At 68.4% G+C, this 54,176-nt stretch carries 49 protein-coding genes and 4 pseudogenes; 27 read left to right on the top strand and 26 right to left on the bottom strand.

The window, feature by feature from the left end:
* Positions 1-85: 85 nt before the first annotated feature.
* A pseudogene (locus ACWEO7_RS26855) lies at positions 86-1,273 on the top strand (AMP-binding enzyme); the annotation flags it as partial.
* Between the two features lie 185 nt (positions 1,274-1,458).
* On the opposite strand, the gene ACWEO7_RS26850 reads toward ACWEO7_RS26855, so the two are convergent.
* The 3 genes from ACWEO7_RS26850 to ACWEO7_RS26840 form a co-directional block, all read right to left on the bottom strand.
* A complete protein-coding gene (locus ACWEO7_RS26850) occupies positions 1,459-2,751 on the bottom strand; it encodes a DUF5933 domain-containing protein (protein WP_452427193.1) in 1,293 nt (430 codons plus the stop codon).
* Between the two features lie 290 nt (positions 2,752-3,041).
* Positions 3,042-4,412 carry an amidase gene (locus ACWEO7_RS26845; RefSeq protein WP_452427190.1) on the bottom strand — a complete coding sequence of 457 codons (1,371 nt, stop codon included), beginning with the start codon at positions 4,410-4,412 and terminating at the stop codon, positions 3,042-3,044.
* Positions 4,413-4,634: 222 nt separating this feature from the next.
* Positions 4,635-5,855, bottom strand: coding sequence for a PucR family transcriptional regulator (locus ACWEO7_RS26840; protein WP_452427189.1), 1,221 nt, complete (start codon positions 5,853-5,855; stop codon positions 4,635-4,637).
* Between the two features lie 395 nt (positions 5,856-6,250).
* Here ACWEO7_RS26840 and ACWEO7_RS26835 point away from each other — a divergent pair, with 395 nt between their 5' ends.
* Together ACWEO7_RS26835 and ACWEO7_RS26830 are read left to right on the top strand one after the other, a co-directional pair.
* Complete coding sequence (locus tag ACWEO7_RS26835) at positions 6,251-6,727, top strand: HAD-IIIC family phosphatase (RefSeq protein ID WP_452427187.1); 477 nt, start codon at positions 6,251-6,253, stop codon at positions 6,725-6,727.
* Between the two features lie 149 nt (positions 6,728-6,876).
* On the top strand, positions 6,877-7,878 hold the full coding sequence (locus tag ACWEO7_RS26830; RefSeq protein ID WP_452427185.1) for a helix-turn-helix domain-containing protein: 1,002 nt from the start codon (positions 6,877-6,879) through the stop codon (positions 7,876-7,878).
* On the opposite strand, the gene ACWEO7_RS26825 is transcribed toward ACWEO7_RS26830, so the two are convergent.
* Entirely contained in the window at positions 7,843-8,721 is an 879-nt protein-coding gene (locus ACWEO7_RS26825) for a sigma-70 family RNA polymerase sigma factor (RefSeq protein ID WP_452427184.1), read from the bottom strand. The two genes, ACWEO7_RS26830 and ACWEO7_RS26825, sit on opposite strands and share 36 nt — an antisense overlap.
* Positions 8,722-8,826: 105 nt before the next feature.
* On the opposite strand from ACWEO7_RS26825, the gene ACWEO7_RS26820 reads away from it, so the two are divergent.
* Positions 8,827-9,174 carry a DoxX family protein gene (locus tag ACWEO7_RS26820; RefSeq protein WP_452427182.1) on the top strand — a complete coding sequence of 116 codons (348 nt, stop codon included), beginning with the start codon at positions 8,827-8,829 and terminating at the stop codon, positions 9,172-9,174.
* A 13-nt stretch (positions 9,175-9,187) separates the two neighbouring features.
* Here the strand turns inward: ACWEO7_RS26820 and ACWEO7_RS26815 are convergent, their stop codons facing one another.
* From ACWEO7_RS26815 to ACWEO7_RS26785, 7 genes are all read right to left on the bottom strand, one after another.
* Complete coding sequence (locus tag ACWEO7_RS26815; RefSeq protein ID WP_452427180.1) at positions 9,188-10,774, bottom strand: GMC family oxidoreductase; 1,587 nt, start codon at positions 10,772-10,774, stop codon at positions 9,188-9,190.
* Between the two features lie 105 nt (positions 10,775-10,879).
* A complete protein-coding gene (locus tag ACWEO7_RS26810) occupies positions 10,880-11,458 on the bottom strand; it encodes a TetR/AcrR family transcriptional regulator (protein WP_452427178.1) in 579 nt (192 codons plus the stop codon).
* Positions 11,459-11,491: 33 nt separating this feature from the next.
* A complete protein-coding gene (locus ACWEO7_RS26805; RefSeq protein ID WP_452427176.1) occupies positions 11,492-12,961 on the bottom strand; it encodes an FAD-dependent oxidoreductase in 1,470 nt (489 codons plus the stop codon).
* A gap of 14 nt (positions 12,962-12,975) precedes the next feature.
* Complete coding sequence (locus ACWEO7_RS26800; protein ID WP_452427174.1) at positions 12,976-13,380, bottom strand: carboxymuconolactone decarboxylase family protein; 405 nt, start codon at positions 13,378-13,380, stop codon at positions 12,976-12,978.
* Entirely contained in the window at positions 13,377-14,255 is an 879-nt protein-coding gene (locus ACWEO7_RS26795) for an NAD(P)-dependent oxidoreductase (protein WP_452427172.1), read from the bottom strand. The genes ACWEO7_RS26800 and ACWEO7_RS26795 overlap by 4 nt, the downstream gene beginning before the upstream one ends.
* Positions 14,252-15,004 carry an SDR family oxidoreductase gene (locus ACWEO7_RS26790; RefSeq protein ID WP_452427170.1) on the bottom strand — a complete coding sequence of 251 codons (753 nt, stop codon included), beginning with the start codon at positions 15,002-15,004 and terminating at the stop codon, positions 14,252-14,254. Before ACWEO7_RS26790 ends, ACWEO7_RS26795 begins: the two co-directional genes overlap by 4 nt.
* A gap of 33 nt (positions 15,005-15,037) precedes the next feature.
* The gene (locus ACWEO7_RS26785) at positions 15,038-16,504 is read right to left on the bottom strand and encodes an aldehyde dehydrogenase (protein WP_452427168.1); all 1,467 of its coding nucleotides are present in this window, start codon (positions 16,502-16,504) and stop codon (positions 15,038-15,040) included.
* Positions 16,505-16,843: 339 nt separating this feature from the next.
* Here ACWEO7_RS26785 and ACWEO7_RS26780 point away from each other — a divergent pair.
* From ACWEO7_RS26780 to ACWEO7_RS26760, 5 genes and pseudogenes are all read left to right on the top strand, one after another.
* Positions 16,844-17,026: pseudogene (locus ACWEO7_RS26780) on the top strand (cytochrome P450); the annotation flags it as partial.
* Positions 17,026-17,832: an SDR family oxidoreductase gene (locus ACWEO7_RS26775; RefSeq protein WP_452427166.1), complete on the top strand. Its 807-nt coding sequence runs from the start codon at positions 17,026-17,028 to the stop codon at positions 17,830-17,832. The pseudogene ACWEO7_RS26780 and the gene ACWEO7_RS26775, both read left to right, overlap by 1 nt.
* 9 nt (positions 17,833-17,841) lie before the next feature.
* A complete protein-coding gene (locus tag ACWEO7_RS26770) occupies positions 17,842-18,039 on the top strand; it encodes a ferredoxin (protein ID WP_450018576.1) in 198 nt (65 codons plus the stop codon).
* Positions 18,040-18,178: 139 nt separating this feature from the next.
* Positions 18,179-19,771, top strand: coding sequence for a succinic semialdehyde dehydrogenase (locus tag ACWEO7_RS26765; RefSeq protein WP_452427164.1), 1,593 nt, complete (start codon positions 18,179-18,181; stop codon positions 19,769-19,771).
* A gap of 95 nt (positions 19,772-19,866) precedes the next feature.
* Positions 19,867-20,352 (top strand): glutathione peroxidase, encoded by a 486-nt coding sequence (locus ACWEO7_RS26760; RefSeq protein WP_452427162.1) that lies wholly within the window; start codon positions 19,867-19,869, stop codon positions 20,350-20,352.
* Between the two features lie 144 nt (positions 20,353-20,496).
* Here ACWEO7_RS26760 and ACWEO7_RS26755 read toward each other — a convergent pair whose 3' ends face one another.
* From ACWEO7_RS26755 to ACWEO7_RS26745, 3 genes are all read right to left on the bottom strand, one after another.
* Positions 20,497-21,861 (bottom strand): NtaA/DmoA family FMN-dependent monooxygenase, encoded by a 1,365-nt coding sequence (locus ACWEO7_RS26755; protein WP_452427160.1) that lies wholly within the window; start codon positions 21,859-21,861, stop codon positions 20,497-20,499.
* Between the two features lie 19 nt (positions 21,862-21,880).
* Positions 21,881-22,915: an LLM class flavin-dependent oxidoreductase gene (locus ACWEO7_RS26750; RefSeq protein ID WP_452427158.1), complete on the bottom strand. Its 1,035-nt coding sequence runs from the start codon at positions 22,913-22,915 to the stop codon at positions 21,881-21,883.
* Between the two features lie 171 nt (positions 22,916-23,086).
* Positions 23,087-24,535, bottom strand: coding sequence for an MFS transporter (locus ACWEO7_RS26745; RefSeq protein WP_452427156.1), 1,449 nt, complete (start codon positions 24,533-24,535; stop codon positions 23,087-23,089).
* Between the two features lie 255 nt (positions 24,536-24,790).
* On the opposite strand from ACWEO7_RS26745, the gene car reads away from it, so the two are divergent.
* Positions 24,791-28,264 (top strand): carboxylic acid reductase, encoded by a 3,474-nt coding sequence (gene car, locus ACWEO7_RS26740; RefSeq protein ID WP_452427195.1) that lies wholly within the window; start codon positions 24,791-24,793, stop codon positions 28,262-28,264.
* A 3-nt stretch (positions 28,265-28,267) separates the two neighbouring features.
* On the opposite strand, the gene ACWEO7_RS26735 is transcribed toward car, so the two are convergent.
* A complete protein-coding gene (locus ACWEO7_RS26735) occupies positions 28,268-29,932 on the bottom strand; it encodes a sulfatase-like hydrolase/transferase (protein ID WP_452427155.1) in 1,665 nt (554 codons plus the stop codon).
* A 196-nt stretch (positions 29,933-30,128) separates the two neighbouring features.
* Positions 30,129-30,818 carry a TetR/AcrR family transcriptional regulator gene (locus ACWEO7_RS26730; protein WP_452427153.1) on the bottom strand — a complete coding sequence of 230 codons (690 nt, stop codon included), beginning with the start codon at positions 30,816-30,818 and terminating at the stop codon, positions 30,129-30,131.
* Between the two features lie 149 nt (positions 30,819-30,967).
* Here ACWEO7_RS26730 and ACWEO7_RS26725 point away from each other — a divergent pair, with 149 nt between their 5' ends.
* Complete coding sequence (locus ACWEO7_RS26725) at positions 30,968-31,909, top strand: NAD-dependent epimerase/dehydratase family protein (RefSeq protein WP_452427151.1); 942 nt, start codon at positions 30,968-30,970, stop codon at positions 31,907-31,909.
* A gap of 297 nt (positions 31,910-32,206) precedes the next feature.
* The gene (locus ACWEO7_RS26720; RefSeq protein ID WP_452427149.1) at positions 32,207-32,650 is read left to right on the top strand and encodes a nuclear transport factor 2 family protein; all 444 of its coding nucleotides are present in this window, start codon (positions 32,207-32,209) and stop codon (positions 32,648-32,650) included.
* Positions 32,651-32,792: 142 nt separating this feature from the next.
* On the opposite strand, the gene ACWEO7_RS26715 is transcribed toward ACWEO7_RS26720, so the two are convergent.
* Positions 32,793-33,464 (bottom strand): serine protease, encoded by a 672-nt coding sequence (locus ACWEO7_RS26715; RefSeq protein ID WP_452427147.1) that lies wholly within the window; start codon positions 33,462-33,464, stop codon positions 32,793-32,795.
* 301 nt (positions 33,465-33,765) lie between these two features.
* Between ACWEO7_RS26715 and ACWEO7_RS26710 the strand changes: the two genes are divergently transcribed.
* Both ACWEO7_RS26710 and ACWEO7_RS26705 read left to right on the top strand, forming a co-directional pair.
* Positions 33,766-34,344, top strand: a complete 579-nt coding sequence (locus ACWEO7_RS26710; RefSeq protein WP_452427145.1) for a hemerythrin domain-containing protein — start codon at positions 33,766-33,768, stop codon at positions 34,342-34,344.
* 240 nt (positions 34,345-34,584) lie between these two features.
* Positions 34,585-35,634: an FAD-dependent oxidoreductase gene (locus tag ACWEO7_RS26705; RefSeq protein WP_452427143.1), complete on the top strand. Its 1,050-nt coding sequence runs from the start codon at positions 34,585-34,587 to the stop codon at positions 35,632-35,634.
* Positions 35,635-35,695: 61 nt separating this feature from the next.
* Here ACWEO7_RS26705 and ACWEO7_RS26700 read toward each other — a convergent pair whose 3' ends face one another.
* The 4 genes and pseudogenes from ACWEO7_RS26700 to qcrB form a co-directional block, all read right to left on the bottom strand.
* Positions 35,696-36,340: a TetR/AcrR family transcriptional regulator gene (locus ACWEO7_RS26700; RefSeq protein WP_452427141.1), complete on the bottom strand. Its 645-nt coding sequence runs from the start codon at positions 36,338-36,340 to the stop codon at positions 35,696-35,698.
* Entirely contained in the window at positions 36,337-37,314 is a 978-nt protein-coding gene (locus ACWEO7_RS26695) for an NADP-dependent oxidoreductase (RefSeq protein WP_452427139.1), read from the bottom strand. Before ACWEO7_RS26695 ends, ACWEO7_RS26700 begins: the two co-directional genes overlap by 4 nt.
* 240 nt (positions 37,315-37,554) lie before the next feature.
* Positions 37,555-37,797, bottom strand: coding sequence for a hypothetical protein (locus ACWEO7_RS26690; protein ID WP_452427137.1), 243 nt, complete (start codon positions 37,795-37,797; stop codon positions 37,555-37,557).
* A pseudogene (gene qcrB / locus ACWEO7_RS26685) lies at positions 37,794-39,401 on the bottom strand (cytochrome bc1 complex cytochrome b subunit). Before qcrB ends, ACWEO7_RS26690 begins: the two are co-directional and overlap by 4 nt.
* A 308-nt stretch (positions 39,402-39,709) precedes the next feature.
* Here qcrB and ACWEO7_RS26680 point away from each other — a divergent pair.
* Positions 39,710-40,180 carry a hypothetical protein gene (locus tag ACWEO7_RS26680; RefSeq protein ID WP_452427134.1) on the top strand — a complete coding sequence of 157 codons (471 nt, stop codon included), beginning with the start codon at positions 39,710-39,712 and terminating at the stop codon, positions 40,178-40,180.
* On the opposite strand, the gene ACWEO7_RS26675 is transcribed toward ACWEO7_RS26680, so the two are convergent.
* The gene (locus ACWEO7_RS26675) at positions 40,177-40,860 is read right to left on the bottom strand and encodes a PAS and ANTAR domain-containing protein (protein ID WP_452427133.1); all 684 of its coding nucleotides are present in this window, start codon (positions 40,858-40,860) and stop codon (positions 40,177-40,179) included. The two genes, ACWEO7_RS26680 and ACWEO7_RS26675, sit on opposite strands and share 4 nt — an antisense overlap.
* A gap of 343 nt (positions 40,861-41,203) precedes the next feature.
* Here ACWEO7_RS26675 and ACWEO7_RS26670 point away from each other — a divergent pair, with 343 nt between their 5' ends.
* Positions 41,204-41,899 carry a type 1 glutamine amidotransferase domain-containing protein gene (locus tag ACWEO7_RS26670; protein WP_452427131.1) on the top strand — a complete coding sequence of 232 codons (696 nt, stop codon included), beginning with the start codon at positions 41,204-41,206 and terminating at the stop codon, positions 41,897-41,899.
* Between the two features lie 99 nt (positions 41,900-41,998).
* On the opposite strand, the gene ACWEO7_RS26665 is transcribed toward ACWEO7_RS26670, so the two are convergent.
* Positions 41,999-43,063: a glycerophosphodiester phosphodiesterase family protein gene (locus ACWEO7_RS26665; protein WP_452427130.1), complete on the bottom strand. Its 1,065-nt coding sequence runs from the start codon at positions 43,061-43,063 to the stop codon at positions 41,999-42,001.
* 163 nt (positions 43,064-43,226) lie between these two features.
* On the opposite strand from ACWEO7_RS26665, the gene ACWEO7_RS26660 reads away from it, so the two are divergent.
* The 6 genes and pseudogenes from ACWEO7_RS26660 to ACWEO7_RS26635 all read left to right on the top strand — a co-directional run.
* The gene (locus ACWEO7_RS26660; RefSeq protein WP_452427128.1) at positions 43,227-43,865 is read left to right on the top strand and encodes an SgcJ/EcaC family oxidoreductase; all 639 of its coding nucleotides are present in this window, start codon (positions 43,227-43,229) and stop codon (positions 43,863-43,865) included.
* 8 nt (positions 43,866-43,873) lie between these two features.
* The gene (locus ACWEO7_RS26655; protein ID WP_452427127.1) at positions 43,874-44,581 is read left to right on the top strand and encodes an SDR family NAD(P)-dependent oxidoreductase; all 708 of its coding nucleotides are present in this window, start codon (positions 43,874-43,876) and stop codon (positions 44,579-44,581) included.
* Between the two features lie 11 nt (positions 44,582-44,592).
* Complete coding sequence (locus ACWEO7_RS26650; protein WP_452427125.1) at positions 44,593-45,036, top strand: SgcJ/EcaC family oxidoreductase; 444 nt, start codon at positions 44,593-44,595, stop codon at positions 45,034-45,036.
* Entirely contained in the window at positions 45,036-45,659 is a 624-nt protein-coding gene (locus ACWEO7_RS26645) for an NAD(P)-dependent oxidoreductase (protein ID WP_452427124.1), read from the top strand. Before ACWEO7_RS26650 ends, ACWEO7_RS26645 begins: the two co-directional genes overlap by 1 nt.
* A gap of 449 nt (positions 45,660-46,108) precedes the next feature.
* Positions 46,109-47,080: a DNA polymerase domain-containing protein gene (locus ACWEO7_RS26640; RefSeq protein WP_452427122.1), complete on the top strand. Its 972-nt coding sequence runs from the start codon at positions 46,109-46,111 to the stop codon at positions 47,078-47,080.
* Positions 47,080-47,346 (top strand): annotated as a pseudogene (locus tag ACWEO7_RS26635) (helix-turn-helix domain-containing protein); the annotation flags it as partial. The gene ACWEO7_RS26640 and the pseudogene ACWEO7_RS26635, both read left to right, overlap by 1 nt.
* 24 nt (positions 47,347-47,370) lie before the next feature.
* Here ACWEO7_RS26635 and ACWEO7_RS26630 read toward each other — a convergent pair.
* The gene (locus ACWEO7_RS26630) at positions 47,371-48,351 is read right to left on the bottom strand and encodes a zinc-dependent alcohol dehydrogenase family protein (RefSeq protein ID WP_452427120.1); all 981 of its coding nucleotides are present in this window, start codon (positions 48,349-48,351) and stop codon (positions 47,371-47,373) included.
* A gap of 98 nt (positions 48,352-48,449) precedes the next feature.
* On the opposite strand from ACWEO7_RS26630, the gene ACWEO7_RS26625 reads away from it, so the two are divergent.
* Positions 48,450-49,031: a TetR/AcrR family transcriptional regulator gene (locus ACWEO7_RS26625; protein WP_452427118.1), complete on the top strand. Its 582-nt coding sequence runs from the start codon at positions 48,450-48,452 to the stop codon at positions 49,029-49,031.
* Between the two features lie 141 nt (positions 49,032-49,172).
* Here the strand turns inward: ACWEO7_RS26625 and ACWEO7_RS26620 are convergent, their stop codons facing one another.
* A complete protein-coding gene (locus tag ACWEO7_RS26620; RefSeq protein ID WP_452427116.1) occupies positions 49,173-49,757 on the bottom strand; it encodes an EamA family transporter in 585 nt (194 codons plus the stop codon).
* A 279-nt stretch (positions 49,758-50,036) separates the two neighbouring features.
* On the opposite strand from ACWEO7_RS26620, the gene ACWEO7_RS26615 reads away from it, so the two are divergent.
* Positions 50,037-50,600, top strand: a complete 564-nt coding sequence (locus ACWEO7_RS26615; protein ID WP_452427114.1) for an RNA polymerase sigma factor — start codon at positions 50,037-50,039, stop codon at positions 50,598-50,600.
* A complete protein-coding gene (locus ACWEO7_RS26610) occupies positions 50,597-50,968 on the top strand; it encodes a hypothetical protein (protein WP_452427112.1) in 372 nt (123 codons plus the stop codon). The genes ACWEO7_RS26615 and ACWEO7_RS26610 overlap by 4 nt, the downstream gene beginning before the upstream one ends.
* Before the next feature lie 305 nt (positions 50,969-51,273).
* Here ACWEO7_RS26610 and ACWEO7_RS26605 read toward each other — a convergent pair whose 3' ends face one another.
* Positions 51,274-51,831: a TetR/AcrR family transcriptional regulator gene (locus tag ACWEO7_RS26605; RefSeq protein WP_452427110.1), complete on the bottom strand. Its 558-nt coding sequence runs from the start codon at positions 51,829-51,831 to the stop codon at positions 51,274-51,276.
* Between the two features lie 74 nt (positions 51,832-51,905).
* On the opposite strand from ACWEO7_RS26605, the gene ACWEO7_RS26600 reads away from it, so the two are divergent.
* Both ACWEO7_RS26600 and ACWEO7_RS26595 read left to right on the top strand, forming a co-directional pair.
* Entirely contained in the window at positions 51,906-53,132 is a 1,227-nt protein-coding gene (locus ACWEO7_RS26600; RefSeq protein ID WP_452427109.1) for an FAD-dependent monooxygenase, read from the top strand.
* 69 nt (positions 53,133-53,201) lie between these two features.
* Entirely contained in the window at positions 53,202-53,672 is a 471-nt protein-coding gene (locus ACWEO7_RS26595) for a DIP1984 family protein (protein ID WP_450019527.1), read from the top strand.
* The last annotated feature ends 504 nt before the right edge of the window (positions 53,673-54,176 follow it).

The raw sequence follows: 54,176 nt of genomic DNA, 5'->3' as shown, positions 1-54,176 counted from the left end.
ACACGCAACTGAAGCGACACAACCGACTCCGCCTCACCCACCGACCGGTTCGCAAATTTGACGACCAGGTCAAACCCTTATGTGAGCGGCATTGCTGCTGCACCGCCATCTGCTGCCCGATCAGTTCGGCCGTGTCCTCGCGCTGGCCGAGCCGGGAGCCGTCGTCGCGGCGCCGCACCAGCACCGGCGGCTGCGGCGGCTGGGATTCGACGGCGTCGTACGGACCGCCGCCGCCTTGGCATCCGGTGCTCCGGCGGCCGGAGCGCGACCGGAGGCGGAACTGTTGGTGGGTATCACCTCCGGCACCACCGGTGAGCCGAAGCTCTTCGTGCGCGATCAGCTGTCGTGGGCCGCCACGCTGGATCGCTCCGATGCCACCTTCGACATCGGCGCCGGAGACCGGGTCTCGGTGCCCGGCGTGCTGGACCACACGCATTTCCTCTACGGCGCGTTGCACGCCTTGACTCGCGGCGCGACGGTGGACCTGCGGCCGGTGGTCGACGCACTGAACGACGGTGCGACCCAGCTGTATTCGGTGCCGACGATCGCGTGGGACGTGGTGCGGGCGGGAATCGGCCAGGTCGGCGGCGTCCGGGAGGTGCTGTCCTCGGCGGCCCGGTGGCCGTGCGCGGGACGGCGAGCGTTGCGGGAGGTCCTGCCGAACGCCTCGCTCGTGCACTTCTACGGTGCGTCCGAGCTGAGTTTCGTGTCCTTCGACCGTGGGCTCGGCAGTGCCGACGAGAAGTCGGCGGGCGAACTGTTCTCCGGTGTCGAGGCGTGCGTCCGCGACGGCCTGGTGTACGTGCGCAGCGACATGCTCTTCGACGGCTACCTCACCGCGGACGGCGTGGCAGGCGGTCCCGTCGACGGCTGGATGACGGTGGGCGACCGGGGCGAGGTGATCGGCAACCGCCTGCGGCTGTTCGGCCGGGACAGCGAGATGTTGATCCGGGCGGGCCTCAACGTGGAACCCGCCGCCGTCGAAGCGGCGCTCACGGCGATACCGGGTGTCGCCGAGGCCGCCTGCATCGGCGTACCCGACGCGCGCATGGGGGAAGCGCCCGCGGCGGCGATCGTGCTCGGCGCGGGCGCACCGGAAGCCGACGAGATCTGGCGGCGGCTGCGCGCGACCTTGCCGAGTCCGAGTATGCCGGTGCGGATTCTGGTCGTGGACCGGCTGCCGCGTACGCCGCGGGGCAAACTGGATCGGGCGGCGCTGGCCTCGACGCTGGCCGCGCACCGCCGTGTCGGCCGCCCTGAGGTCGATCGCTGATCATCGGAGCGCGGAGGGGCGGTGGTACGCGCTCGTCACCGACCGCGCGGCCGCTCAGCTCCGCCGGGATGTCGCCCCTTTCGCCGGGCCACCGAAGCGCAATCCTCTGCGCTTCATGTGGCCTTCCCTTGACCGGGACGAAGATCGTCGCGGTGCCGTCGGCGTGGAAGCCGAGGGCACACAGATCACCGCGACGCGTCTGCCCGACGATCGGCGGGCTGATCCACCGCTGGGACCGGGCTGCTCGATTCCGCCGACGATGTACCGAACCACGTCATGTAGAACAGGATCGCCAGCGCACCGAGCGCGCCGAGGAGCACGATGCCGGACGGTAGCGGGTGCGTTGCCATCGACACGGCGAAGAAGCGGATGCACAGCAGCACGCCGGTGCAGACGCCGACACCCATGGCCACGATCCGGACGCGCTGGTGATCCCAGCCCCGATCCGGGTCGCGCAGCGCGGATTCCACCGTCAGGCACAACGCCGCGCCCACGACCAGGTCGATGCCGTAGTGCGCGCCCAGGCCGAGCGTCGCGACAAGCGTGCACACCAGCCAGAACGCCCCGCCCCAGCGCAACCACAGCGGGCCGCGCCGGGAGTGGATGAACAGCGACAGCGCCCAGGCGGTGTGCAGCGACGGCATGCAGTTGCGCGGCGTGATGCCGTCGAAGCGCAGCGCGTCGATCGAGGACGGCACGGCCGGAATGACATTCGGCCAGACGTCGGCGATCTCGAAGCCGAGCCCCTGCGGTCCGTAGGCGAGCACCGGCCCCACCACCGGGAAGACGACGTACCAGATCGGCCCGACGAGGCCGAGGGTCAGGAACGTGCGCACCAGGTAGTGCCGTGGCCACGCGCTGGTCGTCACGCCGCGTAACTGCCAGGCCGCGACCAGGACTGCCGCCAGCGGAAGCTCGAAGTACACCCAGCGCACCACACCCGTCGCCACCGGTCCCGCCACCTCGAGGGCGTGCCCGACCAGCCAGGACGGGCTGCCGAGGGCGCGATCGGCGACTTGCACGTACGGATCGAGGACTGTCGGGCAGGCCCACGCGGTGATGTCCAGCCAGATCTCACTGATCTTCGTCGCCGCGATCAGCAGCGCGCCGAAGGCGATGGTGCGCAACGCCGTGCGGCGTCGTTGTCCGTCCCACCGCACGAACGCGAGCACCGCCAGTGCGGTGAGCACGATGGTCGGGCCGTTGCCGACCGTGAACGGACGCCCCTCGGCCGTCCTGATCAGGACGAACACCAGGTCGACGCCGATCGCCGCGGCGACGGCGCCCAAGCGTGCGCGCGCCGTGATCCCGACCACGGCCAGCAGGAATCCCGCCCACGGCGTGGTCGCCGACTTCGGCGTTCCGGCGTAATCCCGCAGCAGGCTGGTCAGCGGGCCCAGCGCCCCGATGTGCGCGGCCATGAGTTCGCCGCCGATCAACGCGACCACGATGGCCGCGACAGCGCACCACACGACCATAGGCCGGAACCGACGCTCTCGGAGCTCTTCGATACCCACACGCTCGCCCGGTGGGGTCAAGCTCCCTCGCACGTCGTTCACAAGCACCGGAACATCGTAAACACGACATTAACGGCGCATGTACGCGGCGATGCCCGCACGCTGGCGAGAGCGCGCCGCTCGCCGCCAGATCGATCGAATCCCCCTGGTGTCGAAACGTTTTCGCGTGATCGTCGAGCGGCTCGTCGAGGAGGAGGAGTCCTTCGTGGACGTGGCGGCGCCGACTCGCGCCGCTCGGCGGTGATGGTCGGCTAGGAAATCGCCGCGTCACCGAGTGGAGCGTGCCGCTGCCACGGGCGGATCCGCTCCAGCTGCGCGGCGACCGCGAGCAACGTGGATTCGCCGCCGGGCGACGCGGCGAGCTGCACGCCGATGGGCAGTCCGGTGTCGGACTGCCCGGCGGGAACAGAGATCGCGGGGTAGCGGACGGTATTGAACGGCGGGGTGAAGGGAACGAAGCGGGACACGTCGAGCATTGTTCGCAGAAATCCTTCGCCGGCGAAGGTCCCGACCGGCACCGGCGGGGTCGCCAGCGTGGGCGTGAGCAGGAGATCGTGCTCGGCGAACCACGCGGCGAATCGTTCGGACTGCCGCTGCGCGGGCGCGTCGGGCACGCGCTGCACCCGGCTGATCATCCGTCCGGCCCGGGCCACCTTGCGGGTCAGCGGTTCCAAGAGGTCCGCGCCGAGGTGCGTGGCGTCCTCGGCGACGCCGGCGAAATAGCGCGCCAGGAAGGCGAACGCGTCCTGCGGCCGCCACGGCGGCGCCACCTCGATAACGGTGTGGCCCGCTTCGCGCAGCCCTTCGGCCGCCGCCAGCATCGTCGTTCGCACCTGCGGGTCGACGGACGCCGCGACCACCGGTGGACGCATGGTCATCCCGATTCGCAGCGGCCGCGCGGGCACCGCCGGTGCGAGATAGCGGTCGTCGGCCGCGAGCACTGCGAAAAGCAGGGCCGCGTCGGACACCGTGGTCGCCAGCGGTCCGAACGTCGACATGCCGAGCCAATTGGAGCCGAGTTCGGGCGGGCGGGGTATCACGCCGTCACCAGGCTTCAAGCCCACGAGCCCGCAGCACGACGACGGAATGCGGATCGAACCGCCACCGTCGGAACCGACCGCGAGCGCGGCCATTCCGGCGGCGACCGCCGCGGCGCCGCCACCGGTGGACCCGCCGGGAGTATGCGTGAGAAGCCACGGGTTGCGGGTGAGGCCGTGCGCGGCGCTCTCGGTGACCGGCCACTGACACAGCTCGGGCACATTGGTCTTGCCGATCAGCAGCGCACCCGCCGCGCGCAGCCTGCGTACCAGCTCGCTGTCGGACTCGGCCGCGGTCTGCCGCGCCGCGCGCGATCCGTGTCCGGTCACGCATCCGGCGAGGTCGAGATTGTCCTTCACCGCCACTGGAACTCCGGCCAGCGGGAGGTCGGCGAGATCGCCGCGGGTGGCCAACGCACGGGCCTCGTGGCGGACCTGCTCGTGGCGCACGATCCGGAAGGCGTTGATCCGCGTGTCCATTGCCGCGATGCGGGCCAAGTGCTCGTCGGCCACCTCGAGCGGTGACACCGTCCGGCTCCGGACCCCCGCCGCGATGTCGCCCGCTGACGCGCCCACCCATGTCATCGCAACCTCCTGGTAACTCTGGTCGCGACGACCTGGGCTGTGTGCCGCCGCCGGCCTTCGTAACTCGGGGCCCACGGTAATCGTCGATCCGTGACACCACAATGACCAGCGCCTTGTCGTTCCCGCGCATGGGAACGGGCGGCCGGGCGAGTGATTCACGCGGGGGCGTCGCGGTCCGCCGCCGACCGCGGACGGCGACGAACCCGTGAACGTGTCGAGCGATCAGGTCGTGCGATACGTGCGGGCGACGAGTGCCGAGCGCAGATACCACAGACCCGACGGCTGGGACGGATCGAATCCGGTGAGTTGTCCGATCCGTTTGAGCCGGTAGTCGACGGTGTTGGTATGCACGTGCAGCACGCGTGCCGTGCGCTGCCGGTTGAGGTTGTTGGCGATGTGCCGTTGCAGCGTCTCCAGCAGTTCCGGGTGCGCGTCCAGCGGATCCAGCAGCGAGCCGAGGTACTCGCGGCCTGGCCCCGGTCTGGTCAGCTGATATTCCAGCGCCAGCTCGTCGAAGCGGTAGAGCCCGGCCACCGCCTGCAACCGCTGCACCATGTCGAGCAGTTCGTGCGCCTGGTCGGCGGCGGTGGGAATCTTCTCGGGGGTGGCCTCGACCATGGTCGCGGTGACGCCCACCTGCGCGGCGTGCGACAGCTGGGTGACCAGGGTGTCGAGCTGCTCGTTGTTCAAGTGGCCCGACGGGATGAGCACCGTGCCGCCGTCCACGCTCAGCAGCGACAGCGCGGCCTCGCCGCAGCGCGTGGCCAGCTCGGCCTGGACCCGCCGCAGTTTCCTGCGGGCGACGACCTTGCCGTCGACCATCGGATTGCGTTCCTCGCGGTGCGGCGGGATCGCCACGGCCAGAACGGCGTACGAGGAGGCGATGGCGATGCCGCATTCGCGCGCCATGGTGGAGGTGCTGTGCCCGCCGAGCAACGCGGAGGTCAGCGTGTGCACGGCGGTGTGGTGCTCGCTGACCACCGCGCGCAGCTCGCGAACGTAGGCCATGGAGACCGCCGAGTTGATCATGTCGAGCATCTCGACGACCATCTTGGCGCCGTCGACGAGGTCGTCGTAGTCCTTCATCGTCGCGTCGGACACCACCAGCTCCAGGCCCATCTTGAAGCCTTCGTGGATCGAGTGGTGGATGGTGTCGATCGGTACTCCCTCCCGCGCCCATCCCGCGGCGGCGTCGCCGAGCCGCTGGAGTTTCTCCGGGAGGTCCTTTCCGTCGAGCATGCTCACCGCCAGCTCCAGGCAGACCCGGGTGATGGTGGTGACGTCGCCCGCGATGGCGTCACCCGGTAGGGTTCCGCACGGGATGACGTTCTCGACGAAGTGGCCGACCATCTGACGCGATAGCCCGCGAACATCCTTCAGCGGCAACGACATCGGCTTTCCCGACAGGGTCAGGCTCGGCCGGGCCGAACTGTCGACGGACATTGGCGACTCCCTTCCGCCCACGATTGCTGTGCAGCGCATTCACACTAATCTGTTGATCTCTTTCGCGGACCCGATCGACGGGTTCTGTGAGAGCAGGTGAGACCGTTCGACAGGGAGTTGTGAGCGGTCACAGCAGCTGGACATGCGACCGATATCCGATGGCCGTCAGGCCATTCCGGCTCGGCCCACCGGCTCGCCGCCGGGTGCCGAGGGCAGCCGGTTCGGTCGTTGCCGCGAGGCGCGGCCGACATGCCGGTAGGATCACCCGCGCCGGTCATGGCCATGTAACCAGGGTCTTGTCCGGCACGTGTCGTGTCTTGGATGGTGTGCAGTGCCCATCTGTCGCGCACGCCACGGCGGAAAGGCAGTGATGACGCAACGATAGGGGCAGGGCGATGACACCGGCTCTGAGATGTCTTGTCTGGGAAGTGGACAACACCTTGTGGGACGGTGCCGTGTGCGACGCGACCGTCGGCGCCTTGCGGCCCGCCGCGCAGCGCACCCTGCGCGTGCTCAGCGAACGCGGGATCTGGCACGCCGTGGCCAGCCGCGGCGAGCGTGAGTGGACGCTGGACAAGCTGTACCGGCACGGCGTCTACGAGATGTTCTCGGCCGTCGAGATCGGTTGGGGCCCCAAATCTTCGGCGATCATCCGAATCGCGCGCACGCTCGGCCTCGGACTCGACACCATCGGCTTCATCGACCACGAGCCGGTGGAGCGCGCCGAGGTGGCCCGTGCGCTTCCTGCTGTGCGGTGTTATGCCGCCCGGAACGCCGACGTCCTGCCGGTGCTGCCCGATTTCCGGCCCGTCTTGCGCACCGGGCCCGCGCCGACGCCGCCGCTCGGATTCGCCCGGGTGCCCGTGCGCTGAGTGCGTACGCGCGGCGCGCCGACGGAATCCGGCGGCCGAGCCGTCCGCTACGGCTGCGACTTCCCAGCGTCGCGAGGTTCGGGCGGCAGCCGTATCGTTCCGGCTGGGAATACGATATGCGGTGGATCCAGCGGCGATAGGTTCTCACCATGAAGTGCTACGGCGTGACCGCCAACGACGCTCAATCGTGGACGGCGATCGCCAACGGTTTCGTTCCGATGGACTACCGGTACGGCGATCCCGAACGGTGGTACTCGGGCATGACGGTGCAGGAATCGGCCGCCTACCGGTTGTTGCGCTGGGAGCAGCGCGGAACGAGTACCTCCTATCGCACCCGGACCAACATCCGCCGTGGTCCGTGCGACGACTTCTATTGGGTGGTCATCCCCGAGCGGGGCGTGTACTCGGTGCGCTATCGCGGCGAGGAGACACGGGCGCGGGCGGATCAGGCCGCGGTGACCGCGCTCGACGACCTGTGCCAGATCCATATCCCGCTGTTGTCCGCCTTCGCCATGCAACTGCCCCGGGCCGAACTCGATCATCGCGCGGGACCGCTCGCCGAACGCGGTATGACGATCGACCTGAACTCCGGACTGGGCAGGATCACCCAGGCCATGATCCGCAGCACCCACGCCGAGCAGTCGAATCTCTCCGACCACGAGTTCAACTCGGTCTGCGACCGGATCGCCGAATTGCTGAGCCTGATCTCGCTCGGCGAAACCCATCCGCAGCGCGGTCATCACGCTCAGGTCGTCGCGCAGATCCGGCAGTACGTGCGCGCCAACGTCGGCCGGGACGACGTCCGCCTGCCCGCGGTGGCGCACGCGCTGGGCTGGTCGCCCCGGCAATTGCGTTCGGTGCTGCAGCAGGTCGGCACCACCTATCGCGACGTGCGGCGGGAGGAGGCCCTGCGCGCCGCGCGCGATCTGCTGGACGATCCCACCCGGGAGGATCCCATCCGTGAGTTGGCGATTCGCGCCGGATTCACCCCGGCGTGGTTCTCCGCGGCGTTCAAGGCCCGTTTCGGCGAGACGCCGCGGGAATTCCGGCGGCGCCGAGCCGCGGAGCGCGCCGAGCCGGATGCGGCCGGTGCGCTGAAACGGAGCGGATCGAAATCATCGGGGCAACAGGCTGATCGAGAGCCCGCGTAGCCGGGACGGATCGGCGATCACTCGGTATCCGGCCACCCGGTCGCCGTGCACCGTGACGGTGAGCGCCAGCAGCAGCCTGCCGCGCGGGGCGACGACGATACCCGGGTGACCTTCCACCAGCGCGAGCGCCGCCACCTGCGAACGTTTCTGCAACAGTATGGTTTCCGCGGCGACCGAACCCGCGCCGCGCACGGTCGTGGCCACTCCGGAGGGAAGCGCGGCGGCGTCGGCCGTCCGAACCACGTCGGGCGCCAGGACGGCCAGCAGTCCGCCGAGATCGCCGCTGCGCGCCGCGCGCAGGAACGCCTCGACGACATGCCGCTGCGCGGCGAGCTCCGGGCCCGCCGTGACATCCACGCCCCGCACGCGCTGCCTGGCTCGGCTGGCCAGCTTCTTGGTGGTCGGCGTGGTGCGGCCGACGATCGGCCCGATCTCGCCGAACGGCACCGCGAACAGGTCGTGCAGGACGAACGCGACCCGCTCGTCGGGGCCGAGCCGGTCCAGCACGACCAGCAACGCCCGGCCGACCGACTCGATCAGGACCGCCTCGCGCTCCGGCTCGTTCTGCTCGGCGCCGCTGTCGAGCCGCGGCGGGTGGTCGAGCGGTTCCTCGCGCCGCGCCGCCCTGGCACGCAGCATGTCCAGGCAGATCCGGGACACGACGGTGGTGAGCCAGCCCGGGAGGTTGCGCACGTCCTCGACGTCGTGGCGGGCCAGCCGCAGCCAGGTCTCCTGCACCGCGTCGTCGGCCTCGCTCGGTGAGCCGAGCATGCGGTAGGCGACCGCGTGCAGATGGTCGCGATGCACCTCGAATTCCCGCGCCGAGCCGTCTTCGGTGGGCATCGGTCACCTTTCCGCTCCGTGGTCCGTCATCGGGATGACGGATTCGACAGCTCACAGGTGACCGGCGTCCGGACCGGGCACGGCACCCGAGGAAAGGGTATTGCCATGGACATCGCCTACGTCGTCGCCACAGTGCTCGCGGCCGCGGCCGCGTTGCTCGCGGCCGGCATCGATGTGGTCCGCGCCGAGTGGGTGCGGAAGAACATGCGCGCCTACGGAATCCCGGATTCGTGGCTGACGCCCCTGGCCGTGATCAAGGCGCTCGGCGGGGCCGGACTGCTGGCCGGTCTGGCGTTTCCGCCGATCGGTGCGGCCGCGGCGGCCGGGCTGATGCTCTACTTCGTGGGCGCGGTGCTGACCGTGGTCCGGGCGCGGCACTACACCCACATCGCATACCCGCTGCCGTATCTCCTGCTGGCCGCCGCATCGCTCGGACTGTTCGTCGCGTCGTAGGCGAGAGGACCCCCTACCCGGCGAGGATGAACGAGGCCGCCTGCTCGCCGATGAACACCGCCGGTGCGTGCGTGTGCCCGCGGATGATGAGCGGCATCACCGAGGCGTCGGCCACCCGAAGCCCTTGTACGCCACGCACTTCCAGCCGGGGGGTGACGACGCTGGCGGTGTCGGTGCCCATGCGGCAGGTGCCGACCGGGTGATAGAGCGTGTGCGCGTAGGAGTTGAGGGTCAGCTCGAGCACGGCTTCCGTTTCCGCCGGCGCCTGCGGCGGGTAGATCAGCGGGCCGAGGACCGCTTTCATCGACGGCTCCGCGGCGATGGCGGCGCACACGCGCAGCCCGGCCATGATGGCGGCGCGGTCCGCGCCCGCGGTGTCGGACAGGTAGCGCGGATCGATCAGGGGCTTGGCGGAGGGGTCCGCGTCGGACAAGGCGATCCGTCCTCGGCTCTGCGGGCGCAGCAGCACCGTCGCCAGGATCACGCCGTGTTCGGTCGGGTCCTGCAGTCCCTCGTAGTAGAACGGCGCGGGCGCGAAGACCAGCTCCAAGTCGGGGAACTCCAGATCCGTCCTACTGCGGATGAACCCGTACGCCTCGCCGACGTTCGAGGTGAGCATGCCGCGATGCCGGATGAAGTAGTCCAGCAGTTGGCGCGGCTTCTCCGCGTCGAACAGCGAATCCCCCGCGACGCCGTAGCCGATGCCCGCGACCAGGTGGTCCTGCAGATTCGCGCCCACCTCCGGCGCGTGGTGACGCACCTCGATGCCGTGGCGGGCGAGTTCGTCGCGGTCGCCGATACCGGAGAGCATCAGCAGCTGCGGGCTGTTGATCGCGCCGCCGCACAGCACGACCTCGCGCCGCGCGGTCACCGTGTGCGTGACACCGCCCTGGCGGTACTCGACGCCGACGGCGCGCGTGCCGTCGAACAGCACCCGGGTGGCGAGCGCTTCGCTGCGGATCGTGAGGTTCGAACGACGCAGGGCGGGCCGCAGATAAGCGTCCGCGGTACTCCACCGGCGGCCCCCGCGCTGGGTGACCATGGTCTCGCTGAACCCGTCCGGCTGCGGCCGGTTGGGTGGCTCCACCTGATAGCCCGCCTCCTGGACCGCGGCCAGGTAGGCGGCGGTGAGGCCGCGCGGACTGCGCTGGCGGGAGACGTGCAGCGGACCTTCGGTGCCCTCGTCGGGATACTGGGCGTTCTCCACGCGCTCGATGCGCCGGAACTGTTCGACGGCCGCCGCGAAGCCCCACTCCGCACCCGCCAGCAGCGCCCACTCGTCGTAGTCGGCGCGGAAGCCGCGCACCCACATCATGGCGTTCATCGACGAGGAACCGCCGAACATCTTGCCGCGCGGCCAGTAGATCTCGCGGTTCTTCAGCTCCGGTTGCGGCTGCGTGAGGTAGTCCCAGTCCACCTCGGAGCGGAACAGTTTCGCGAACCCGGCGGGTATGTGCGCGAATTTGTTCTTGTCCGGCGGCCCCGCCTCCAGCAGCGCCACCGTGGTGCCCGGATCGGCGCTGAGCCGATTGGCCACCACCGCGCCCGCCGATCCCGAACCGACGACGACGTAGTCCGCGGAAAGCTCACCAGATTGCACTTTTCCCACTCCGATCTGCACCGACTACGGCAAAGATACGAGCAAGCACGCGTCGTGCGGCCCGGTTTCGGGTAACCGGCTCGAAGTCGTCCGGCATTGTCCGCGCTACCGCAGGATCAACAGCGCGGAGACCTCGATCCGGTCGGCGATCTCGGAGTACGACCCGTAGCCCATGCCCGCGCGCACCAGCGCGCCCGCGTAGAGCAATTCCAGCGACTCGACCACGTCCGGGTCCGGGTCCGGACCGAGGGCGCGGATGATGCGCTTGCGGATCTCGGCGCCGATGCGTCCGCGCAGATGCTCGACGTCGGGATCACGGCCGAGCAGCGCGCTGGTGACCGCGCCGGAGAGCTCCTGCTCGTCGGCCACGAGCATCGCGATGTTCCGCAGTTCGGCGACCACCCGGACGGTCGGGTCCGGGTCCTCGCTGACCGGCGACGGCGACGCGACCAGCCGCCGCCAGAAGATCTCGGCGACCAGATGCTCCTTCGACGAGAAGTAGGTGTACGCCGTGGCCGTCCCGACCCCGGCAGCCGCGGCGACCATCCGGATGGTCATGCCCGCGAACCCTTCCCGCGCGAGCACTTCCACCGCCGAGCGGGTCAGCTTGTCGACGGTGTCGGCCTGTTTGCCGGAGAGCCTGCGGCGAGTCGCCTCGAGAATGACGGAATCGGGTTCGGACATGTGTCTGGATCCTACTAGGCGGAGTGGAACGGTTCAGTTCTTGGCCGCCGCGATACCGGCCCGGCGTCCGTAGAAGCTGCCGTCGCCCAGCGACGCGCCGCTGACGTAACCGCCCGCGCACAGGCCGGAGGTGCACCTGCCCGCCGCGAACAGCCCCTGGATCGGCTCCCCGGAGACGTGCAGCACCCGGGAATCGAGGTCGGTACGCAGTCCGCCGAGGGTGAAACCGGCTGTAAAACCACGCATGTCGAACGCCGCCACCGATCCACGCAGCGGGCGCAGCCATTCCGGCTTCTTGCCCAGCAACGGGTCCTCGCCGTTGGCGGCGTGCAGGTTGTAGCACTCCACCGTGGCCTGCAACGCCTGGCCGGGCAGGCCCATCTCGGCTTCCAGCTCGGCGATGGTTTCCGCCACCCAGGTCGGGGGCCTGCGGAAGAACGGCGTCGAGGTCTCGGTGGTCAGCGCCTCCTCGTAGGACGCCTCGTCGATCACCAGGTACGCCTGGTTGTCCTGCTGGATCAGCGTCGCCTGGCCGATCCGGCCGGGGTAGGTGTCCTCCTGGATGTAGCGCTGTCCGCGCCCGTTGACCAGGATGCCGCGCGCCAGCAACTGCGGGTCACCGAAGAAGGCCACCTCGGTCGCGTCCATGTGCGCCAGTTGCGCGCCGAGCGCCTGCGCCAGCCGGATGCCGATGCCGTCGTGTTCCTCGATCGCCGCGGCGGGCCTGCCGATCAGTCGCGGCGCGTAGCCTTCGATCATCTCCTTGTGATAAGCGAAGCTGCCGGTGGCCAGCACGACACCGCGTTCGGCGCGGATGGCGACCGGCTTGCCATAGCGGCGGGCGAGCACGCCGACCACGCGATCGTCGTCGTCGACGATCAGCCGCGCGATCCGCAGGTCGTACTCCGCGCGCACGCCCAGTGCTTCCGCGGTGTCGGCCAGCGGTTTCATGAGCATCCAGCCGCCGCCCTTCTCCCCGGTGCGCTTGTCGGCCATCTGCGGAACATGGCCGCGGGGAGCGGGTTTCGCGATCGCGTTGAAGGGCGCGGCGTTCTCGCCGCCGGAGTACATCAGCCCCTCGTCGTGCGGCGGCTCCCACCCCGGCTCGCCCCAGAACGCCTCGCGGAACGGCACGCCGCAGGACACCAGCCAGTTGAAGTGCTCGACGCTGCCGCGGGTGTAGTCGGCGATCTTCGCCTTGTCCACGCCGGGCCCCAGCGCCGCGAGCAGGAAGGTCTCCATGTTCTCGGGGGTGTCCTCGAAACCGAGGGCCTGTTGCAGCGGTGTGCCGCCGCCGAGGTAGATGAATCCGCCCGCCAGGGCGGCGGCGCCACCCCAGCCGCCGGTGCGCTCCAGGACCAGCACGTCCGCGCCGGCGCGGGCGGCCTCGATGGCGGCGCAGACGCCCGCGATGCCGTATCCGGCGATGACGACGTCGGCGCGATGGTCCCAGTTCTCGACTCGGCTGGCGCGCAAGGGGCGGATGGTGGTGGCGTCGGACATGGTCAACGGATCCTTCACTGCTCGGCGGGCGCGGACTGCGCGCGGGCGGCCTTCTTCTGCTGAGCCACAATCGTGCCCACCAGGATGTCGAGTTTGGTGCCGTTCGGCCAACCTACGTAGTGACACAGGAACACCGCGATCTCGTGCAGCTGGTCTTCGGTGAGTTCGCCGTTGCGCAACGCGGCCCCGACCTGGATGCCGGCGGTGTCGATCGCGCCCTGCGCCGCCAGCGCGCCGAGCAGCAGCAGCCTGCGGTCGCGGATGGTGAGCCCGGGCCGCGACCAGATGTCGGCGAAGAGGTGGTCGGCGGTGACGGCGAAGTGGGCGCCGGGGTATTCCTGGAATTCCGTGCCGTAGACCTCGGCCATCCTGGCCAGTCCGCGCTGCCGCGCGGAGTCGCCGGAACCGTTGTCGCTCATGAGGATTGCCTTTCCGATGCGGAGGTGCCCGCCCCGACGCCGAGGCCGGGGCCGAGCCGGTCGAGTGCGAGTTCGGCCAGCGGCAGCGCGGTGCCGAGCCGTTCGCCCAACTCCAAGGCGAGACCGAGGTCCTTCTCCCCGAGGTCGCGCACGTGCCGCAGGATCGGCAACCAGAAGTCGCCGTCCTGGATCGGGGCGGTGGTGTCGCGCAGCATGATGGCGCCGGGCCCCCCGGTGACCGCGTCGGAGTGGCGCACCACCTTGCCGAGCGCGGTGAGGTCGAGACCGGCCGCCTCGGCCAGCCGTTGCGCCTCGGTGGCCGCGGTGAAGGAGACGAAGTGCAACAGGTTGCGGGCCAATTTCATGCGCGTGCCCGCGCCGACCGGCCCGGCGTGCACGATCAGGTCGGCGAAGCAGCCGAACGGTTCGCGCACCTGCTCGAACGCCGCCGCGCTGCCGCCGACCATGACCGCGAGCGCGCCGCGGGTCGCGCCGGGCGCGCCGCCGCTGATCGGCGCGTCCACCAGTTCGACGCCGCGCTCGCCGCAGACCGCGCCGAGTTCCTCGGCGGTGCGGTCGCTGATCGTGGAGTGCACGGCGACCACGGTGCCCGATGCGGCGGTCCGCAGCAGGCCCTCCGGGCCGGTGATCACCTCGCGTACCTGGGCGTCGTTCACCACGGTGATCGAGATGATGGTGGCCTGTCGGGCCAGCTCGGCCGCCGAGGCAACGGACTCCGCTCCGGCCGCGAGGAACGGCTCGACGGCCCCGGGGCGCATATCGCACACCGTCAGTCCGCCCGGCCATTCCAGTAGGCGCTGGGCCATCGGCGCGCCCATGTTGCCGAGACCGAGGAATCCGATGCGGGCGCTCATGATCGCACGATCTGTCCGCCGTCGACGTTGAAGATCTGCCCGGTGACCCAGCTCGCCTCGTCCGACAGCAGGTACAGGCAGGCGCCGACGAGATCCTGCGGAGTGCCCATCCGCTTGAGCGGCAGGCGTTTGACGATGTCGTCGACGATCACGTCCGGAGTGACCGACTTGGTGGCGTCGGTATCGATCGGACCCGGCGCGATGGCGTTGACGCGGATGTTCGACCCGCCCAGCTCGAAGGCCAATTGCTGGGTCAGGCCGTTGACGCCGGTTTTGGCCAGCCCGTAGAAGCTGGAATACAGCCACGCGGCGGTGGAGGACTGGTTGACGATCGATCCGCTGCGGCGTTCGGCCATGTGCGGCCAGACGGCGCGGGTCATGACGAGCGCGCCGTCCATGTTCACGCTCATGAACTTCTTGTAGTAGTCCCACGGCACGGTCAGCAGCAGGTTCAGCTTCATCTCGCCGTAGATGGCGGCGTTGTTCACCAGGTGGTCGATGGCGCCGAATTCGGCGACGGTGAAATCGGCTAGCGCGGTGGCGGATTCGGGATCGGACACGTCGAGGAGTCCGAACACCGCGGTGCCGCCGTCGCCGACGATCTTCTCGACCACCGCCGCGCCGCCTTCGGCGTTCTTGTCGGCGACGACGACGTTCGCGCCTTCGGCGGCCAGCGCCTGCGCGTAGGCGGCGCCGATGCCCTGCGCGGCACCGGTGACGATGGCGGATCTTCCCGTGAAACGGGCCATGGAGTTCAGCTCCTCTGTGTTGTCCCGCGGTGGTCAGGCCGCGGTGGCGATGACTTTCGTCTCGAGGTACTCCTCGAAACCGGCGATGCCCATCTCGCGGCCGAGGCCGGATTGCTTGTAGCCGCCGAACGGGACGTCGGCGGAGTACCAGATGCCGCCGTTGACGCTCAGCGTCCCGGTGCGCACGCCTGCGGTGACGCGCCGGATGCGTTCGGGGTCGTTGCCCCACACCGAACCGGACAGGCCGTAGGGGGAGTCGTTGGCGATGCGGACGGCGTCCTCGTCTCCGTCGTGCGGGATGATCACCAGCACCGGGCCGAAGATCTCCTCGCGGGCGACGGTCGAGCTGTTGGGGACGTCCGCGATCACCGTCGGTTCGACGAAATAGCCGCGCTCCCGGTCCGGCCGCCCGCCGCCCACCACGATCCGGCCGCCTTCGGCGCGCGCGATGTCGAGGTAGCGTTCCACCCTGGCGCGCTGCCGCTCGGAGATCAGCGGCCCGCAGACCGTGCGCGGGTCGGCGGGATCGCCCGGCTCGATCCCGCCGAGCGTGGCCGCGGCCGCCTGGACCGCTCGGTCGTAGGCGGCGCGTGGCACCAGCAGCCGGGTGGACAGCGCACACCCCTGTCCCGCATGCACGCACACCGAGAACGCCGCCACCGAGCAGGCCGCCGCGATGTCGGCGTCGTCGAGCACGATGAACGCCGACTTGCCGCCCAGTTCGAGGAACGCCTTCTTCAATGTCGTCGCGGCGCCGGTCATGACGGCGCGGCCGGTGGCGGTCGACCCGGTGAAGCTGATCATGTCGACGCGCGGATCCGCGGTGAGCCGGGCGCCGAGCGTGTGGTCCGCGGAGGTCACGATGTTCACCACACCGGCCGGGATATCGGTCTCCTCGGCGATGATGGCGCCGACCGCCGCCGCGCACCACGGGGTGTCCGGAGCGGGTTTGAGCACGACGGTGTTCCCCGCGGCGAGCGCCGGGCCGAGTTTGGCGAAGTTGATCTGGTGCGGGAAGTTCCAGGGCGTGATCGCCCCGACCACACCGATCGGCTCGCGGCGCAGTACTCGGCGCGTCTTGATGCCCATCGGCGCGGCCACGCCCAGATCGGCTTCCCAGGAGTAGGTCTCGGGAAGCCCGGCGGCGTAACCGAGATCGGCGACCGGGCCTTCCAGTTGCGGGCCGCTCGTGAGCATCCGCGGTGCGCCGACCTCGGCGATCGTGATGTCGCGCAGTTCTTCGACATGGGATTCCAGCGCGGTGCGCAACTGCGCAAGACAGCGCGCCCGGAAGGCGTGATCGCGCGACCAGTCCGTCTCGTCGAACGCGGTGCGCGCGGCGTCGACGGCCGCGTCGAGGTCGGCCGCGTTCGCGTCGGCGGCGAGGCCGAGGACCTCCTCGGTCGCGGGGTTCACCGTCGCGAAGACACCGTCGGCGCCCTCGACCAGCTTGCCGCCGATCAGCAGGCGGGACCCGTCGGCGGGCAGAAGGCTGCTCATGGATTACTCCGATACTGTCTGGACACGTGTACGGAATATAGTCTTGGAATGCGACAGGTGGCAATAACAGGTTCTAACTCTGCCATTCTCGCCGAGATCCGGGTGTCAGGTGGTCCGGCTTGTCTCGACTCTCGCCGGTGTTTCGCTCCCGAGCGGAGAAGTGAGCTCTGATCGGATGATTGTCGAGATAGAGTACGCGGTGGTAGTGTCCAGACACATGTCCAGCTATCTGTCTTCATTCGGGCCGACATGTGGTGCCGCGTTGCGGAACGTGTTATCGGTTTGGGAGTGTGGGCGATGACGGCTGCGGTGGAGCCACTGGTGTTCGATCCGTATGACTTCGGTGCGGGTATGCATTTCTGTCTGGGGGCGCACCTGGCCCGTTTGGAAGCGACCGTCGCGCTGACCGAGTTCGCGTCCCGAGTGTGGTCCTACGACGTCCTCGAGTCCGGTATCGCCCGTGTTCATTCGTCCAATGTGCGTGGCTTCGCCCACCTACCCATCACCGTGGAGACCCGATAATGCCAAGATTCGCACCCCATCCGGAGCGCAGGCCCGCGCTCGTCGCCGGCGCCTCCTCCGGGATCGGCGCGGCCACCGCCGTCGCCCTGGCCGAACTCGGCCACCCGGTCGCGCTCGGCGCGCGTCGCGTCGAGCAGTGCGCCGAACTGGCGGACAAGATCCGGGCCGACGGCGGTGCGGCGTTCGCCCATCGGTTGGACGTCACCGAGCCGGATTCGGTGGAGGAATTCGTGCGTGCCGCCGAAGAAGCACTCGGCCCCACCGAGATCCTGGTCTCCAGTGCGGGCGACATCGAGTTCGGGCAGGCGTACGCGATGGATCCGGAACGATTCGTGCGCCAGGTGCAGGTCCATCTGGTCGGTGCGCAGCGTCTCGTGCACCGGGTGCTGCCCGGCATGCTGCGCAGGCAGCGCGGCGACGTCGTGTTGATCAGTTCGGATTGTGCCTCCGAGCCGCGTCCGCGTACGGGCGCCTACAGCGCAGCCAAGGCGGGACTGGAAGCGATGGCCGCGCAGATGCGTATGGAGCTCGAGGGTAGCGGCGTCCGCCTGTCCCAGGTGCGCCCCGGACCGACCTTGACCGGCATGGGCATGGACTCCACGCCCGAGATCGTCGGCCCGGTGCTGGAGGACTGGAAAGCGTGGGGGTTCGCCAGGCATCCGTACATGTTGCGCGCGAGCGACTTGGCCGCCGCGGTGGTCGCGGTGGTATCCACCCCGCGCGGCTCGCACTTGGTGCTGGTCGAAGTGCAACCCGAGGCGCCGATACGTCCCCTCCCGGACGACGCGGGACCGAACGAACAGTAAGGAGCCACGATGCGAGTGCTCGCCGATCTGGATCTGTGTCAGGGGCATGCCGTGTGCCAGGACGAGGCGCCGGAGGCGTTCCACGTTCCCAAGCGCGGCAAAGTCGAGATCCTCGACGCCGCCGCGGACCCGCGGGCCCGCGGCGACGTACAGCGCGCGGTCCGCTACTGCCCGACCCAAGCGCTGTCGATCGTCACGGACGAATGAGCGGAATTCGTCCCTCGCGGCAGGTAGGCACGGCGCGGCCGGGCGAATACGATGAATCCAAAATCGGAACGTGTTCTAATTCAGTCGCGCGGTCCGGCCCGGCACCTGCGGCGATGCCCGACATCATGGAGAAGATCCGATGAGCACAGCACACACCGACAAAGCCGAGAGCACCTTGCCCGCCAGGATCACCGGGGAACTGCTCGCCCGGCTGACCGGCCTGGTCGCCGCCGACGGTAGCGCGGCGCCATACGAGATGACCGAGGTCTACACCGGCGCGGCGGTCGGTGCGCTTCCGCAGTCGTCCCCGCAGGATGTGCTGACGGCGTGCGCCGCCGCCCGGGCGGCGCAGACGGAGTGGGCCGCACTGCCGCTGCGCCGGCGGCTTCGGGTGTTCGAGCGGCTGCACGAGCTGATCCTCGGCGAGGTGGAGACCATCGCCGACCTCATCCAGATCGGGTGCGGCAAGACCCGTCGCATGGCCGTCGAGGAATCCTGCGACGTGCCCATGGTGATCAGCCATTACCTCAAGACCGCGCGCCGGGTGCTGCGGCCGAAGCGGCGCGGCGGCGCGATGCCGCTGATCACCTCCTCGATCGAGCAGCACCGGCCCAAAGGTCTCGTCGCCGTGATCGCGCCGTGGAACTTCCCCTTCGCCATCGCCCTGTCCGACGCCATGCCCGCGCTGATGGCAGGCAATGGCGTGGTCCTGAAGCCGGACAACAAGACCGCGCTGTGCGTGCTCTTCGGCGTCGAACTGCTGCACCGCGCCGGGCTGCCCCGCGGCCTGGTCCAGGTGGTGTGCGGTGAAGGGCCCGACATCGGGCCGACCCTGATCGACAACGTCGACTTCGTCATGTTCACCGGCTCGACCGCCACCGGCCGGATCGTCGGCGAGCAGGCCGGTCGCAACCTCATCGGATGCAGCCTGGAACTGGGCGGCAAGAACCCGATGATCGTGCTCGCCGACGCGAACCTGGACGAGGTGGTTCCCGGTGCGGTGTTCGCCGCGTTCGCCAACTCGGGGCAGGCGTGCATGCACATCGAACGGATCTACGTGCACCGGTCCCTCCACGAGGAATTCCTGCGCCGGTTGGTCGCCGCGGCGGCGGAGTTGAACGGAAAGATCGGCGGGGCCTACGACTACACGCCGGAGTTCGGTTCGCTGGTCTCCCCGCAGCATCTGGAACGGGTCGCCGCGCACGTCGACGACGCGCGGGCCAAAGGCGCCACCGTGCACGTCGGCGGGCAAGCGCGCCCGGATGTCGGTCCCGCTTTCTACGAGGCCACCGTGCTGACCGGCGTGACACCCGAGATGACCCACGCGACGCTGGAGACCTTCGGCCCGGTCGTCACCGTGTACCCGTTCGACGACGAGCAGGAAGCGGTGCGCCTGGCCAACGCCACCGACTACGGTCTCAACGCCAGCGTGTGGACCCGGGATGCGGCACACGGCGAGCGGATCGCCGCACAGCTGCAAGCGGGCAACATCAACATCAACGACGGCTTCGTCGCGACCTACGCCGCCAAAGGCACGCCGTCGGGTGGAGTGAAGCAGTCCGGAGTCGGCACCAGGCACGGTGACCAGGGCCTGTTGAAGTACACCGATACGGTGAACGTCGGCGTGCTCAAGAAGCAGGTGCTCGCCGCGCGGGCCGGTCAGCCTTACGACAAGCAGCTGAAGATGACCCTGATGTCGCTGCGGCTGATGCGCCGAACCAGGTTGCGCTGAAAACTCGTAGGCCGATGCGCCCGCGGCGGTCGGAAACCCGGTGATCCGGTAGCGTGGCCGTCGGGGTGGATCTACGGAATCGAGAACGGATACCTATGAGCCTTCGAGAAGTCCCGCTACGCACGCTGTCCGGCGAGTCGACGACCTTGGCCGACTTGGTCGGCGACCGCGCCGTGCTGCTGGTGAACGTGGCCTCGAAATGCGGGCTGACACCGCAGTACTCCGGCCTGGTCGAACTGCACAAGTCCTACGGCCCGCGCGGTTTCAGCGTGGTCGGCGTGCCGTGCAACCAGTTCATGGGTCAGGAGCCCGGCACCGCGGAGGAGATCCAGCAGTTCTGTTCCACCACCTACGGCGTCGACTTCCCCTTGCTGGAGAAGACCGACGTCAACGGCGATGAGCGCCACGCCCTCTACCGGACCCTGGCCGACACCCCCGACGCCGAAGGCAACGCCGGCGACATCCAGTGGAACTTCGAGAAGTTCCTGATCGACCGCGACGGCAAGGTAGCGGGCCGCTTCCGCCCCCGGACCACCCCCGACGCACCAGAATTGGTCGCCGCCATCGAATCCGTGCTCTGACCGAACGTGAAACCGGAGCCGCCGTCCATCCGGGACGGCGGCTCCGGTCGTATCCCTTCACGAATGGCGCATCGCTGCGGCGAATCGCGAGTAGACCTCTCGATGGTGTGCCACTCGACAACTTCGGGCTCGGCTGTCGTGCGATCAGGGGCGGCGGGTGAGGGGTTCGCGTAGGCCGAGGTGGGCGCGGAGGGTGGTTCCGGTGTATTCCGTGCGGTAGACGCCGCGGTCTTGGAGTTCGGGGACGAGCCAGTTCACGATTTCGTCGAGGCCGGTCGGGACCAGGTAGGGGGAGATGTTGAAGCCGTCGGTCGCGCCGTGGCGGACCCAGCGGGCCAGTTCGTCCGCGACCTGGGTGGGGGTGCCCGCGAAGCCGGAACGTTCGGTGGAGGCGATCACGACTTCGCGCAGGGAGAGGTTTTCCGCCTCTGCCCTGGCCCGCCATTCGCGTGCGACGGCGATCGGGTCCTGTCCGGAACGCGGTGCGCCTCGGGTCTCCGAGATCGGGCGGGGCTGCGGATCGTCCGCGGGCAGAGGGCCGTCGGGGTCGAGGGCGGACAGGTCGCGGCCCCAGATCTGGCCGGCCAGCGACAGCGCGGTCTGGCCGGTGTACTGGCCGCTCTTCACCCAGCGCACTTTCTCCTCGACCTCGGATTCCTTCTCCGCCAGGATGATCTGCGTGCCGGGCAGGATCCGGATGTCGTCCTCGGGGCGGCCCGCCGCGCGCAGGCGTGCGCGGATGTCGTTCGCGAAGGCCAGCGCGTCGTCGAAATGCGTTCCGTGCCTGGAGAAGATGACATCGGCGTGCGCAGCGGCGAAATCGCGCCCGGTGGGTGAGTCACCCGCCTGGAAGATCACCGGATGCCCTTGCGCGCTGCGCGGCAGCGTGGGGGTGATCGTCACGTCGAAGTGCGGGCCGGTCCGCACCACCGGATGGATCGTCTCGGCACGCGCCCACGACGGGCTCTGCTGCGAGGTCGCGATCGCGCCGTCATCCCAGGCGTCCCAGATCGCCCGCGCCGTGGCGACGAACTCCCCGGCGCGCTCGTAACGCAGCGCGTGGTCCAGGAATCCGCCGCGCCGGAAGTTCGCGCCGGTCCAGGCGTTGTCCGTGGTGACCGCGTTCCAGCCCGCCCGGCCACCGGACAGCAGGTCCAGGCCGCCGAGTCTGCGCGCCAGGTCGGCGGGCTCGTTGTAGGTGGTGTTCTGGGTGGCCACCAGGCCGATGTGCCGGGTGACGCCCGCCAGCGCGGCGAGCTGGGTGATCGCGTCGGGGCGGCCCGCGATGTCCAGTTCCAGGATCGCGCCGTCCTGCTCGCGCAGGCGCAGGCCCTCACCGAGGAAGAACGCGTCGAACAAGCCGCGCTCGGCGGTCTGCGCGACCCGGCGGAAGGTTTCGAAGTCGATCTGGGAGCCGCTGGACGGGTCGGACCAGATGGTGGTGTGGTTCACGCCCTGGAAGAAGACGCCGAAATGGACCTGGGCGTCGGGACGCGGGAAGTCGGTCACGGAAACGATCTCCTGACGATCAGCGGGTGGTCGCGTAGCGGTTGGCGGGACGGTTCAGGCCGAGGTTGGCGCGCAACGTCGAACCGGGAATGGGACGGCGGGCGACTCCGGTGCGCAGCAGCGCGGGCACGACTTCGCGCGCGAGCACGGGTAGGTCCTCATCGATCACGGCGAGGTGCAGCCGCACTCCGTCCAGATGCGCGCTGAGCTCGGTCAGCAGAGCGGTCAATTCTCCGGCCGAGCCGGAGAACGCCAGGCGGCCGGGCGAACCGGAGACTTCGCCGAAGCGCTGCGCTGCGGAGGTGCCCGGAATATCCAGCGTGACTTCGATTTCGGCGAATACCAGCGCATCCTCGGCCGAGCCCGCCGCCACGGCGGCCGCGACGGAATCGGCGGCGACGAACCGGACGTCGACCTCACCTTCGGCGCCGAATACCACGGGCTGACCCTGTGGCGGCCGCGGCACGATCGCCGGTCCTTTCACCGAGAAGGTCTCGCCTTCGAAGTCGATGTAGTGCAGCTTGCTCCGGTCCAGGAAACGGCCACCGGCGTAGTCGCGGATCACCGCGTCGTCCTCCCATGAGTCCCACAGGCGGCGGGCCACTTCGATCGAATCCCGTTGCTCGCGAGCCAGATCGGCGTCTGCTGTCACCGGTTGACGTCCCCAGGTGGCGGCGGCGCGCGGATCGTCGACGCGCTCGGCGATCCATCCGGCCCGTCCCCGTGAGGCGTAGTCCAGCGACGCCACCTGCGATGCCGTGTGGAACGGTTCGGCGTAGGTGGTGGCCACGGTAGGAACCAGACCGATCGTGCTCGTCGTTGCCGCGACGAAGGAGGCCCGCGTCACCGCGTCGATGCGACCGGGAATCTCCTGCCCCGGCAGGATCGAGTCGGCGAACGTGGCCAGGGTGAACCCGGCGTTCTCGGCGGCGGCCACCCGCCTGTGCACGGTATCCGCGGTGAGCAGGCGGTCCGGTGCGTGTGCCGCCCGCCGCCACGCCTCGGGGCGGAACCCCTCTCCGTCGAGTTCTACACCGAGCGCGAAAACCCCCATCCCGCACCTTCTTTCATCCCGCGAACGATGACGCGACGACCGGTTGCCCGAGCCGGGCACGATCCGGCTCGGGCCACCGGCGGCGCACCCCTTGCGAGCATGCGCGCAAGGGGCGGCCGATCGCGATGGTTTGCGTCGCGATGATTCGAAGGTTGTCGAACGGACGGTCGGCTACCGTGCCGCACGAGCCGCGAAAGCGGCCGCCAGCAGGACCGTGAGGCCCTCGGCGATCGCGGTGCCGCCGAGCGCGTGCGCCGCACTGCGTACCGTGCTGCCCGCGAGGCCGAGGAACAGCGACCCGAAACCGGCGATCCCGACTACCACGCCGAGTTGCACGTTGGTCACCAGGATGCCGCTCGCGTCGGCCGCCAGGCTCATCGGGACCTTGGCCAGCGTGCGGGTCATGAGCGGACTGAAGGCGATACCGTTGCCCGCGCCGCACAGGCCGAGCAGGGTCAGCGCGAGCGGTCCGACCTCGCCGCCGTCACGTAGCAGCACGCCGAGGGCGACCATGCTCACCGCCCCGACGACCAGGCCGAGCGGGATCATCGCCGGATGGAACCGGGCCGGGACGCGTTCCCAGTTCAGGCTGGCGACGGCGAAGGTCACGCCGAGGGGGACGAACAGCAGACCCGCGTGCAGCGCGCTGTAGCCCAGTGTGCTCTGTAGGTGGATCGCCATGACGAACATCCAGCCGCCGAAGGTCGCCATGGTCACGAACAGCGCGACCGCGGCGGGTACGAGGCCGGGCGCGGTGAGCACCGCCCGCGCGAACAGGGGCTCGCCACCACGGGTGGCGACGACCCGCTCGATCGCCACGAACGAGGCGAAGCCGAGCGCGCTGGCGGTGAGGGCGATCCACGACCACAACGGCCAATCCAGCTCCCGCCCCAGCACGAGCGGCAACACCAGCAGCAGCACCGACGCGGTGAGCGTGGCCAGCCCCGGCAGATCGAGCTTGCGCTCGAGCCGCTGGGCCGAGGACGGCAGGATGCGCGGCGCCGCCGCGAGCAATACGAGGCCGATCGGCACGTTCACCAGGAACACGCCGCGCCAGCTGCTGCCGAAGAGATCGGCGTTGACGATCAGCCCGCCGAGGACCTGTCCGGCGACCATGCCGCCGGAGATGATGGCCGAGTAGACGCTCAGCGCCCGCGCGCGGGCATCGCCGGTGAAGGTGCGCTGGATGAGCGTCATGATCTGCGGCACCATGGCCGCCGCGCCGACGCCCTGGGCGAACCGGAAGACGATCAGCGATGCCTCGTTCCAGGCCAGACCGCAGGCCAGCGAGGAGAGGGTGAACAGCGCCAGTCCGGCGATGAACGCGCGGCGCTGGGTGAATCGGTCGCCGAGGCGCGCCCCGGTGACCAGCAGGACGGCGTAGGCGATGACGTACCCGGCGACGATCAGCTGCAGCGCCGCGCCGCTGGTGTGCAGGGAATTGCGGATGGAGGGAATGGCGACGTTGACGATGGAGGCATCCAGCACCGCCATGAACTGCCCGGTGAGAATGACGGCGAGGAGGGCAAGCGAACGCCGCGCTCCCAGCACGGCCGGTGCGGTCGCGGCCGCCGCGGGCGTCGTCGCCGCCGCGGGCCCCGGCGATATGGTCTGTGTCATGCACCGAGCATGCGGTGCGCCGGGCACCGGTAACAGGAGCCCGATAACACTGGTATCGGCAGCACCAGGCTGAGTGTGCGGCACAACGCAATACCGAGTAGTTTCAAGACATTCCCGGCACCGTGTCCAGTGTCACAGACGTATGCGGCGGCTATCACCTGACCAAAGTACTTAGTCGAGCTAACGTGTTTATGGAGGCGCGTTCAAGGACCGAAGGAGGTCGTCGTGGCACCCGAAACACACGGGGAGCGGCTCATGCGCCGCATCACCCGGCTGTATGCCGAATACGACGACATCCGCAACGCCACACCGCGTGCGGACGTCGCCGAGAAGATTCGCGACCCCGGAGCGGGGCTCGCTCAGATCATCGAGACGGTGATGGTCGGCTACGCCGACCGGCCCGCCGTCGCCGAGCGCGCGACCGAGCTGCACACCGACGAAACCGGACGCACCACGCTGACGCTGCTGCCGCGGTTCGGCACCATCACCTACGGCGAGCTGTGGGAGCGCGTGCGCGCGGTCGCCGCCGCATGGTACGGTGACGCGGACACACCGCTGCGGGCGGGCGACTTCGTGGGCATCCTTGGCTTCACCAGCAGTGACTACACCACGCTCGACCTGGCCTGCATCCACCTCGGCCTGGTCGCGGTGCCCATGCAATCCAGCGCCCCGGTCGCCCAGCTCACCGCGATCGTGGCGGAGACCGAGCCGCGGGTGCTCGCGGCGACACCGGAACTGCTCGACGCCGCGGTGACGTGCGCGCTGTCGGAGTCCGGGCCACAACGGCTGGTCGTCTTCGACTACCACCCGGAAGACGACGACCAGCGGGCGGCGTTCGACGCGGCCCGCGCGCGGCTGGCCGACGCGGGCAGCGCGGTGCGCGTCGAATCGCTCGATGAGGTGTTGGCGCGAGGCCGGGCGCTGCCGCCGGCGCCGCTGTTCGTCGCCGATCCCGGCGAGGACCCGCTGGCGCTGCTGATCTACACCTCGGGCAGTACCGGAACCCCGAAAGGCGCGATGTACAGCCAGCGGCTGGTCGCCAGGGGATGGGTGAACCGGCCCGACGTCGCCGCGATCAACTTCAACTACATGCCGATGAGCCATGTGGCCGGTCGCGGGTCGCTGACCGGCGTGCTGGCGCGCGGCGGCACCGCGTACTTCGCGGCCAAGAGCGATATGTCGACGCTGTTCGACGACATCGCGCTGGCCCGGCCGACCGAGCTGTTCTTCGTTCCGCGCGTGTGCGACATGGTCTTCCAGCGCTACCGGAGCGAGGTGGACCGGCGCTACGGACCCGGTGTGGACCGCGTCGCGCTGGAAGCCGAGGTGAAAACCGAACTGCGCGAACACTTCCTGGGCGGACGACTGGTCATGGCGATCTGCGGAAGCGCTCCGGTGTCGGCGGAGATGAAATCGTTCGTCGAGTCGGTCCTCGATCTGGAGTTGCACGACGGCTACGGATCCACCGAGGCGGGCGGCGTGGTCGTCATCGATGAACGAGTGCAGCGGCCGCCGGTACTGGACTACAAACTCGTCGACGTCCCCGAGCTGGGCTACTTCCGGACCGACAAGCCGCATCCGCGCGGCGAGCTGCTGTTGAAGAGCAGCACCCTGATCTCCGGGTACTACAAGCGGCCCGAGGTCACGGCCGAGGTCTTCGACTCCGACGGCTTCTACAAAACCGGTGACATCGTCGCCGAACTCGGCCCGGATCACCTGGTCTACGTCGATCGGCGCAACAACGTGCTGAAACTCTCCCAGGGCGAATTCGTCGCGGTTTCGCGCCTGGAGTCGGTCTATGCGACCAGTCCGCTGATCCGGCAGATCTTCGTGTACGGCAGCAGCGAACGCGCCTATCTGCTCGCCGTGATCGTGCCCACCGAGGACGTGCTGGGCTGGGGCGATCCCGAGAAGGCGAAGACGGCGCTGAGCGACTCGCTGCGACAACTGGCCAAGGACGCCGAGCTGCAGTCCTACGAGATCCCGCGCGAGTTCCTGATCGAACCGGAACCGTTCACCACCGCCAACGGGTTGCTGAGCGGCATCGGAAAGCTGTTGCGGCCCAAGCTCAAAGAGCACTACGAGCCACGCTTGCAGGCACTCTACGCCGAGCAGGCCGCCGGGCAGGCGAACGAACTGCTCGACCTGCGCCGCACCGCGGAGCACCTGCCTGTGCTGGAGACCGTGAGCCGGGCGGCGAAGGCCGTACTGGGCTGCGCGGACGCCGATCTGCGCCCCGACGCGCACTTCGGCGACCTCGGCGGCGATTCGCTCTCGGCGCTGTCGCTGTCGAACCTGCTGCACGAGATCTTCGAGGTCGAGGTGCCGGTGTCGGTGGTGATCAGCCCGGCCAACGGTCTGCGCGAGGTGGCGGCTTACATCTCGGCCGAACGCGCCTCGGGGACGCGGGGCGCCACCTACGCCTCGGTGCACGGCGCCGGGTCGCAGGTGCGCGCCGCCGATCTGACCCTCGACAAGTTCCTCGACGCCCGCACGCTCGCCGAGGCGCCGAATCTGGCGCGCCCCTCCGCAACGGTGCGCACGGTGCTGCTGACCGGCGCGAACGGCTACCTCGGCCGTTTCCTGTGCCTGGAATGGCTGCGGCGGATGCACGACAGCGGAGGCACGCTGGTCTGCCTGGTCCGGGGTTCCGACGCCGCCGCGGCGCGCAAGCGACTCGACAGCGCCTTCGACACCGGAGATCCCCGCCTGGTGCAGGAGTTCCACGATCTGGCCGCCGCGCATCTGGAGGTGGTCCCCGGCGACATCGGTGATCCGAACCTGGGGCTCGACGATCGGACCTGGCAACGGCTGGCCGAACAGGTCGACGTGATCGTGCATCCCGCCGCACTGGTCAACCACGTGCTGCCGTATCGGCAACTGTTCGGTCCCAACGTGGTCGGCACCGCCGAGTTGATCCGTCTCGCCCTGACCACGCGGCTCAAGCCGTTCACCTATCTGTCCACGGTCGCCGTGGCCACGCAGATCGACCCGGCCGTCTTCGCCGAGGACGGCGACATCCGCGAGCTCAGCGCGGTGCGCGCGGTGGACGACAGTTACGCCAACGGCTACGGCAACAGCAAGTGGGCCGGCGAAGTGCTGCTGCGCGAGGCCCATGACCTGTGGGGGCTGTCGGTGGCGGTGTTCCGGTCGGACATGATCCTCGCCGACCGGCGTTACGCCGGTCAGCTCAACGTGCCCGACATCTTCACCCGGCTGCTGCTGAGCCTGCTCGTCACGGGGATCGCGCCGTTCTCCTTCTACCGCACCGACGCGAACGGCCAACGCTCGCGCGCCCACTACGACGGCCTGCCCGCCGATTTCACCGCCGAGGCGATCACCATTCTCGGCGCGACGGCGGGGACAGGTTTCCGCAGTTTCGACGTACTCAACCCGCACGACGACGGCCGCTCGCTCGACGAGTTCGTCGACTGGCTGATCGACGCGGGCCATCGCATCGAGCGGATCGCCGATTACGACGAGTGGCTCACCCGATTCGAGACCTCCCTGCGGGCGTTACCGGAAGGTCAGCGCCAGGCCTCCGTGCTGCCGTTGTTGCACGCCTATCGACGACCGGCCCCGGCCGTTCGTGGCTCGGCATTGCCCGCGGAGAAATTCCGGGCTGCCGTCCGGGCCGCGAAAATCGGAGCCGATCAGGATATTCCGCAGATCTCCCGTGAGCTGATCGAGAAATACGTCACCGACCTGGGCGTGCGGGGCTTGCTATAGGAGCTAGGACGGCTTCGGCACGAGATCGAGCAAGGCGTTGCCGATGCGTTCGGCTTGGACCAACACGTTCGTCTGCGCCGAGAGGTAGTCGCCGATGCCTTCGTCCTGCGCGGCCCGCAGATACGGCGGCAGCGGTTGCTGGATCTCGGAGCGAATGACGTTGTCCAGCAGCGACTCCATCTCGCCGCGCAACGGGTTCCCGGTGGCGGCTTGGTTGTCGAGTTCGAGCCTGCCGCCGTCGGTGCTGTAGTCGTAGAGCTCGAATTCCTGTGCGGCCGCCGGGTCGATCTGGATCCGGCCGTGCACCCAATGGGAATAGGAGGCGAATTTCGCGTCCGGGGTACGCACCATCGCGACGTGGCCCGGGGCGTCCTGATCGAACAGCACCGCGGCTTCCTCGATCGAAGCCTCATCGGTGGTATGGGCGACCCACGGCCTGCCCGCGGCTCCCGGGTTGCGGCACAGCGCGGCGATGTCGAGACGCCCGCTGAGATGTTCGTAGCGTCCGTCGCCGCGCCATTCGTCGCCGCCGGTGCCGATGGTGAGCAGCAGGGGAGTGAAATCGACACTGGAAGTGAGCTGGTCCCTGGTGCTCGTCCCGGTCACCGGGCTCAACTGACCGCGCGGATCGTGGACGTAGAGCGGGACGCGCAGCGCCTCGTCATAGGCGGCGCCGCCTTTGCCGTGCAGGCCGTGAGAGCCCGCGTAATCACCGTGGTCGGAGGTGAAGACGACGACGGTGTTGGCGGCGACGTCCGGACGCGACTGCAAGGTGTCCAGCACGCGGCCGATCTGGATATCGACCTGCTGCTGCGCCCACAGATACAGATTGCGCATCTCGATCCAGGCCTGCATGGCTTCCGGCGTTCCGTAGGGCGCCGCTCCGAACGCCAGCGCCGAGACCTCCACCAGCGCCATCTGCAGGCGCGGTTTGCGCGAAAGTTGTTCGAGCGACTCGAAATTGGGCGGCATCTCGTTCATCCAGCGCGGGATGTCGGCGTTGAACTGGTCGCGACGGGTCCAGCGCGGCCACCATTGGATGTCGTGCGGGTTGACCAGCGACACCGTCGTGCACCAAGGCGCATTGCCGGAATCGTTGTGGAACCAGTCGACGAATTGGTCGACGATCTTCGGATCCATTTGCAGCCCTTGACCCGGCGCGCCGTTCGGTGAGGGATAGGTGCCGCCGTGGAATCCGTAGGCTTCGAGCGCGCCCGGTGTGCGATCCGGGTAGCTGCCGAGATGCCACTTGCCCCAGTAGGTGGTGTCGTAACCGTGGTCGCGCAGCATGGACCCCCACGTCGGGAACAGCGGCGACAACGTCGACTCCGACACGACCATGACCCCGGTCTGCTGCGCGTAGAGGCCGGTCAGCAGGCAACCACGGGCGGGCGTGCAGTCGTTGGCCGCCGTGTAGTGATTCTCGAACGACACGCTGCCGCGGCGGATCCGGGCGATGTTCGGCAGCACGGCGTCCAGTGTCTGCTGGTCGGGAAACCACACGGGTGTCCGCATCTCGTCCACGATGATCACCAGGATGTTCGGCTTGTCCGGATCGGTGTCCGCTCGGGCCTTGCCCGGCGCGGCTCCGGTCGTGACGGCGGCCGCGGCCGTGGCCGAGGTGGCCGCACTGGACAGAAATCCCCTGCGAGTGAACGAGTTCGGCAATGTTCCTCCACGAATGAGTCATGTTCGGTCGAATGGAACGCGGAGAAGCTCGGTGCTGTGTACCGTAGCGCCGCCCGGCGTGCGCTACCCGCACGCCGGTGCGGACACGCCGCCATGCCGTCGTACAGATGAGCTGGTCGGTCCGGATCGAGGGCGGGCTGCGAAGAAGGCGGCGAGGAGACTGCCGAAGGCCGGGTTACGGTAGGCCGACCAGGTCGGCCATCACGTTCATGTGGTGACCGAAGTATTCGTCGCGGGCGTCGATGGTTCCGTTCAGGCGGCCGAAGATCTCGAAGCTGATCAGGCCGAACAGCTGGGTCCAGCCGATGAAGATGCGGTCGAGTACGTCTTCGGGCATGTCGGCGGGCGGCTTCTGCTCGATGAGTCGGCGCAGGTCGGTGCGGACGGGCGCGGGCAGCGGGGCCGGAAGGGGTGGCGGCGTCAGTTTTCCCGCCCCCGCCTGCGCGATGGCGACCAGCCGGAAGACCACGGCCGTGGCGGGGGCCACGGTGTCCTCGGGTGCGGAGTATCCGGGCACCGGACTGCCGTAGAGCAGTCCGTATTCGGCCGGATGGGCCAGTGCCCAGTCTCGCGCCGCCGAGCACACCGCCAGCCACCGGCCGCGTAGATCGGCGGCAGGGACCTTCGCGTCGGCGGCTTCGGCTTCGGCGGCCATGGCGCGGTAGGCGTCGAGAATCAAGGCGGTCAGCAGGTCGTCCCGGCTCGGGAAGTAGCGGTAGAGCGCGGATGGAACGATGTCCATATCCCGTGCGACCCCGCGTAAGGACAGGTTCGCGCCGTCCACGGCCAACCGTCTGCGCGCGACCTCTTTGATCTCCTCGGTCATCTCGGAGCGGACGCGGGCGCGTAGGGATCGGGCGGACATCTCCCCAGTGTAGAGAACAATCAACCGATAACAGAACATATGTTGTTTCAGTGAACAGTGCTCTTGACTTCGCACATTGTTCTGTCTTACGGTGAAGCTGCATGGAGAACACTGTTCTCGAAACGGAACGCTCGACAGGATGGATTGTCATGGTTCTGCACGTAGTCATCGGAGCCGGCCCGGTGGGCGCGACCACCGCCGCATTGCTCGCCGCACGCGGCGCCCAGGTGCGCGTGATCACCCGGCGCGGCGTCGGCCCGGATCATCCGCTCATCGAGCGCGTCGCCGCTGACGCCACCGACTCGGCGGCATTGATCGGGCATTGCGCGGATGCGGAGGTGATCTTCCAGTGCGCGCAGCCTCCGTATCACCGCTGGGCGAGCGACTTTCCGCCGCTGGCCGCCGCCGTGTTGCAGGCGGCGGAGGCTACCGGCGCCGCGCTGCTGAGCGTCGGAAACCTGTACGGCTACGGTCAGGTCGACGGTCCGATCAGCGAACAGCACCCGCTGCGTCCCAACAGCGTGAAAGGACGCGTGCGCGCGAAGCTCTGGACCGAGGCGCTGGCGGCACACGAAGCGGGCCGTGTCCGTACCGCCGAAGTACGCGGATCGGACTACCTCGGCGCCGGAGCGACATCGGCGTTCACCGTCGCGGCGCTGCCCGCCGTGCTCGCCGGCCGCCGGGTGCTGTTCCCCGCCGATCCGGACGCCGCGCACAGCTGGACCGACGTCACCGACACCGCACGTACTCTCGTCGCGGTCGCCCACGACGAGAACGCTTGGGGCCGCGCATGGCACACGCCCACCGCGCCGCCGTTGTCCCTTCGCGAACTCGCCGGGCTCGCGGCGACGGTCGCGGACGCACCGCCCGCGCGGGTGAGCCGGATGCCCGCCACCGTGCTCTGGGTCGGAGGGCTCTTCGATGCCAATGCCCGCGAGATGCGCGAACTGCGGTATCAGTTCGATCGTCCGTTCGTGATCGACTCCTCGGCGGCGACCGCGGCCTTCGGCATCGAGCCGACGCCCACCGCGGAATCACTGCGCGCCACGATCGCCGCCCTTCGCGACGAGGCGTCCGCATCCATCGACTGACGTCCGGCGGACGACGATTCGTGGAAGGGGACCGCGAACATGTCGTGGCGGACGAAGCCGGGCGCTCGCTCTGGTCCGAGGGGTCATTAGTGGACCGGGCGCCGCGCCCGGTCGCGCCTCTATCGGCTGTCGGGCAGCGACCTCGTGCGACCACAGGATGATTTCGACCGAGCTGCCGGGGCCGTCACTCCTATGACGGGAGACAGTGGGGAGAGGTAACACAACCGACCCCCCGGTCTATCGCGATGGCTGATTCTCGCCAGCGCGGGCGGGGTGGCGGTGACGAGGATCGTGCGCATGACAGCTGATGTGATGAGCACCCTGAGGGCCTTCTACGCGTCGGAGGCGGCGTATCTCACCGACGGGTCCGGGTTCGAGGAGATGGCTCGGCATCTGGCGCCGGATGTGGTCATGCGCCAGGCGTCGAGCCTGCCCTATGGCGGCGATTGGCATGGACACGACGGATTCCGGAGATTCCTCGCCGCGATGCGAGAGAGCTGGGACGGCTTGTGGTTCGACGAGCAGCATTTCCTCGACGACGCGGCCAGTGTCGTGGTCTACAGCCGGGGTCGCCTACGTGCGCGGCGCACCGGACAGATACTGGAAACCTCACTGCTGCAATGGATCAGCTTTCGAGACGGCCTGATCACCGAATTCCGGCCCTACTATCACGACACTTCGGCGGTCCTGGCCGCCCTGACCGAAGGGCCGTCGGCCGCGCAGCGCCCGTCGGCCGATTGACCGATCCCCGCGATTCACCGGGCGTCGGCGGTAGCCGTCGTGATCGGTTCGGTTCGACGTCCGACCCGGATGTAGAGCGAATTCGGGTCGCTACTGCGGTGCCGAAGTTCGCTCGACCGGCAGGCCGGTCACCCTGCTGGGATCAGATGGGACGGAATCCGGTGCCGACGTCGTCGCGGGAGTCGATGTCGGCGAGGATGGCGTTGATGTCGGTTCCCACCTCGGGCCCGAGGCACCCCATGCCCCAGTAAGCGTTGACCATGCCGACCAGGGTCGTACCGATCACTACCGGTGCGCCGGAATCGCCCTTGAGCACACACATTTGGGTCCAGGTGTCGCTGCCGCGGCCCATCATGTCGCCCCAGGCGACACCGCAGGTTCGGCCGGTCGTGCGGCCCTTCTTGCACACGACGTCGGGGAATCGCGCGGGAGCGCCGAGACCGTCGATGGAAAAACCACCGACGTCTCGCGCGGGAGCTACCCGTGCGCCATCGAATTGAATGATCGCGTAGTCCAGTTCGTGATCGGCGTAGACGAACCGCCCCAGCACCCCGTAGCTGGGATAGGTCACCGATGCCACCTGCGCCCCGGGCTCGCCGCAATGCCCCGCCGTCAAACCGACCAGCCTGCCGGCCGCGTCGTAGCCGATGGCGGTGAGCGTGCACTCGGCCCGGTCATCGATCACGATCCCCGATCCACCGCCCATCGGCGGCAGCGGCAACTGCGGTACACCGGCCGCCGCACCGGCTCCGACGGAAACCGGGCCGCACGCCAGCGCCGCCGCGGAAATCACCTTCATCAGCGAACGAGTCACCGTTCCTCCCACCGAGCCGAGCGAACCTCACCACCACCGAGCTACCCACACCTGCCAGGTGGAAACAGAGCATCGGTCGCGAAGCCGTCGCCTCGACGTTCGATCAGCCGCCGCACGGCGATGCGCTCTGCCGTTGACGATCGCGATCGGGTATTCATGCAGGTTATGCGGCGGAATATGAGCGTCGGGCCGCGGCTCGGTAGTAGGTTATCGTGAGGCTCCCAGGGATGTTCCGGCTGCGCGCGCGGCGGTCGGTCGTCGAGTCAGGTGCTTACTCGAAACGCGGCGTCAGGGAGGAAATGTGGACATTACCGAGCTGATTCTCGATGACCATCACGAGCAGCGGCGGCTGTTCGCGATCCTGGAACAGATCGATCGCGGGGAAACCGTTGCGCTGTCCGCGATCTGGGACAGGCTGGCGGCCTTCCTCGAGCTGCACGCGCAGGCCGAGGAGGAGATCTTCTATCCCGAGCTGCTCCAGGTGGGGATCGCGGCCCGGCGCGCGAGCGGGACGGAGGACGAGACACTCGACGCGATTCACGATCACAACGAGATCAGGGACGCGGTCGCCGAAGTAGCGCGACACCCGGTCGGCACCGACAATTGGTACGCGGCCGTAGCTGCGGCGAACCTGGCCAACAGCGACCATATGGCCGAGGAAGAACGTGAGGGGCTCACCGACTTCCGCCGCCTGGCCGGGGTGGCACGCCGCCACCGACTTGCCGTCGCCTTCGCCGCCTACGAAGCGAGCAATTACGCCGGCGTCGAGCCCGTAGACAAAGACCCTCTCGGCTACGTCCGCGCGGTGGAGGCGACACTGCGCACCGGGGCGAGTGGATCGCTCGGTGTCGGCAGCCTGAAGCGAATTCCACCGAGCTGAGCACCGTCGATGCGGAGGGGGAGCGCATGTCTCGACCCGTACCGCACTCGGATTCTGTTGCCTCGAGGAGCTTTTGGATCGGGCGACCCGATCCGTCGGCGTGGGACATGCTCTGCGGAGGCGCCATCCGCGCTCGGTCGATCAGCCCTCGGCGAAGGTTCGGCCGAGCGTGGCAATCTGGATGAGTGCCCCTCCCAGCGGGTGGCCGTCGGCACGACAATGCTAGGAGGTCGCAGTTACATGGTGAGTGTTATCGGTGGTGGGATCGCGGGCAGTTGTCTGGCCGGTGGTCTCGCGCGGAGAGGTCATCAGGTAACGGTCTACGAGCAGCAGCGCCCCGGCCCCGGAGCCGGGGCGTTTCTGTTCATCGATGGCCGCGGACACGACGCGATGGAGGCAATGGGCGTCGATCGTTCGGCGCTGCATGAGATTTCGTATCCGCTGGCGGGGCTCGACTATGCGGACAGTCGCGGTCGGCGCAGCGAAATGCCCAGTCGCGGTCATCGTTTCTGGTTGCGCCGCAACCTCATGGGTGTGTTGTCGGAGTTCGTCGCGGGCTCCGGCGCGAACCTGCGCTATGGCGAGCCGATCACCGAGGTGACCTCGGGTGACGACGGCCACGAGATCCGGCGTGGCGCGGACGTCGTCGCCGCCGAGGGACTGGTGGTCGGCGCCGACGGTATCGACTCCGTCGTCCGCGCCGGCCTGGAGCCCGGCCGCGTCCCGGTCTACGCCGGTGACGTCGTGGTGTACGGGATGACCGGTACGCCATTGGATTCCCCGCCTGCCACCGCACCCGCAGTCCTGCACTTCTTCGCCGAGATCGCCGAAGACGGCAGTGCGGGCAGTACTTTCGGGCACATCTGGCGCCCAGAGGATCCGGCGGCTCTGTGGTTCCTGCGGATCCCGCGCGAACCCCTTCCCGGTACCCGCGACGATATCGGGATGCGGCCGGTCGGTGAATGGGCCGAAACGATCTCGGCTGCAACGCCTCCCATTGAGGCACTGGTGTCGGATTTCCTGTCGCACACGGAACTGGTACATGTCAGCAACGCCCGCAACGTTCCCCTGGACGGAGCGCGTGCGCCGCAGGATTCGGCGCTCCTGATCGGTGACGCCGACCATGCCATCACTCCGGCCGCCGGAGTCGGCGCACGTGACGCGCTCGAGGACGCACACGCGGTATTCGATGCGATCGTCGGCGCCGGCTCACCCGCCGAAGCGATGACGCAGCGCCGCAAGCAGATCATCACCGGTCGCGAGGCAGCCCAGCGGGCCCGACGGCGATGATCCGGCATTCGGTCCGCCTCGGTGCGGTCGCTCGGCAGCCTTGCCCACAGTGGCGCTGCGCTCAGCGACCGAGATTCGCCGCCAGGATCGCGTCGAGGAGCGCCGGGAGTCGCCGCCCGGGGCCTGCGCTGGAGAACAGGCCCGAGGTGGTGAATGTGCCGACGATCCCCAACTGGAGCTGGTCGGCGAAGGAATCGGGGTCGGGCACGGCAAGGCGTCGACCCAGCCTGCGAAGGCGTACGCCCAATTCCCGCTCGTGCTGGAGGCAGCGGCCACGGATCTCGTCATGGCTCTCGGAGAATTCGGCCGCCGTGTTGACGAAGGCGCAGCCTCGGTATCCAGGTGATGCCGCCATGTCGGTCATCCATGTGATCTGGGCCCGCAGCTCTGCCTCGGCATCGTCGGCGAACTGATCCGCCACTTCGTCCCACCGTGCCCACAGTTGCTGGTCGATTCGGTCGAGAACCGCGAGGATGAGCGCGTCTTTGGTGGGGAACCACCGGTAGAGGCTGGCTTTGGCGATGCCGGCGCGGCGCACGACCTCATCCACACCGACGGCATGCACGCCGTTGTCGTAGAAGAGTTGACAGGCGATGTCGAGCAGAGCTTCTCGAAGCGCCGCTCCACGTAGCCGGCGGGTGCGTGAACCGGCGGTGCCCTGTTGCTGGGACGGGGTTGCCGGCGTCCCGGTTCGCTGGGTGGTCATTCCGCTGAGTCCGGCAGCACGATGACGGCCTTGCCGATGCCGGATCGGCTGGTCACCCACTGCTGTGCCCGATTCGCCTCCGCGAGCGTGAAGGTCGCTCCGACGTGCACGCGCAAGGAACCGGCTTCCGCGAGTTCGGATAGGGCTCTCAGTCCTTCGGGATCCGGATCGACCAGGCAGGACACCGCGTGGATTCCTCGCGCGTCCGCTTCAGCCCGGTAGTCCGGGACTGCCCAGCCCAAGGCGAGCGCAGCGCACCCGCCCGGGGCGATCCGGTCGAACAGCCGCAGGGCCAGATCGCCGCCTACGACATCGCACAAGGCGTCGGCCGTGCCGATGGCGGCGACCGCCGCGGCGTCCCGGTAGTCCACGCAGTCGTCGGCGCCCCATGAGGTGACCAGCGAGTGGTGCTCGGGCCGAGCGAGCGCGACCACTTCCGCACCGAGCGCGCGAGCGATCTGCACGGCGAGATGTCCGACACCGCCGGAGGCGCCGTCGATCAGGACACGCTTGCCCCGCTCCACTTTCGCCGCTCGGAGCATCTGCCAGGCGGTCAGCCCGCACAACGGCAGCGCGGCCGCCTCGACCATGGCGAGGCCTGCCGGAGCGCGCACCACGTGGTGTGCGGGCGCCGTCACGTACTCGGCGTAAGCCCCGGCCGGATGGGGGAACCGGGCCAAGCCGAAGACCGGGTCGCCGACTCGGTGCCTCGCCACGCCGTACCCGACCGCATCGACGGTTCCCGCGACGTCCCAGCCCGGGATGAGCGGAAGTGTCATCGACTGCACGTAACCGTTCCCGCGACCGGTGTGCATGTCGATGGGGTTGACGCTCGTCGCCGCGACCTTGATCCGCACCTCCCCAGGGAGCGGAACCGGCCGGGGCAGTTCGCCCACGGCGAGCGGCGCGCCGAATTCGACATGATGGGCGGCGAGCATCGTGACGGGCGTCTCCTCCGCGGCTCCGATGATCATGCGCCCGCCCGCAAGTCTGACTCCGTAGCCATGAAGGACTCCATCCGTAGCGCCGAAAGAGACTGATCTGTCTCGTTAAAATAGAGACAGATCAGTCTTGTTGGCAATAGGTACGTCCGAATCCACCGACAGGAGTGCTGCTCGCGGCGCTCCCAGCGCCACCGCTCCACGAACTGACCGCACGAGCGATGTCCACAGAATCGGCTTCGAACACACTGGCGACCACTTCGAGTGGCATCTTCAAGATTCAGGCTGGCTCGTGTGGGCGCAGATCAGCTCGTAGGCCCGCGCGGCGTCCTCGGGGAAGACGAGAATGAGCAGGCGGTGGAGTCGGCCGCGTCGGTCGGTCCGCCCCACAGTGCAACGGATCCCGTTGGCGCGCAAGGTGTCTTTCACGACGTTACCCGCGTGCTCGCTGGCGACGGTGGCCGCGGGGACCAGCAGGCCGTAGTCTTCGGCGTGCCCGGCGCGCCTCCGTCTCATCGGTCGTGCCTTTCGTTGTCGCGGCGCTGCTGGTATTCCCGGAGAAAGGCAAGTTGCCTGCGTTCTTCGGTGTGCTCGGTCATCACCAGGTGCTCCGCTTCGGGCGCCGGATCCGGGCGCAGGAACGAGCCCGGCCCGGGCTTGCCCGCCAACCCCAGTTTGTTCATCTTTTTCGGAACCGGGGCGCCTTGATATTCGAGCGGAACCGGGTGGCCGTGGTCGTCGACTGGGCCCAACGGCTGGTGCATCTCGATGTATTCGCCGTGCGGTAAGCGTTTGATCACGCCGGTCTCGATGCCATGGGTGAGTACCGCGCGATCGCTGCGTTGCAGACCCAGGCACATTCGGTAGGTGAGGAAATAGGCCGTAGGCGGGCACAGCAGCACCGCGATGCGGAAGAACCAGGTCGTCGCGTTGAGCGAGATGTCGAAGTTCAGTGCGATGATGTCGTTGACACACGCCAGCGTCAGCATCACGTAGAACGTGAGGGCCATGGCGCCGATTGCTGTGCGCACCGGCACGTCTCGCGGCCGCTGCAGCAGATTGTGATGCGCGGTGTCCCTCGAAAGACGCTTCTCGATCCACGGGTACACCATCAGCGCCAAGAGCACCAATCCCATCGCCAGCGCGACCCAGAAGGCTGCCGGCACGGTGTAGTTGCCGATGTACAGTTCCCAAGGCGGCATGAGGCGTGCCATGCCGTCGGTCCACATCAGGTAGAAGTCGGGCTGCGAACCCGCCGATACCTGCGACGGGTTGTAAGGACCCAGGTTCCAGACCGGATTGATCTGGAAAAGGCCACCCATGAACGACACTGTCGCGAGGGTGAACATGAAGAAGGCGCCCTGATCGAGGGAGAACACCGGCACGATACGTGTGCCGACGACGTTGTTCTCGTTCCGGGCCGGTCCGGGGAACTGAGTGTGCTTCTGGTACCAGACGATTCCGATGTGTGCGACGACCAGCGCCAACATGATCGCCGGGAACAGCAGCACGTGCGTGATGTACAGACGGGGGATGATGATGTCGCCGGGGAAATCGCCCGCGAAGATCATCCAGTGCAACTAGGTGCCCACCACAGGGATGGAAATCGTGAAACCCGAGAAGGCCGCGCGCATGCCGGTACCCGACAGCAGATCGTCAGGCAGCGAATAGCCGAAGAAGCCTTCGAACAGGGCGAGGATCAGTAGTAGTGAGCCGATCACCCAGGTGATCTCGCGTGGGCGGCGGAACGCGCCGGTGAAGAATATCCGGCACATATGCACGATCATCGACGCCACGAAAAGCAACGCGGTCCAATGGTGTACCTGGCGCACGAACAGCCCGCCGCGGACCTCGAAACTGAGATTCAGCGTCGACTCGTAGGCCCGGGACATGGTCAATCCCCGCATGGGCTGGTACGCGCCGTCGTATACCACCTCGCTCATAGAGGGATCGAAGAACAACGTGAGGTACACCCCTGACAGCAGCAGGATGATGAAGCTGTACAGGGCGATCTCGCCGAGCAGGAACGACCAGTGGGTCGGGAATACCTTGTTGATCGAGCGCTTGACGAAGGCGGAAGCGCGGTAACGTTCATCCAGGGCGTCTGCTCCCCGTGACATGGTGCTCATAACTGGCGGGACCTCCCGGTCGTCGGCGGCTGCCCATAAGACATTTCGGGCCGCCGATTTCTGACACGATGTGATGGAAATCACCAATGGATCCCCGTAGGCCGGGGGCGACGTAGGCTACGGCGAGCGCGGTCAGGTCGTGATGCCCACCTCACCAAATACGCTCTGCTGCCCAACAATCCGGAACGGGACCTGGCCGTGAAGGTCGAGCCGCCGAAGCACGGTTCCGGCTGCTCGGTCGCCGATGTCGCGCCGATGACCTCCTTCGGCGGCGCCGAGGTCATCGAGGGGGTGTACTGATGGGCGAGTTCGTGCACATCGACGCCCTCGGTCCGCGGGGCAGCTATCGCGCCCGCGACCGCAAGCAGCTGACGACCTTGTCGGGCATCGAGATCGGGGAGATATCCCAGGTGCCGCCGCTGTATGTGCGCCGGGCGCTGACGGCCATGCGCAAGGCGCCGAAGCTGCCCGCCGCCGAGCGATTCGCGGTGCTGGAACGGGCGGCCGAGGTGTTCACCGAGGCCGAGATCGGCGGGCACGGACCCGACGAATACCCGCGACTGGTCAGCGTCGCGTCGGGAGTCCCGCTGGCCGTCGTACGGCAGTCGGTGCAATGGGTCGCCGATGTGCTGCGCGAGCAGCGCGCCACCCTCGAACTCGCGATACCGAAGGGCGCGGTGGCCGACTGGCAGGACCGGCGCACCCTGGACGGATGCGCCGTCTGGACGCGCAAGGGCGCGGCGACCCGACCGCGCGCACCGGTCGGCTAGCCCGCGCCAGGTTCCGTTGGCGTGACCCGGTGGTGCAGGGTCAGCAGGACATGATCGAAGCGGGTGCGCTGCTGAACCAGCGCACCGCCCATCGCGACGACGTCGGCGACGAGCTGCTCGGCCAGCGCGCGGATCTTGATGTTGGTCTCCTGCGAGCGCCAGCGCAGCACCCGGAACGCCTGATCGGCGTTGACGCCGTAGACGAACATCACGACGCCCTTGGCCTGTTCGATCACCGCGCGCGCGTCGATCACGTCCGGCAGCAGGTCGTCGAGGGCTTCCTGCCGGTTGTCTTCGAGCGTCTCGGTCACATCGATGAGGTAACCGGAGGAACCCACCACGGCGCCCTGCTCGTCGAACAGCTGGTCGCCGATGACGATCACGTCGTGCGTCTCGTTCTCGGTGTCGATGATCCGGTGACGGGTGCAGAACGGCGAGGCGGTCTCGATGGCGTCGGCGAGCGTCTGGGCGACGCGCTCGCGGTCGTCGGGGTGCAGGTGCCGTTGCAGAAGTTCGGTGGACGGCTCGGCTTCTCCCGGTGCGTACCCGTAGATCGTGGCGGCGTCGTCCGACCATTCCCACCGTTGGTCGGCGAACCAGAAGCAAAAGCTGCCGATATCGGGGCAACCACCGAGCATCTTGCGAGCAGTTTCCTGCTCGCACTGACCTGTCTCCGTCACCGGTCCAGTATGGCGCGTAAACAAGTCCAGGTCAGGCGGAGGGGTGGCGCTGCGTGACCGACCGGTGACCGGCTCGCGGCCGCGCATCGCCCGGCCGAAGGAGAAAGTGAAACGGGAACGGCCGCGAATCGGAGTCGTCTGCGAAGATCCATCCAAAAATCGATGTCTGAAATCGGTCATCTTATTGGTATTCCATGGTTGCTGAGGGCTAGCGTCGACAGTGTCGTCGCTGACGATCCAGGCGCGTGGGACCGATTCCTCCAGGTGCCACGCGGACCAGCGCGACAGGCCTCGATGACGCGAACCCTACCGAGCGGGTTCCGGACGACGGAGACAACACACCATGTCGAAGATCCTTTTCGTGATGACCGGAGTCGACCACTGGACGCTGGCCGACGGGACGAAGCACCCGACCGGCTTCTGGGCCGAGGAATTCGTGGTGCCCTTCGAAAAGCTGAAAGAGGCGGGCCACGAGATCGTCGTGGCCACACCCGGCGGCGTCGTACCGAGCGTGGACAAAGGCAGCCTCGCGCCCGAGGCCAACGGCGGTCAGGAGACCGCAGACCATCGAGCGCGGGTGATCGGCACGAGTGCCGAGCTGAACAACCCCGTCGACCTGGCGAAGGTGGACCTCGCCGACTACGCGGCGGTGTTCTACCCCGGCGGGCACGGGCCGATGGAAGATCTCGCGGTCGACGCCGACTCCGGTCGGCTGCTCGCCACCATCCTGACCTCCGGCAAGCCGCTGGCGGTGGTGTGCCATGCGCCCGCGGCTCTGCTCGCCGCCAAGGGGGAAGATGGCGCGAACCCGTTCGCGGGCTATGCCTTGACCGGGTTCACCAATGCCGAAGAGACCCAAGCGGGCTTTGCGGACAAGGCCCGATGGTTGTTGCAAGACCGGCTCGTCGAGATCGGCGCCGACTTCCGGGAGGCCGATCCGTGGGCGCCGAATGTGGTGGTGGACCGCACGCTGATCACCGGCCAGAATCCGGCTTCCTCCGCAGGGGTGGCGGACGAACTGCTGAAAACTCTCGGTTGATCACGGGACCCGTCTACCCGATCGCTGAAAGATGAGCGGCGGCCGCGTCGCCGTCCCGATCGGGGCAGTCTGCATGCCAGGTCGGCCGCGCGGGATCGCTCAGGGTCGGTGGTATGCCGGTGGCAGGCGGTACCCGCGGTCGGACAGCAGTGTGCGGAGTACGTCCGGGCGATTCGTGATGAGACCGTCCACCCCGACGTCGAGCAGAGCGGCCATGGTGGGCTGGTCATCGACCGTCCACGGCAGCACCCGCATGCCGCGGCGATGTGCCGCGCGGACGAGTTCGGGCGTGGTGAACGGCCGGTAGTCGGGGTCGGTGACGGTGCCGTCCTGCGGAGTGCCGTGCACCGGCGAGATCGCGGCCGCGCCGATGGCCGCCGCGGCCGCGACGTACTTCTCCTGCAACGATCCCGGAAAGTCGTCGATATCCATACCACCCAGCCACGGTGAGCCACCGGGCTCTCCGGCTTGCAATTTCGGCCGGCCGTCGGTCAACGCGACGGTCGGCAGCTCGGGGGCCACCTCCCGCAGGCGCGTCAAGGCGCCGAAGTCGAAACTCTGTACAGTGACCTGCCGCCCGATGCCCGCCCGGCGGATCTCCGCCACGACGACATCCACGAACTGCTCGCGGGGCGCGGTCTGTTCCGGGGCGGCGGCCTCGACCTTGGTCTCGATGTTCAGCATCACCTGATCGGCGCCGTACGCGCGCACCAGCTCGAATACCTCGGCCAGCAATGGCATTCGCGCTCCCGGCGCCCTGCGCTGCTCCGGGTGATCCGCGGACGGCACCGAACCGCAATCGATCGTCCGCACCTGAGCCAGCGTCAGGTCCCGGATGTAGGTGGTCCTCGGCACATAGGGGAACTTCGGGTCGCCCGCGACGGCCGGCGCCGTGTCCACGCACTTCGCCGGACTCGGATCGCGATCGTGGGTGACCACCGCGTATCCGTCCGCGGTGATCTGCACGTCCAGCTCCAGCGTGCTCACCCCGAGTTCCAACGCGTTCGCGAACGCGGGCAGCGTATTCTCCGCCACCAGCCCCGCCCCGCCTCGATGGGCTTGCAGATCGAACGCGGCCGGACCATCGGCCGCCACCGGCCCCGCCGCCGTCAGCACACCGCCCGTCACCAGCGCCGCGACCACACCCGCGCACATCCGCCGCATCGCTTCATCGTGCCGCCACCCGACCCCATCCGAGTGAAGAAGCGAGGAACGGACGTGTTGACAAGGCAGGGGCGTCTTCCCTAATCTCTTCTTCAACGAAGAAACTGCTTCACAGAAGATACATCTTCGAGGTAGTAAAAGTGCTGTGGGAAGGGATTTCACCATGACGTCGGCTATCGCAGGGACCGAACCGACTACCTCGCGCAGGCCGCGCCGACGCACCGTGGCGCGAGCCGTGGGGGTCGCCGCGCTGACGCTCGGCGTCGTCGGCGGAGGCGGGTACGTGTGGCTGGACCGGACCTCGGATGTCCGCAGTACCGGCGTCGTCGAGTGCACGCGGGTCGTCGCCGACGGTGGCAGCGCCGACGATCTGCGGGCCGTGTGCGGGACCATCGCCACCATGACGGCGGCCTGGGGCCGCAACGACGCCGACGCGTTCGGCGCGACCTTCACCGAAAATGCCACCTACACCACTTTTCTGGGCACCCACTACGTCGGCCGCCGCGATCTGACCGAGGCGCATCGGGCCCTGTTCTCGGGATTCCTGAAGGGCACCGAACTCGCCGACTCCTTTCTCGGAGTGCGCTTCTACGGTGCCGACGTGGCGATCGTCACCAGCCGAGGTGACCGCTACGAAGGCGATCGCCCGGCGGAGTTGTCCAAGACGCAGACCTACACGTTGGTGCGCGAAGCCGATAGCCAGTGGCGGATCGCCAGTTTCCACAACACCAAGCGGCAGCCGGTCATGGAGCGCATCTCGTTCCTGTTCGACCCGGCGACGAAGCCGGAGGCCGAACGGTGAGAGCGTTGGTGACCGGCGCTAGTGCCGGGATCGGCCGCGCATTTGCGAAATCGCTGGCAGCACAGGGCTATTCGGTGACCGTCGTGGCGCGCGGGGTCGAGGCGCTGGAGATGTTGCTCGCCGAACTCGGTGACGGACACGACTACCTCGCCGCCGACCTCGGCGCCGAAGAAGGACTGCGGGCGGTCGCGGAACGGCTTCGCGGCGGTGGTTACACGCTGCTGGTCAACAATGCCGGGACCGCCGCGCACGGCGATTTCACCGAGGTTGCGCTCGAAGCGTCGATCGCCACGTTGGAGGTGAACTGCCGGGCCGTGGTCGTGCTGGCCCACGCCTTCCTCGGTGCGGCTGCCCCCGGCAGCGTCCTGGTGAACGTGTCCTCCACGCTCGGGCACACACCGAAGCCGGGCCTCGCCGTCTACAGCGCCACCAAGGCGTTCGTCACGGCCTTGTCCGAAACGCTGTGGCACGAGCAGCGCGTACGCGGCGTACGGGTGCTGGCTCTGTGCCCCGGCGTCACCGCCACCGCTTCGCAAACCGCCACCGACGTACCGCCCTGGCTGGTCCAGACACCCGAGCAGGTGGTGGACCGTGCGCGAAAAGCTCTGTCCGGCCGGTCCGGTGCCGTCGTACTCACCAGCCCGTTCAACCGGGCAATCATCGCCGTATTGCGGCTGTTCCCCCGCCGGGCCGCCCTGGCCCTGCTGGCCGACTGAAGGAGATCGAAATGACCACCAGCACCGACACCGCCGCCATCCGCGCCCTCATCGAGCGCAGCAGGCAAGCGTGGGATCGCGGCGACGGCGCCGCCTACGGCGCCTGCTTCACCGACGACGCCACGGATATCACCTATGTCGGCACCGTCTACCACGGCGGTGCCGAGATCGGCCGGGCCCACCAAGCCCTGTTCGACAGCTTCCTGAAAGGCACGCGTCTGACCGTCGACATTGTCGAAATCCGCTGCTATGGCCCGGATGCCGCCGTCGTCGTGACCCGCGGCGAATCCTCGAAGCGGCAGCCGGGCAAGCTCGGCAAGCTCGCGACCTACATCGTCGTCCGCGACACCGACGGACAATGGCGCATCGCGGCCGTGCAGAAGACCCAGCGCAAGCCGCTGATGGAGGCCGTGTCCTTCTTGACCCAGCCCGCCACCCGGCCCGCGGCGCACTGATGGCCGCGATCGCGGTCCTGGGCGCCACCGGCCGAACGGGGCGGATGGTGGTCGACCGCGCACTGGTACGAGGACATCGCGTCACCGCGATCGTCCGCCCGGCCACCACTGCCGCGCCCGCGCTCGGGTCGACCGTTGTGACGGCCGACCCGTGTGCCGGGGGAGCGTTGACCGGCTTGCTCGACGGGTACGACGCGGTGATCTCCGCGCTCGGCGCGACCGGGCGCGGCCCCACAACCGTCTACTCCGCCGCCACCGCCGAGATCATCGCCGCCATGCGTCCGGGCGGGCGGCTGCTGGTGATCTCCTCCGCGGCGCTGGACCTCCCGGCGGACGCGGGGCCGGGCGCCAGAGTCCTCGGCGCCGTCCTGCGGAGGGTCATGCGGCACACTTACTCGGATATGGCGCGCATGGAACACCTACTCGCCCAGAGTGCTCTGCGCTGGACCTCCGTCCGCCCCACGGGATTGACCGATGCGCAGGCCGACGGCAGTCCGCGAGTCTCGGTGGGGGCGAAAGGGAAGGTCGGTCCCCGCACTTCGCGTGCCGATCTCGCCGACTATCTCCTCGACGCTATCGACGACCCGCACACCTACCAATCCGTTGTCGCTGTCTCGTCCTGATCGCGACCAACGCGGCGAGCTGTTGGTCGAGACTTTCCGGGCACGGCCGTTCCTCGGCATGGCTGTGTCGTCGTCGCGCAGACCGGCTTGTTCCGCCTCGTCCTGTCAGGTGCGGCGGTGGAGCTCGAGACGGAATCGATGGGTTTGAGGGTGATCTGCTCCCGGACGTCGAGCCGGTAGCCCGGTTCCGGTTCGAGGGTGAAGCCGTCACGGGGCCACCAGGGAACGTGTATCGTCGCCTATCAGCGGCACAGCGGCAGTTTGCGCAGGCCTGAACAGCAGTTTCGATGGTCCATGAGATCGGAGTTTCGAGTTCTCTCAGGCTATGGGCGTGTGTCGCTCATTCGGTTCGGGCATAGGCAATTTGCGTGAATGTGCGAGAACGAGTGGGAAACCAGTTCGCCACCCCCGGTGATCGACCGGCGCCCGGTGGTAGGGAGAGTGGAGCGATGGCGGGAGGCGAGCTGCGTCACGGCGTCGAACTGTCCAATCTCGATCAGCCGTTGTTCGACGAGGCCGAGGCGAGCAAAAGAGATCTGGTGGACTATCTGGAGTTCGCCGGGGAACGGTTACTGGGAGTGCTGCGCGGACGGCCGCTGTCGGTGGTACGGGTGCGGCCGGGGCATGAGCCGTTCATGCAGAAAAACCTCCCGAAGTACACGCCGGAGTGGGTGGCGCGGACGAAGGTCTGGGCGGAGAGTTCGCGGCGGGAGATCACCTACGCGCTTTGTGACGATCTGCGGACCCTGATCTGGTTCGGTAATCAGCGGGCGGTCGAATACCACCCGACCCTGTTCCTCGCGGAATCCGCACCGGAACCCACACATCTTGTGCTCGATCTCGATCCCGCACCGGGACAGACTTTCGCCGACGCCGTGGCAGGCGCCCGGCTCATCCAGGAAGCGCTGACTGCGGACGGGCTGTCCGGGGCAGTGAAGACTAGCGGTTCCAGAGGATTGCACGTATTCGTGCCGGTAGTCCCGGGGACCGATGTCGAGGACGCGGCCGCGGCGACGCGGGCCGTGGCGGCGCGAGCCGAGCGCATCGATCCGTCGGTCGGCACGACAGCGTTCATCCGGGAAGACCGCCACGGCAAGGTCTTTCTCGACGCCACCCGCGCGGGTGGTGCCACCGTGGCCGCCGCCTACAGTCCGCGTATCCGTCCGGGTGTCACCGTGTCGTTCCCGCTGCGCTGGTCGGACCTCGACGAGGTGACGCCGTCCGACTTCACTGTGCGGACCGTGCCGGGCCTGCTCGGTGACAACGATCCGTGGCAGGCGGAGATGCCTGCCCCGCAGCATCTTCCTCCGGATCTGATCGAGGAGGGGCACACGATTCCAGTGGCCCGGGTTCAGGCGATGCACGAGGGCAAACGGCGCGCCCGGGCACGCCGCGCGTCGGACACGCCCCGGACCAGCTGATCCGGTGCCCGCCGGATGATCGAACTCAGCAAGGCACTGGATGTCTCGACGAAATCCGGGACTTCCTGCGAACCCGCCGCGCGCGGCTGACCCCGCAGCAGGTTGGGCGGCCCGCCTACGGCGGCAACCGCCGCGTGGCCGGGTTGCGCCGCGAAGAGGTCGCCCTGCTCGCCGGGGTCTCGGTCGACTACTACGTGCGCATGGAACGCGGCAGCCGCGCAGGCGCCTCCGAATCCGTCCTCGACGCCCTGGCCACCGGGCTGCAAGCCTCGCTGAACGCCACGCGAGGGTCAAATGGTGGCGACGATTTTGCCGACCTGATGCCCCTGTTCCAGGCGGTGGTGTGCGGCGACGATGTCGTCGAGGGTGAACACGCTGTCGACGGTGGGGCGCAGCGCACCGGTGCGGATGCCCGCGGTCAGGAATGCCGCGATGCGGCGCACTGCCACCGGGTCGAGGGTGTGCTCGAAGCTCATGTACCGGATCATGGTGATCGGGCTCGCCGGAAACGGCGCGGGCCGGGGATCGAGCCAGCCCACCGTGACCAGGGTGCCGCTGAATGGCTTGGTCGCGTCGGCGAGATCGGCCAGGCCGGGACCCATGACGGAGTCCAGGACGATGTCGGCGCCTGCGCCGTTGGTGTGCCGGTGCGTGGCCTCGACGACATCGTCGTGGTCGGTGACGATGACAGCGGCGGCGCCGATGGCCAGCAAGATGTCCTGCTTCGCGGCGTGCCGGGTGACGGCTAGGGGAATGGCGCCGACCTGATTGGCGATCTGGATGGCGGCGAGGCCTACAGAGCTGGAGGCGGCGGTGATCAGGACATGGTGGCCGGGTCGCATCGCGGCCTTCTCGACGAGCGCGCCGTAGGCGGTGGAGTAGGCCACCCATAGCGCTGCGGCGCTCGTGGCGTCCAGCCCGGCGGGTCGAGCGATGACCCGATCGGCGGGCAGGACGATGTGTTCGGCATAGGTGCCGTTGATGTCCATGTCGGGCACGGCGGTGACGATGACCGCATCGCCGATCGCCCATCCCTCGACTCCAGGGCCGAGGGCATCGATCGTTCCGGTTGCTTCGACTCCGAGGCGGGCGTGTGGAATTCGGATCGGCCGCGGGGACATGCCCGCACGCACCATCTGGTCCAGTCGATTGATGCCGACGGCTTCGACCTTGATTCGCACCTCGTCGATGCCCGGGTCGCCGACCGGTTCGTCGACGATACGCAGAACTTCGGGGGCGCCGGTCTCGTCGAAGACGACGACTCGTGACATGGGGGCTCCTGACTCAATTCCTTGTACGGTTGTTCTAATAAATCATTTCTAGTACAGTCGTTTTAGGAATGTCAATCCGCGAACGAGGGAGCGCAACGATGGCAGGGCGGCCGGTCGACCATCGGCACCGGGAAGAGCTGCTCGAGGCGGTGGTCGACTACACGATCGAGCATGGGCTCTCCGAACTGTCGTGGCGGCCGGTCGCGGCGGGCCTCGGGGTCTCACCGACCACCCTGGTGCACCACTTCGGCACCAAAGAACAAATGCTTCAGGCCATCCTCGAGCGGTTGCGGCGGCGCATGTTCGCTGCCACCGGTGATGCGGCGGGCGCGCATCCCGACCTGGCGACGGCAGCCCGGGCGGTCTGGACCCGCAGCTCCGACCCGCGGCGGTGGGCGGAGTTCAAGCTGTTCTTCGCCGTCTACGGGCGCGCTCTGCAAGCTCCGCGCCAATTCGCCGACTTCCTCGACCATGTCGTCACCGACTGGAAGATCGCACTGTGCGAAGCCCAGGCCTCCGACACCGACCCCGAGACCGCGGCTCGCACAGCCACATTGGTGATCGCCACGATCCGCGGCCTGCTGCTCGACCTGCTCGCCACCGGCGACCGCGACCGGGTCCAGGACGCCGCCGAGAGCTTTCTGGCAACCCTCGAGCGCCGGCCGCAACCATCGCGGTGACCCGCGCGGGCGACACCTCCGGAAATCTCGCTCGGCTGGACGTGGCGGCCGGTGATGCCGTGGGCGCAGAAGTTCCACACCTCCGGGTCGTAGTGGCGACGGTCATCTCGCCCGCTCGACGAGTCGTACCGGCTGCGGATTTCAGGCGGCGGCGTTTCGCGAGTCGCCCAGTCGTTTCCGGACGGTGGCCGTGATCCGGCGTCGTCCGGAGCCGGACGCCGAAGCCGCGTAGGCGCTGACGAGTATCAGTGCGCAGCCGGACAATTGAAGCATCGTGGGCTGCTCGCCGAGGACGACCGCCGCCAAGGCGAGGGCGCCGACCGGGGTCAGCATGAGCATGGCCGCGCTCACCGTGCTGCTCAGGTGGGCGGTGGCCAGGGCGATCAACAGCCAGCCGCCGATCTGGCCGCACACCGCCGTCAGGGCCAGCCAGCCCAGAGCCGCCCAGCCCGGCGTGAATGTGACCCCTGGCCACAGCGCTCCGACGACGGCCGCGGACAGGAGCACCACCCGGTAGGACCGGACCTCGGCCAACGGCCACAGCAACGGCAACGCGAGCGCACAACGGAAGAACGTGGCGGTGGCCGGTGCGGCGCCGGACAGATCGATGAAGACCCCCGAGGTCGCGACGCCGAGCGCGCCCACGGCCATCGCCGACCGGGGCCGTGCCCGAGCTCCGCGGGACACCGCTCCCAGAAATCGCTGCCGCTGCGAAGCATTGAGCATCGGCCGACGCTACAACCGAACGATCGGTGCGGGCATCCGATTATCCACGCGACGGCGAGGTGCGCAGGCGGCCGGACCGAGCAGTGCTTCGAACACGCGTGGCGTCGTGCTGAGATTCGGTGTGAATCCTTTTCCCGCGGTCGGTCCTCTCATAGTCGTGCCGGCAACAAGGTCGGCACGGTAACGAGGAGGTCGTTGTGATCATTGCCGCTATCGCTGTCGCCGCCGTGCTGGTCGGCTGGTGTAGCGTGACGCTGCTTCGCCGCCGGAGCCGCTCCCGTGACTGACCGGATCTGGCCCGACGAGCAATTGGTCGTCGCGGCGCGCGAAGGCGACGCCGCGGCGATCACCACACTGGTATCGGGCTCCTATCCGCACGTTCGCCGGTTCGCCCACACACTGTGCGCCTCCGCCGAAGACGCGGAGGACGCCGCACAGGAGGCGCTGATCATCCTCTACCGCAAGATCGGGACCCTGCGGGCCTCCGGTGCGTTGGCGTCGTGGATGTTCCGCATCGTGCGCAACGAGTGCCTGCGGCAGTGGCGAACGAAAACCGGGCAGCCCGAGCCGATTCCGGACGCCGCCGTGGCGTCGGCCGAGGAGGAGGCGGTGCGGCGGCTCGAAGCAGGCCGGGTGGCGGCCGTGATCGCGGCGCTGCCCGCCGACCAGCGGCGGGTACTGATCATGCGAGATGTGCAGGGATACAGCGGCCGCACGGTCGCGGGCGTGCTCGGGCTCAGCGTCGCGGCGATGAAGTCACGGCTGCACCGCGCCCGCGCGACGGTCCAGCACGAGCTGCGGAATACGCCGTGGCCGGACACCGGAGAGGAGCGAAGGAAATGACCGACGAGCGAAGCTTCGCCAGCGCCTCGGTGCCCCGGCACCTGGCCCGCGGTGTCGCGGGTTTCGGCGCGCTGATCGGCGCGATCGCATTGCTGCCGGTATTCGGGGCGTTCAGCTTGCTGCTCGCGCCGGCGGGTCTGCTCGCGCTGCGCGGGTGCCCGACCTGCTGGGCGATCGGATTGGTGCAGACGATCTCCCGGGGCCGGTTGCAGCGTTCGTGCGCCGACGGTCAGTGTCGATTGACCGCTGCCGGGCACGGTCGGACAGAGCACACGACAGTCGAGCGAGCGCCCGACTCGGCGGTATCGCTATTCGCCGATCACGGTGTCGCGGTTCGGTCACCGCGGGCCTCCTCACCCCGGGACTGACGAGGCCGTCGTCCATCGAGGCCGAGCGCATGATCGCGGGGTGCGCTCGGCTCGGTGCTGTCCGGGTGGCCGTGCGCCCGCTGAGTTGCCGGACTCTCTTCGTGACAGGTTGAGTCCCGACCCTCCAGGATTCCGACATCGTGGTGCGGGGAGTGCGCAATATCCCGTGCGCGAACAACCCCGCCAAGAGGGCGCCGACCGCGGCGCTGTGCGACAGCGACCAGGAATTCCAGCCCCTCGCCACCGAAATCTCACCCGGTCCCAGTGGCAGCTGGAAGCGGTGGTGTCCTACGCGGCCGACGATCTCAACGAGTGGGATCGATGGTGCGGCGCAGGGCTTCGGCGAGGTCGCTTCCGGTCGGCGCGCTCTCGGGGTCGATGAGGTATTGCGCCGCGACGCCGGTGAGCAGGGCTTGGTAAAGGGTGCCGAGGCTGCGCGCCGCTGCGGTGTCGGTTTCGTCGACGCCGTCGAAGAGCCGGGCCAAGCCGGAACGGGCCTCGTCGAGGTTCTCGGCGAGCCGGGCGCGGGCCTCGGGGTGGGCCAGCGCGTCGAAGGTGGCCGACCACACCCCGCGATGGGCGGCGAGCGTGGCCAGCACCGCGTCCCAGCGGTCGGCGAAGCGCTGCCACGGGTCGGTCTCGTCGGGCAACCGGGTGAGCGCGTGTTCGAGATCGGCGCCCCATTCGCGGGTCGCCTCGGCCAGCGCTTCGGTGAGCAGGGCCTCTTTGGTGCCGAAGTGGTAGCCGATGGCCGCCATGCTCACCCCGGCGGCGGTGGCGATGTCGCGCACCGTGGTACGCGCATAGCCCTTGTCGAACAGGCAGCGGCGTGCGCCCGCCAGCAGATCCTCACGGTTTCCCATACGGATCATGGTAGCGCAATCGCATTAGACATTTGTCTTGTGCAGATGCGCAACATGGTTGTACGGTTCCTGGCATGCGGCAGATGAGCAACCGAAACGTCCTGATCTCCGGCGCCAGCATCGCCGGTCCCGCCCTGGCCTTCTGGCTGAAGCGCTACGGGTTCACCCCGACGATCGTGGAGAAATCGCCGACGCTGCGCGAGGGCGGGCAGGCCATCGACGTGCTGGGCACCGCCACCGAGGTGGTGCGGCGCATGGGCCTGCTCGACCGGGTGCACGAGATGAGCACGGGCAAGCGCGGCACCTCCTACGTCGACGCCACCGGCAAGACGCGTGCCAGCATCAGCAGCGAGACGTTCAACGGTGTCGGTGCCAACGGGGACACCGAGATCCAGCGCGGCGATCTGGCGGCAGTGTTGTACGAAGCCACCCGCGACGACGTCGAATACCTGTTCGGTGACTCCATCACCGACTTGGTGCAGGACGAGGACGGCGTGCGGGTGAGCTTCGAGCACGCCCAACCGCGCACCTTCGAGCTGGTCGTCGGCGCCGACGGCGTTCATTCCCACACGCGCACATTGATTTTCGGGCCGGAGTCGCAGTTCGCGCGGCATATGGGCTACTACATCTGCATCTACACGATCCCGAACTTCCTCGATCTCGATCACTGGGAGCTGGACTACAACACTCCCGGCAAGATCGCCGGTGCCTACAGCGCCAGGGAGAACACGCGAGCCAAAGCGATTTTCGCGTGGGCATCCGACCCGATCGACTACGACTACCGCGACATCGAGTCGCAGCAGAAGATCGTCGCCGACACCTTCGCCGGCCTCGGCTGGCAGGTACCGCAACTGCTCGCCCACCTCGATACCGCGCCGGATTTCTACTTCGACGCGATGGCGCAGATCCGCATGGACAGCTGGCACAAGGGCCGCGTCGCCCTCGTCGGTGACGCCGGCTACTGCGCGTCGCCGCTGTCCGGGCAGGGCGCGGACCTGTCCCTGGTCGGCGCCTACACCCTCGCGGGCGAGTTGGCGGCCGCCGGAGGCGATCACAGCATCGCGTTCGCTCGCTATGAACGACGGATGCGGCCCATGGTCGACGCCTGCCAGAAGTTCGCCGAGGGCGTGGGCGGGTGGTACGCACCCGCGAGCAAGGCGATGATTCGCTTCCGCGATATCAACGTGCGCCTGCTGCCGTACCTGCCGTGGCGGGGCCTGATCGGCGGCGCCCCGCAGAAAGTCGCCCGCACCATCTCGGCCGGAGATTACGCGGACCTCGAGCGAGCCTCAGGGCGTTAATTCGGGTGACTCCTACCGTGACATGGTCGATACTCGACCGTTCATGGGTCGATGTCCGGAGGTGGGGAAGTGAAGCTGGCGGAGGCGTTGGCGTTGCGCGCGGATTCGGCGCGCCGGATCGAACAGTTGCGTGCTCGGATCGTGAGTAACGCTCGCTATCAGGAGGGGGAGGAGCCCGCCGAGGACGCGGCGGATCTGCTGGCGGAGGCGGGACAGGTGCTCGGTGAATACGAGACGCTGATCCGGCGCATCAATCGGACCAACGCCGCCGCGCGGATCGGAGACGACGGCACCTTGACCGACGCGCTGGCCCGACGGGATGCGTTGCGGCTGCGGCACTCTCTCGTCACGGCTGCGGCGGACGCCGCGGCGGGCAAGGGGCAGCCCGGGTACGCGCGCCAGCTGCGATCCGAGTTGAAGATGTTCTCGGCGTTGCCGGTTGCGGAACTTCGCGGGCAGGCCGATGACCTCGCCAAGGAACTGCGCGAACTCGACGTGCGCATCCAGCGCTCCAACTGGGAGGTCGACCTGCTGGATTGATGCGAGAGGTGGAGCGGGTAGCCGTCACGGAGGCGTGCACGAACCGACGGGCCGACGGGATATTCGGCCCACTTTCTCGGCGCACGATGGGCAGTGCGAGGGGTTCGATTCCCCGTCTCACACCGCAGCCCAGCACCGCGCACACGAGACAGTGCACAGCACACAGCACACCACCATGTGCAGATCCGTGACGACGAGGGCGGGTCAGGGGCACTCCACCTCTCGCGTCGATCCCAGAGTCCGCCGCACGGTAGGGGCGGCAGGCCGGGGCGTACGTCGTCGTCGAGGGTCCATTACGACGCGGGACGATTGGAGGACGCGCGTCGCTACTACGCCGACGCCGCCCAAGCCGCCGGGCCGTATCACTCCACAAGACGGCGCTCCTCAACCGCTCATTCCCTCGGGTATCGATGTCGCTGATAGCACTACCTTCGTTCATGGCTGGGACCTCCGGGGAACGCTTTTGTTGCTTGTCCTGCGAGGACTGAAATGAGACGGCGTCCC

It is taken from the genome of Nocardia sp. NPDC004260 (assembly GCF_053603155.1).
The sequence above is the reverse complement of the archived record's forward strand: the minus strand, read 5'-3'. Positions and strand labels throughout refer to the sequence as shown.

Excerpts from the sequence above, each read along its gene's own strand:
- ACWEO7_RS26850 (WP_452427193.1), bottom strand. The coding sequence starts at position 2,751 with ATGGTCGTGTGGTGCGCTGTCGCGGCCATCGTGGTCGCGTTGATCGGC.
- ACWEO7_RS26845 (WP_452427190.1), bottom strand. The coding sequence starts at position 4,412 with ATGACATGGGTGGGCGCGTCAGCGGGCGACATCGCGGCGGGGGTCCGG.
- ACWEO7_RS26840 (WP_452427189.1), bottom strand. The coding sequence starts at position 5,855 with ATGTCCGTCGACAGTTCGGCCCGGCCGAGCCTGACCCTGTCGGGAAAG.
- ACWEO7_RS26835 (WP_452427187.1), top strand. The coding sequence starts at position 6,251 with ATGACACCGGCTCTGAGATGTCTTGTCTGGGAAGTGGACAACACCTTG.
- ACWEO7_RS26830 (WP_452427185.1), top strand. The coding sequence starts at position 6,877 with ATGAAGTGCTACGGCGTGACCGCCAACGACGCTCAATCGTGGACGGCG.
- ACWEO7_RS26825 (WP_452427184.1), bottom strand. The coding sequence starts at position 8,721 with ATGCCCACCGAAGACGGCTCGGCGCGGGAATTCGAGGTGCATCGCGAC.
- ACWEO7_RS26820 (WP_452427182.1), top strand. The coding sequence starts at position 8,827 with ATGGACATCGCCTACGTCGTCGCCACAGTGCTCGCGGCCGCGGCCGCG.
- ACWEO7_RS26810 (WP_452427178.1), bottom strand. The coding sequence starts at position 11,458 with ATGTCCGAACCCGATTCCGTCATTCTCGAGGCGACTCGCCGCAGGCTC.
- ACWEO7_RS26805 (WP_452427176.1), bottom strand. The coding sequence starts at position 12,961 with ATGTCCGACGCCACCACCATCCGCCCCTTGCGCGCCAGCCGAGTCGAG.
- ACWEO7_RS26800 (WP_452427174.1), bottom strand. The coding sequence starts at position 13,380 with ATGAGCGACAACGGTTCCGGCGACTCCGCGCGGCAGCGCGGACTGGCC.
- ACWEO7_RS26795 (WP_452427172.1), bottom strand. The coding sequence starts at position 14,255 with ATGAGCGCCCGCATCGGATTCCTCGGTCTCGGCAACATGGGCGCGCCG.
- ACWEO7_RS26790 (WP_452427170.1), bottom strand. The coding sequence starts at position 15,004 with ATGGCCCGTTTCACGGGAAGATCCGCCATCGTCACCGGTGCCGCGCAG.
- ACWEO7_RS26785 (WP_452427168.1), bottom strand. The coding sequence starts at position 16,504 with ATGAGCAGCCTTCTGCCCGCCGACGGGTCCCGCCTGCTGATCGGCGGC.
- ACWEO7_RS26775 (WP_452427166.1), top strand. The coding sequence starts at position 17,026 with ATGCCAAGATTCGCACCCCATCCGGAGCGCAGGCCCGCGCTCGTCGCC.
- ACWEO7_RS26770 (WP_450018576.1), top strand. The coding sequence starts at position 17,842 with ATGCGAGTGCTCGCCGATCTGGATCTGTGTCAGGGGCATGCCGTGTGC.
- ACWEO7_RS26765 (WP_452427164.1), top strand. The coding sequence starts at position 18,179 with ATGAGCACAGCACACACCGACAAAGCCGAGAGCACCTTGCCCGCCAGG.
- ACWEO7_RS26760 (WP_452427162.1), top strand. The coding sequence starts at position 19,867 with ATGAGCCTTCGAGAAGTCCCGCTACGCACGCTGTCCGGCGAGTCGACG.
- ACWEO7_RS26750 (WP_452427158.1), bottom strand. The coding sequence starts at position 22,915 with ATGGGGGTTTTCGCGCTCGGTGTAGAACTCGACGGAGAGGGGTTCCGC.
- ACWEO7_RS26745 (WP_452427156.1), bottom strand. The coding sequence starts at position 24,535 with ATGACACAGACCATATCGCCGGGGCCCGCGGCGGCGACGACGCCCGCG.
- car (WP_452427195.1), top strand. The coding sequence starts at position 24,791 with ATGCGCCGCATCACCCGGCTGTATGCCGAATACGACGACATCCGCAAC.
- ACWEO7_RS26730 (WP_452427153.1), bottom strand. The coding sequence starts at position 30,818 with ATGTCCGCCCGATCCCTACGCGCCCGCGTCCGCTCCGAGATGACCGAG.
- ACWEO7_RS26725 (WP_452427151.1), top strand. The coding sequence starts at position 30,968 with ATGGTTCTGCACGTAGTCATCGGAGCCGGCCCGGTGGGCGCGACCACC.
- ACWEO7_RS26720 (WP_452427149.1), top strand. The coding sequence starts at position 32,207 with ATGACAGCTGATGTGATGAGCACCCTGAGGGCCTTCTACGCGTCGGAG.
- ACWEO7_RS26705 (WP_452427143.1), top strand. The coding sequence starts at position 34,585 with ATGGTGAGTGTTATCGGTGGTGGGATCGCGGGCAGTTGTCTGGCCGGT.
- ACWEO7_RS26700 (WP_452427141.1), bottom strand. The coding sequence starts at position 36,340 with ATGACCACCCAGCGAACCGGGACGCCGGCAACCCCGTCCCAGCAACAG.
- ACWEO7_RS26695 (WP_452427139.1), bottom strand. The coding sequence starts at position 37,314 with ATGATCATCGGAGCCGCGGAGGAGACGCCCGTCACGATGCTCGCCGCC.
- ACWEO7_RS26690 (WP_452427137.1), bottom strand. The coding sequence starts at position 37,797 with ATGAGACGGAGGCGCGCCGGGCACGCCGAAGACTACGGCCTGCTGGTC.
- ACWEO7_RS26680 (WP_452427134.1), top strand. The coding sequence starts at position 39,710 with ATGGGCGAGTTCGTGCACATCGACGCCCTCGGTCCGCGGGGCAGCTAT.
- ACWEO7_RS26670 (WP_452427131.1), top strand. The coding sequence starts at position 41,204 with ATGTCGAAGATCCTTTTCGTGATGACCGGAGTCGACCACTGGACGCTG.
- ACWEO7_RS26665 (WP_452427130.1), bottom strand. The coding sequence starts at position 43,063 with ATGCGGCGGATGTGCGCGGGTGTGGTCGCGGCGCTGGTGACGGGCGGT.
- ACWEO7_RS26660 (WP_452427128.1), top strand. The coding sequence starts at position 43,227 with ATGACGTCGGCTATCGCAGGGACCGAACCGACTACCTCGCGCAGGCCG.
- ACWEO7_RS26650 (WP_452427125.1), top strand. The coding sequence starts at position 44,593 with ATGACCACCAGCACCGACACCGCCGCCATCCGCGCCCTCATCGAGCGC.
- ACWEO7_RS26645 (WP_452427124.1), top strand. The coding sequence starts at position 45,036 with ATGGCCGCGATCGCGGTCCTGGGCGCCACCGGCCGAACGGGGCGGATG.
- ACWEO7_RS26640 (WP_452427122.1), top strand. The coding sequence starts at position 46,109 with ATGGCGGGAGGCGAGCTGCGTCACGGCGTCGAACTGTCCAATCTCGAT.
- ACWEO7_RS26630 (WP_452427120.1), bottom strand. The coding sequence starts at position 48,351 with ATGTCACGAGTCGTCGTCTTCGACGAGACCGGCGCCCCCGAAGTTCTG.
- ACWEO7_RS26625 (WP_452427118.1), top strand. The coding sequence starts at position 48,450 with ATGGCAGGGCGGCCGGTCGACCATCGGCACCGGGAAGAGCTGCTCGAG.
- ACWEO7_RS26620 (WP_452427116.1), bottom strand. The coding sequence starts at position 49,757 with ATGCTCAATGCTTCGCAGCGGCAGCGATTTCTGGGAGCGGTGTCCCGC.
- ACWEO7_RS26610 (WP_452427112.1), top strand. The coding sequence starts at position 50,597 with ATGACCGACGAGCGAAGCTTCGCCAGCGCCTCGGTGCCCCGGCACCTG.
- ACWEO7_RS26605 (WP_452427110.1), bottom strand. The coding sequence starts at position 51,831 with ATGGGAAACCGTGAGGATCTGCTGGCGGGCGCACGCCGCTGCCTGTTC.
- ACWEO7_RS26600 (WP_452427109.1), top strand. The coding sequence starts at position 51,906 with ATGCGGCAGATGAGCAACCGAAACGTCCTGATCTCCGGCGCCAGCATC.